The following is a 57,671-nucleotide window of genomic DNA, read 5'->3' as shown; positions in this document are numbered from 1 at the left end:
GCCTATCGCGCAAGCCGCGTGCGCCGGCGACTGCATCGCGGCAACCGCCAAGCTGCCGCTCGATGCGACCTTCTGGTGCGCTGGCTGCCAGGGGCCGATGTACCCGGTCAACGGCAACATCGCGGCCTCGATCGGTCATGTGCAGGCGTCGCGCCTCGCGCTGGCCCGCTTCGCCTTCAAGATCCACCGCGAAGGCCTTGCCTGGGGCACGATGGGCTCCAAGGGCCTGTGCAACAAGTACCCCATGCCGGTGCTGCGCAAGCAGCAATACCGCGTCCAGATGGTCAACCCCATCCCGATGGTCAGCGGCAAGATGGCCTGTTCGCCGCTCGGGGCCTCGACCATGCCACCGCAGGCTGGCCGCTCCTTTCCCGTGAAGGGCGAGGACATGGGCTACCTCGTCTGGCGCAAGCGCAACTGCTGCGTGCTCTGAGGAGAGACAATCATGCGCCGTATCACCATCGTTATTGCTGCAATCGCCGGGCTCGCCGGCATTCAGGCGATCGCCCAGACCGTCGACGGGCTCGATCTCGAGGCGATCAAGCGGCGCTCGGCCGCCATGCAAGGTGACGCCGACATCTTTGCCGAGCACGTCCGCAACCGCGGCGATGCCTTCCGCGAAGAGGCCGTCGCTATTCAGGCAAAGAGCAGCACTAACCTCACCGCGCTCGCGAAAGCGGATCTGCCGGTGAACGGGGACGGTGCGTTCGACTTCGACGAGATCATCAAGGGGGCCAGCCAGAACGTCGCCGGCACCAAGGGCGATGCGCCGCAGTTCATCGCCTTTGCGAGCCTGTCGATGCCGCCTGCGGCCCTTCGTCAGCTCATTGCCGACACGGCCAAGGCGGGCGGTGTGGTTGTCTTCCGGGGCTTCCCGGACAACTCGATGAAGGCCTTCAGCGCCATGCTGGGCAAGGTCGTTACCGACAAAGATCAGCTGTCCAATGTCGGCATCGACCCGCGGCTCTTTCGTGCATTCAACGTCGAGGCGGTTCCGACCTATGTCGCCGTCTCGACCGACTTCGATCTCTGCTCGGGCCTGAATTGCACCACCTCGGTGCCGACACACGACAAGATCACCGGCAACGTCTCGGTTCGCTATGTGCTCGACACCTTCGTCGCGGCGCACGGCCCCGGTGCCGGCGTGGCATCCGTCGCATTGCGTAACCTCAGCAAGGGCGTCTGAGTGAAGCGCGTCGCTTTCTCTTTGCTACTGAGCGTCCTGGCGGGCGCCACCAGCGGCGTCGTCGCACAGACGACGATCGAGGAAGCACGCAAGCAGGGCGCTGATCTTGGAAAGTCGATGCGTGCTGACGAAAGCCTTGGCCCGAACGATGCCAAGCTCGCGCAGCTGCCGGGATATGGCGGCACCGATCTGGCAGAGAAGGTCTATTTCGACGATCCCGACCGGCTGGTGGTCGATGGTGGTTCGAAGGCCGGCACCGATGAGGCGTTCGGCACGGTGACCGATCGCGCACGCACGCGGGCGACCTTCAGCAATGCCGAGATCCTGGCGGCGACCTCCCGCGGCACCGCGATCGAGAAGGATCCTGAAACCTATCTGGGCGGTCAAAGCCTTGGCGGTGCTGAGGGAACATGCACGGCCCTTCCTCCTTCCGTCGGCTCAAAGGGCTATTACGAGGCTACCTGCAACAAGGGGTCGAAAGTTACGGACACGGTCGAGGCCTGCCGCGGAAACCTCGTGCCGACCGTCGTCAACACCGCGCGCTGGTTTTACTACGGCGTTCTCGACAAAAACGAGGGCTACGGGTTCGCCAAAAACAGCGTCATGCAGGCGAAGGTCAATGCCGGCGTTTGCCGGGCAGAACCGATCTCCAAGCACATCTGCGACGCGCAGATCGATCTTGGCGGTGGCGCTAACGACGTCGAAGGCTACCGCAAATACTGCAAGAAGAATGTCAGCGGCACGGCGCAGCTGTATTCCTGCAATGCCGAATTGTCGGCCGCTGAGATCGCCAGCCACCACAACTTTGCGACTGGTACGGCCTATCTGAAGAAGGAAGGGACGCTCAGCGTTACCGTCGCCCGCAACGAAGGCACCTGCCCGGCGCTGGCGGCCGACACGACCTGCATTCCGGAAGCGGCCGAAGTCTGCACCGAAGGCCCTGAAACCCGCATTATCGACGGTGTGCCGGTGACGCAGGCGTGCTGGGCGTGGTCGCGCTCCTTCACCTGTCAGCGCCTCACGCCGGCCAGCGATTGCAGCGCGCTCGACGACAACAAGCTGTGCAAATTCCTACGTGACGAATGCCTCGACGATCCGCAAAGCGGCGCCTGCAAGGTATCGCAGCGCGTCTACAGCTGCCCGCTGCCCGACGATAAGGCACCGACTGACAAGCAATATGTCTGTGGCGGCGACGTCTATTGTCTGAACGGCAGCTGCGAGACCATCGAGCGCGAGGCGTCGACCGAGTTCAAGGACGCGTTGGTCGCTCTTCACTCGATCGGCGACGCCGGCAAGCAGTTCGACCCGAACAATCTGACCGTGTTCTCCGGCGAGCGTGGCACCTGTTCCAAAAAGATCTTCGGTGCCTCGAATTGCTGTTCGGGCAGCGGCGTACCGCTCCTGACGCCGTGGTTGTGCAGTTCGGCCGAAAAGCAGCTCGACGAGAAGGACGACAAGGGGCTGTGCCACAAGGTCGGATCCTATTGTTCGGACAAGGTGCTCGGCGTCTGCGTCACATCGAAGGACGCCTATTGCTGCTTCGGTAGCAAGCTCTCCCGCATCCTCCAGGAACAGGGCCGCCAGCAGATCGGCAAGCCGTGGGCGAAGCCCAAGGACGAAACCTGCAAGGGCTTTTCGATCGAGGAGTTCCAGCGCCTCGACCTGTCCCAGATGGATTTTTCCGAGGTCTATGCGGAGTTCATGGACGCAGCAAAGCTGCCCAGTGAGGTCTCCGTGATGGCCGACATTCAAACCAAGATTCAGGGGTATTATGACCTTCACGGGAGCAAATGATGTGACGGGTCCGGGGGGGCCATGTTCGATCGACATGTCAGTGCTCGATCTTGCCATTTTCCTTCGCATTCATCGGTCTGGCCGCGGCACGTCGGCAGGCGAGGTCGCGCAGACCATCTCGCACTGGTTTCAGTGCGCGATCGATCCGCTCGAGGTCGAGCAGGCCTTTCCGCGCATGGCGGACAAGGGCTGGCTGGTTCGCCGCGAGACCGGGATGCGCGCAACGATCATGGGGCGAAAGCACGGCCGGAGCCATCTTCGCGGCATCGTCCGGATGCTCGATCAGGGCACCAGAATGCTCGACGTCGCCGCGATGATGTCAGTTCTCAAACTCGCAATGATTGAGCTCGACGGGGAGCATGATGATGACGACGATCAAGACTAAGCCTGCCGGCCGGCTGACCGCCGCCATTCTGATGCTGCTTGCAGCAACGGCGCCCGTGGCGACGCCGGCGCTCGCGCAATCTGTCGACCTGCAGAGCGCGGCGATGGCGGAGGCAATCGGTGACGAAGATGCGCAGGCAACCAACGCTGTGGTCGAGCCCGAATTTGACCGTACGTCTGACGCCGCGGAACAGCAGCAGGCCGGCGACTTCTATTGTGGCGAACGCAAACTCGGCCAGTGGTTCTACTGCGAGAAGCCCAAGGCTAAGCCGTCCGCTCCACAGGCGTCCGCGCAGCCGCAGCAGTCGTCGACGGCGCAGCTGAAGGCGATCACCAGGCAGCTCGACGAACTGAAGGCACGTGCCATTCTCGAGCCGACAGAAGCGAACGTCATCGCCTACGTCCGTTATCAACGCGAACAGCTCGATCGCGCGTCGACCTTCTCCGATACTTGGCAGCGTGCGCTCTGGCAGAACCCGGACATCGACTACACGCTGCAGCGCCCGGTCTCGACCGTCGCCAAGCGGGCATGGACCGATAACCGCTCGGCGACCCGCGACCAGGTCCTGTCGCAGCTCGGTCAGCGCTATGGCATGTTCTATTTCTTCGCGCAGTCCTGTGCGGCGTGCGAGGTCTTTTCGCCGATTCTTCGCTCGGTCGCCGACAGCCACCGGATCACCGTCATGGCGGTCTCGACGGATGGTGGACCAAGCCGGCAATTTCCCAACTACGTCGTCGATAGCGGACAGCGTCAGCGCATGGGCGTGCCGCTTGCCACGCCGGCGCTGGTCCTGTTCGACACCGTGACCCGCAAGACCGTGCCGATCGGGTTTGGGGTCATGTCGGCCGACGAGGTCATGGAACGGATCTTCATGCTCACCAACGCCAAGGTCGGGAGCGACTTCTGATGGCAAACACCCCCTCTCCTCGCCCTTCACCCTTCCGCGCCCTTCTTCGCCGGACCGCCGCGGTTGCCATGAGCCTGGGTGCTGCCAGCATGATCCCGGTCGGGATGGCGCGCGCCGATGTCGCAGGGCAGATGAACAGCTTCTTCCAGGATGCTGGCGGTGCCGCCAATGTCACGGGGCCGAGCGCCTATCAGGGACAGACGGCCGGCTATTATTCGATGGGCAACGTCTGGACCCGCTTCCCGCAAAAGAGCGTCCAGCCCTTCAACCTCCAGATGCCCAAGGTTTCTGCGGGCTGTGGTGGGATCGACCTGTTCACCGGCTCCTTCTCGTTCATCAACGGCGCTGAGATGGTCGCCATGCTGAAGGCAACCGCAAACAATGCGCTCGGCTTCGCCTTCCAGCTCGCGATCGACAGCGTCTCGCCCGAGATCGGCAAGGTCATGGATACCATGGCCAACAAGGCGCAGCAGATGAACCAGATGAACATTTCCTCGTGCGAAGCAGCACAGGGTCTGGTCGGCTCGGTATGGCCGAAAATGGCGGGGGCGCGTTCGACGATCTGCGCGGCGGTCGGCAACAGCCAGGGTAAGTTTTCCGACTGGGCGCGGTCACGGCAGGGCTGCGGCGCCGGTGGTGAACAGGACGCCACCCTCGAGGGCAACACCGATCCGGCGATGGCCGACAAGATCCCCGGTAGCCCGCGGAATTACACCTGGGATGCAATCAAGAAGTCGAACAAGTTCGGGAGCACCGATCAGCAATTTTCGGAATATCTCATGACGCTGGTCGGTACGATCGTCATCAATCCGAAGGCCCCGGCGGGAGCGATCGTCGGCTTCGTGGGCCCGGCCGAGGATGCAGTCGTCACCGCTCTCCTCGACGGCACTACGACGGGCACTCCGGTCAAGATCCTGCATTGCGACGAGTCAGAAGCATGCCTCAACATGACCGAGCAGACTCTGCAGGCGGGACCCGGCCTGCGCTCGAAGATCAAGGGCATGATCGACTCGATCAACTCGAAGATCCGCACCGATGCAGCTCTCGATGCGTCCGAGCAGCAGCTTCTCAACATGACGACGCTGCCGCTCTACAAAATGCTCGCGGTCCAGGCGATGGCGCACCAGAACTTTGCCGACGGCGAGACCAGCGCGCTGGCCGAGATCGTCGCGGTCAATCTGCTGTCTTCTATGATCGAGAACATGCTCGACCGGATCAGTCAGTCGACCGTGCAGGTGCAGCCGGCCGATGCCGAAATGGGCAAAATGTGGCGCGACCAGCTGGCCGAAGCGCGTACCCGCTACGCGCAGCGCGATATCAAGCTGAAGGACACGCTCAATCAGACGATCGCGCTCATCAACAAGTCGGTCATGCTGGAGTCGACCCTTCAGAACAGCATGTCACCGGCGATGTCTGCATCGCTCAATTTCTCGCGGGGCCTGAGTGCCCAGGGCCTCAATTAGGACGGGTGACGGAGCATGGTTGAGGTCTTCACGATTGGCGGTGGCGAATACATCGTCAACACGTTCAACGCGGTAGCGGCCTGGACGGGCGGGGGCGGTTACCGCTCCCTCCTTCAGGTGGTGATGGTTCTTGGCCTGATCTACTCGCTTCTTGCCGTCGCTTTCACCATGAACGTGCGCGTCTGGCTCAACTGGTTTCTTGGCTCGTCGCTCATCTACATGTGCCTCATGGTCCCGACCGTCACGGTTAAGGTGACGGACCGGATCAACCCGTCACTGGCTCCCGCCGTTGTCGATAACGTACCTCTCGGCTTGGGGGTGATTGCCAGCTTCACCAGTCAGGTCGGTGACTGGCTGACGCGGACGGCCGAAACTGTTTTCACGATGCCGAGCCAGCTTAGCTACTCGTCGAATGGCATGGTCTATGGTGCCCGTCTGCTCGATGCGACGCGCAATTTTCAGATCCGGGACGCCGAGTTCGCGACCAATCTGTCTTCGCATTTCAAAAACTGCGTATTCGGCGACGTCATGCTCGGCCAGAAGTCGATGACCGATCTTGCCTCCGCGAAAGACCTTTGGGCAACGATGGGACCTGGCTCTGCCGCGCGATCTCAACCTTGGGTGGAACGCTCTGGCGCTACAACGTCCAGCAGCATCGTCAGCTGCCGGCAGGCCTACGGTATGCTCGATGGCCTTTGGCACAGCATGATCGACGCTCAGACCTCGCTCTGGGCCAAGGAGACCTATCCAAAGCTCTCGACTGCCGTCGCCTCGGCGAAGCTGCGGGCCGATGTTCCGATCGTCAACCAGGCGTTCACGGCGTCCAGCGCCGGCTACGAGAACATCGTCCGGCAAAACACTGCCATCAACGCCTTCATGCAGGCGCGTGACGGCATGGCTGGTGGTCCGGGCGCAGCCTCGATCGATACGTTCGCGACGACGCGGGCCGATATCCAGGCGCGCAACACGTACAACTCGATCGCGCAGCAGGCGATGAGCTGGGTGCCTATTCTAAACATCGTGCTGACCGTCGTCTTCTACGCGATGTTCCCGGTCATCTTCCCCCTTTTCCTGATGCCGCAGACCGGTGTTGGCGCGCTCAAGGGCTACCTGACCGGGTTCTTCTATCTTGCTGCGTGGGGGCCGCTTTATGTCATCCTCCACATGATCTGCATGACGCGGGCGACAGCCGCGGCGCAGGGCGTAGCGGACGGAGGTATGTCACTGGGGTCCTATGCGGGTATTGGCGCGGTAAACGCTGAAACCGCGACGATCGCGGGCTTCATGCTGATGTCAGTGCCGTTCCTTGCAGCTGGCTTAGCCAAGGGCGCTATGAGCATCTCCGGCCAGGCGACATCGGTTCTATCGCCGGCGCAGAACGCTGCGGAGGCTGCAGCCGCGGAGCAGACGACAGGCAATTACTCCTACGGCAATGCCAGCTTCGCGAACTCGACGTCGAACATGCGTCAAAGCAACCAGTGGTCGGACGCACCGGCATTCTCGACCGGTGCATTTGCTTCCAGCTTCCGTCACGATAACGGCGCGACGACAGCAGCGTTTGGCAATGGCCACTCGGTTATAGACGTGACACCAGGTATGAGCCGGTTGGGCGTTCAGCCAGCGATGAACAGCAGCTACGTTTCGGAAATGCGTCAGCAGGCAAGCCAAGCCGAACGCGCATCTCAAAGTGAGCTCGAAGCGGCAGCGGCAATCCGAACCGCAACCCACACGGATCGGAGCAGCGTCGGTAGGTCGACAAACGTCTCTTCAGGGTTTGAATCCGGCAGCGGTGGCCAGTCCGGAACTTCGTTGGAAAGCTTTGATCGGACTACGGGTTCGACCTCCACTGGAACCGAGGACCGTTCCTCCACTGGTCAATCCCTTCGGTCGACTGATGGCCGTACTCGTGGTGCCGAAACTCTTGACCAGGTTTCCGGCAATGTCAGCCTAGGTAGCCCGTTGGGACGTCGAGGTGCCGGGGGTAGTTCGGGTTCTTCGGGGAAATCAAACGGTAGTGGCGCGGGTGGCGGTCTGCTAGGCGCGCTGCCGATCCCGAGCGTTGGCGGAAGTGTTACCAAGACCGGCACGCAACGGGATGGCCTGACTCATTCTTCCGACAGGTCCAAGACCGACGACTATAACAGCAGTCAGACCGCTGGTTCTCGCGATGAGCATGCAAATGGCGACAGCGCGGGCACGTCGAGCAGCACCTACAGTCGAAGCGGCACATTCACGCGCGCATCCAGCGATTCCACCTCAAGTGTTGGTCAGGACGACGCCCTGTCGCAGGCCTACTCACATGAGCAGCGGGCGCAGAAGCTCCATGAGTTGTCGCAATCGCTAACTCGAGATGCAAACTTTGCAGAGTCGCATAGTCTTCAAATGAGTGAGAACCTGAGCCAGGAGCTCGCGCAGTGGTACGCTGGAGAAGCGGCTACTAAACCTGGGCTGAACGCTCCGGGGCTTCATCAAACTACCTTTACCGATCAAGAGCGCCGGACACGAGATGCGATGATCTCGCAATTTCTCACTCAACGCCGGCAAGCAATCTACGATGAAGTCGCTCCCAGCCTACACCAGCCCGATCTCGTCCATGTTGCCGCACCACCTGTGGCTACCGACGCCGATGTTACAGCACGCTATCACCCGCATGGTCTATCGGCCCTGCCAAGCGCTCCAGCTATGCCTGACGGTTCGGCAGCTCGTGATAGGATATCGTCGGGCAAGGACACGCTTACGGCGGAACGAGACGTTCAAGGGGTGATGCGCTCCGGAGCCGTTCAGGCCGGCTCTCAGGTGCAGTCCGATGTGAACAAGGACCTTAACCGACAGTTTTTCACAGATCCCTCACTACGAAAGTGAGGTCCTAGATCCCAAACCGGAAATAAAGGAACATTCCCAGCAGAACCATAGAGGTGATAATTTGGCCAATTTTTCCCGCTAGCGTTGGATTGCCATCCTCATCGCAAGGGATATGGTCGAAGTTGTCGTCGGGTTGAGGCTTCATTACGACGATAGGGCCACCGGGGCTATCGATAGTAGCGTAATATTGTGCCTGGTCTATTTCGTACATAGCATTGCCCTCAATTCTGAGGGTATCCTAGGGAGGTCATTTTGGCAACCGCGACCTTAAGTCCGCGATCTTCAGCTGAGCCCACAGTCGGCGGAAATCTGGTCCTTGGATTTTCGTGGATGTTGGTCATGGCGGTCGGTTTGGTGCCGATTGTCGAGGGATCGCTCAACCGCTCCCCATCTATCACTGCACCTACTGTCATCGCCTTCTTTATCGCTGTCGGTAGCGCCGTCGTGCTTCGCCAGCGCTATTCATGGGTCGGGTTAGTTCTGCACATCTACGGCCAAATTGCGATCTGGCTGTCGCTATTTGTCATGTCCCTCGCCGTTGTCCTGGTCTTGATCCCGAAAGGTTGACCTCTCCCTTCAACACGTCGTTTGTTCGGGGCGATGGGACATAGGGATGAGCTGCGCGGACCACTGCCGCAGCTTTCTCGATCGCCTCGACCTCCGCTGGTTTACCCCTTGGATCGATCCTCCAGTTTGACCTGGGATGAATCACGATCGGCAGGGCGATGACGGGGCCGATCAGGTTTTTCCAGTACGTGTCGGTTTTGCCAACCGCGCCTGCAAGCAGGTGGGCGAGTAGATCCTGCATTTCGCCCACTGTAGTTGGTGTGTCTTGAGCCATCGCCTGCCAACTTAGACTAAAGCCTAAGGACCGGAACAGGCGTAACCGTTGCGTGTCCGCGGCGCCGGCACGTCGTGCAACGCAAGCGTGTAATAGCTTGGGAGATTGAACCATCCGATCGAAAGCGCTCGATGATTTTCACAGCCGGGAGGTTTATCGTCCGGCCGCATGGGCACGTGATCCGCATATCCTCGCGCGCTGACGCCCATTCACCAAGGCTAGTGAACTTGGATTGGTTTAGCGCTGCCACTGGCAACCGACAGAGTGGGTGAGACCCTGACAAAGAGGATGAGACAGTCTCATCCTCTTTGTCCCGCGTGCTTCATATCACTGGTCATGGCGGCGTGACTTCCTCGTAGCAGCCGGCTCGACGAAGCTGGCGAATGATCCCGTTAAACGCGGCTGTGACGCCTTGGGCACGACCAATCTCGTTGTCCTGTGCGGCCGCGTCCCAGAACAAGGTAAGCGGCCATTTCTCGGGGCAATGCGGAAGCAGACAACGAAGAGCGAGGCGGATCTCCGGCACATCAACTCGGACGTCAGAGCAGCGGGTGACGCCGGTGCGCAAAATATGCACGGACAGCGCGATCACGACACGCTGATGCCTCGGCAGATTCGACACCGATCAATGGAAGTCATGCGACTTGAACCGCACGACCTCCTCCGGATCCATACCGTCCGCGTGGGGTGGCCAGTATTGGTTGCGAGGTTCAGGATTCCATCCCTTGTCGCCACGGTCGGGCGAGCCCGGATGTTGCGCGGCATCGCCACGCCCGGTCCGGTGCGGAAACGACATGTCACCAACGCGGTGGAGGAGGTCGCCATGGTCGACGATCCGGCTGCAGATCACATGGATGATCTCGCCTTCCTTTTGAACCTGCCCCTTCAGGCCGACCATCGACGCCGACATAATCGTCCGGCGTTGTGCCTCGAAACGATCGGGCCAGAGGATGCCGTTGGCGATGCCCGTTTCGTCCTCGATCGTGATGAACAGCACGCCCTTGGCGGAGCCGGGCTTCTGACGGACCAGGACAATGCCGGCGACCTCGACGTATCGGCCATCCCGAATGTTGGCGAGATCGGCGCATTTGGTGACGCCGCGCCTAGTCAACTCGTCGCGCACGAACGTCAGCGGATGCGCGCGAAGCGAGAGCTGCAGCGCCCGGTAATCTTCGATCACCTCTCGGCCGTCGGTCAGCGGCCGCAGTGCGACGTCTGGCTCGAGGCCTTCCGCGCTAAAGGTTTCGGCCGATCGATCAGCTGCCGCGAAAAGCGGTAACGGAGCCTCGCCGAGCCCCCTTACCTTCCAAAGTCCTTGCCGACGATCAACGCTGAAGCCGTGGAAGGCATCGCCGTCAGCCAGCTTTTCGATCGCGGCGCGCTGCACGCCAGACCGTCGCCAGACGTCCTCGACGCTCTCAAAGGGTGTGATCGTACGCGCGCCAACGATCTTCGCGCCATCAGCGTTCGACAGGCCGCGGATTTGCCGAAGGCCGAGCCGCACAGCAAGGTAGCGCCCGCCTGTCTTCTCCAGCGTGCAATCCCAACGACTGGCGTTGACGCAAGGGGGACGCACTTCGACGCCGTGGTCGCGCGCGTCGCGGACGATCTGCGCCGGCGCATAGAAGCCCATTGGCTGCGCGTTCATGAGCGCCGCACAGAACACGTCGGGATGATGATGCTTCATCCAGCTGCTGGCGTAGGAAATCTTGGCGAAACTCGCCGCATGGCTCTCCGGGAAACCGTAGGAGCCGAAGCCCTCGAGCTGGCGGAACGTGCGCTCTGCAAACTCTCTTGGATAGCCGCGTTCGACCATCCCCTCGATCAGCTTCTCGCTGAAGTGCGAGACCCCGCCTGTGAACTTGAACGTCGCCATCGCGCGGCGCAGCTGGTCCGCCTCGGCCGCGGTGAAGCCGGCGCCGACGATCGCGACCTTCATCGCCTGTTCCTGAAACAGCGGGACGCCAAGCGTCTTCTCAAGCACCGCGCGCAACTCCGGCCGGGGATATTCCGGCTTCTCGAGTCCCTCGCGTCGGCGAAGATACGGATGGACCATGTCGCCCTGGATCGGTCCTGGCCGCACGATCGCCACCTGGATCACGAGGTCGTAGAAGCGCCGCGGTTTCATCCGTGGCAGCATCGACATCTGCGCGCGGCTCTCGATCTGGAAGGTGCCGAGCGTATCTGCCTTGGAGATCATGGCGTAGACGTCCGGGTCGTCGTCCTGCAGGTCCGCCAGCCCGACCCGCAGCCCCTTGTCCGCCTCAAGCATGTTGAAGGCGCGGTTCATGCAGCCGAGCATGCCCAGACCGAGAACGTCGACCTTCATGAATTTCAGCGCATCGATGTCGTCCTTATCCCACTCGATGATCTGGCGGTCTTCCATCGCGGCTGGTTCGATTGGCACCAGGTCATCAAGACGGTCATGGGTGAGGACGAACCCACCCGGGTGCTGGGACATGTGCCGCGGCACACCAATCAGCTTTCGTGCAAGCTCGAGCGTCAGACGGAGCCGTCGATCGCCAATGTCGAGGTTGAGCTCTTCGACTTGCTTCTCGCCTACGCCGTCGGCCGACCAGCCCCAGACGAGCCCTGCCAGTGACGAGGTAAGATCCTCCGGCAGACCAAGCACCTTGCCGACGTCACGCACTGCACCCCGCGCGCGGTAGCGCGTCACGACGGCCGTCAGCGCGGAGTGGTTGCGACCGTAGGTCTCGTAGATCCACTGGATGATCTCTTCGCGGCGCTCATGCTCGAAGTCGACGTCGATGTCGGGAGGCTCGCGGCGCTCCCCCGACACGAACCGTTCGAACAGCAGCTCATGTTTGATCGGGTCGATCGAGGTCACGCCAAGCACGAAACATACGCACGAGTTGGCAGCCGATCCGCGCCCCTGACACAGAATCCCGCGCCGGCGTGCTTCCCGCACGATCGCGTAGACAGTCAAAAAGTACGGCGCGTAGCCAAGCTCGCCAATTAGCCGCATTTCGTGCGTTATCTGGTCCGTATAAGGCTGCGGCACGTCGCCATCGAACATCCGCTCGACCGCTTCTGTGGCGAGCTTCTGGAGCGCTTCCTGGGCCGTCAGACCGTCGATCAGCTTCTCATGCGGGTACTGATACTGAAGCTCGCCAAGATTGAAGGTGCAGATCCGCGCGATGTCGACGCTGGCCTGTAACGCGTCGGGGTAGGCGCGGAAACGCCTGACCATCTCATCGGGGGATTTCAGCGCGCGATCGGCGTTCACCTCACGCCGATAGCCAAGCTCGTCGACGGTGCATTTCTCGCGCACCGCGGCCACCACGTCCTGCAGCAGCCGTGCTTCAGGCGCATGATACAGCACGTCGCCGGTTACGACCGCGCGCACTGCCGCTCCGCCAGCCTGTCGGGCCAGCGCATCGATGCGGACCGCGTCGCCCGGCCGACGCCGTTGGAACAGCGCCATGTAGCCCCGACGGCCGTAGATCGCCTTGAGGTCCTTCAGCGCAGCGAGGTTCTCTTCGTCCGCCTCGTGCGGAAGCAGAATGGCGATGACGCCTTCAGACCATGGCTCGAGGTCGTGCCAGTGCAGCAGGCAACCGCCCTTTCCCGCCCGCTTCTTGCCGACGGTCAGCAATCGGGTGATCCGCGACCAGGCCGGACGGTCCGTTGGGTAAAGCAGCAAGCGACGGCCGCATGAAAGATCGATGCGCGTACCCGCGATCGAGCGGACGCCAGTGGCTTTTTGCGCCTCCCATGCGCGCACAACACCGGCGACCGTGCCGATGTCGCTGACGCCGATCGCCGGGTAGCCAAGCACGGCAGCGGCCGCGAACAGCTCCTCTGGACTGGACGCCCCGCGGAGCAGCGAGAAGTGTGTCAGCACCTGAAGCTCGACATAGTGGGTCATCCAAAGACCCCGTGCATCCACCAGGACAGGTCGCCGGTGTCGTCCTCAAAACCGTCGCCACGACGGAAGACCCAGTAGCGACCGCCAGTCTCGTCCTCGACGCGGTAATAGTCGCGGACCGCCCATACTTCCGCGTCACGCCGCCACCATTCGCCATGAACGCGTTCGGGACCGTCGCCGCCAACCACCTTGTACGTCGTGCCGCGCCACTCAAAGCGCCGCGGAGGTTGGTCGGGCATCAGGGCGATCACGCGATGCAGTGGCTCTGGATGCGCGAAGAGACGGATCGGCCGCTTCCACTCTGGCCATGTTCCCGGCAGCTCGTTGGGATCGGATTTGACCACGGCCCGCTCCGGGACATGGCTTTCGACGGGAGCGATGCGGAAGACCGAGTGCATCCCGATTCTGCCTGCGATCAGGTCGACCAGGCGTGCGGGGTCGCGCACCAGCGTTTCACCAGCGAGGACGGCGCCGAGATCAACCGCGTCGAGCGGCTCCGTGTGCGGCGCCACCATTTGAAACTGCTCGAGGCCCATGCCGGGATCGATCCGCTCGATCCGCAGCTTCAACAGCCTCAGAAGGTGAGAGACCTCCCGTGTCGGCCGGGATGTGCCGACCGCGACGATTTGCTCGGTGCCATCGACGCGCATTCCCGTCAGGCGGAGCGAGCGTGCGCCAACGCCTTTCGCCCGCAGCAGCACGACAAGATCGCCCAAGAGGTCACCCATGACCTGTTCGATCGCCTCGGCCGTGCTGATCGGCTCCAGTAACCGGCGTTCGACCGCCGGGACCTCGATGTCCTCTCGCGGGGTGATTGGCTCTGCGACACCGCCCAGGGCTTGATCGAGGCGTGTGATGGTCGGCAGCCCGAGCCGGCGCGCGAGGGGTCCGCGCGCGACTGGCAGGAGATCTGAGATCCGTTCGAATCCGAATTTGCGCGCCGCGGTCAACGCCGTGGGCGTCAGGCGCAGCGATGCGATCGGCAACGGGCTGAGTGCCTCGACCGTGCCGTGCGGCTCGACGCGCGTAAGATCGGCTTTTCCAAAACGGGCCAGCGCGTGGGCGGCCCCCGGCGTATCGGCGACCGCGACGCGCGCGGTGAAGCCTGCACGACGACAAAAGGCGAGCAGACGACGGCAAAACCGCTCTTCTCCGCCATGGAGGTGATCGCAGCCGGCGAGATCAATCCAAAGGCCATCAGCCGGGGTGACAGCCGCGATCGGCGACCAGCGCCGTACCGCCAACAGAGCGAGGCGATCGAGGAGTGCTGCATCGGCTTCCGGCTCAAACGGACGGAAGTCGAGATCTGACACCAGCGCGCGGGCGTGGGTGGCGGCCATACCGGGATGGATGCCGAGCGACTGCGCACCGGTGCAGGCAGCGACCACCTCTTCGCGCCGGCCGACCTTGCCAACGAGAGCGAGCGGCGCGTGCTGGACCGGGGGCATAACTGGCGTGGCGAGCCGCAATGCAGGCGCGTGCGCCTTGTACGGGTGGCTCGCCGCTTCCGATCGCCTGCCAAGCTCCCGCATTGGCGGCTTCGCGTGGACAGGAAGCGACGCGATCTGCGCCTCAACCTCTTCGCGCGACTGCGCACTGGTTCTCGCCCAGCGGGCGCCAGGCCGCCAACCGCCGCCCCGCGGCACCGAACAGGCACCAGGATCGTCGTCGACCGGCAGTTGCAGGGCGGGCCGCTCAGGCGGCCGCGTAGCGGGCCGTTCCAACCGTCTCAGCCGCTCTATGGCTAAGTTCGGCAGGAACAGCGAGACGACCCGTCTCATCGCTGCCCTCCACAATTAGGGAAAAGCCCTCACCGCCGCGTTGCCGCGCCAGTTCGACCGTCCATCTCGCTCTTCCTACGCCCGCGACCTCCAGCCGCGCCGAAGGCGCGGAGCCGATCCGCCAGCGCGTCCACGCGGCGGACGGTTCGGCGAAGGGATCCTGGTCACGGCCGCGGCGACGACGCAGCAGCAGTACCGGCATGTCGGCTTCAGCTGCGACCAGCTGCAGGCGACGCGTTGCAACCATCGAGACCTTGCTTGCTTCCGCGACGATCGCCGACGGCGTGCCGTCGCGCACCGCGTCCTCGATCACAGCCAGCAACGCGGCATCGTCAGGAGGGTGCGCGTAGATCACGCTTGCTGACGCAAGACCAGCCTGAGCCAGTCCCGGCGCATAGACGTTTGGCCTACAGCTCGCCCACAGAACCGGCCCGCCGGCAATTGCCGCTTCGCGCGCCGCGATCCCGGCTAGAAACAGCGTGGTGGCTGCATCATCAACCAATGCTCCGCTTTGTGCCGTTGCCTCATGAAGCGCGCCGGCACGCAGACCCCCAGCCCCAAGTCGGCCGTCGAGCTCCTCAATGCCGAAAGGCAGCACACGGTAATCCGTGACCGGCGTGGCGATCGTCCGGAGATGCGCTATGCTTGGCGCGAAGGAATCGAGGGCGGAGGACATCGTGTTCTAAGACTCTACTCGTTCCCTTTATGTTCCGTTAATGCGGACAGTTGGTCAAGCGCCGATCGTCTCAGCTCATCGTTTCGGAATGGAACGCACGCGATACGAACCGGCAACAGACGGTGAAATTCCGCTTTCCAAGACCGGTCGCGTGACTCATAGAAATGCGATGCCGATCCGCGCCGAGAACCGCTGGCTCTACCCGATCGACTGGCAGCAGCTGTCAGGCACGATCCGGTTCGACCGTGCCGGCAGGCGCTGCGAGCAATGCCGTCGGCCGCACCTTCGCCGCGTCGCTCATCTTTGTGATGGACGCTGGTGGGACGCTGATACGTCGTGCTGGCGATCGGACCAAGGCAAGCGGGTTTCGATGAAGGGGGGCTTCGCACTGGCGAGGGTGCGGACGACCTATGTCGTTCTGGCGTGCGCGCATCTCGATCATGACCCGAGCAACAGTGCGCCGGCAAACCTCAAAGCGCTCTGCCAGCGCTGCCACATGATCCACGATGCAGCTGAACATCGCTGGCAGCGCTGGTGGAATTCCTTTCGCCTGCGGGCGTTGCGGGACCTGTATGAGGATCCCCGCATCACCCGCGAGCGACACGCCGCCTCTTAAAGATCGATGTTGCGCGTCTTCATGGCCTGAGCCGCTAGATCAGCGATCGGCCCTACCCCGCCGACCGCCTCATAGACCTCGGTGACGTCGTGGTTCTCGAGCTTGTCGAGCATCAGCGCAACCGCCTTTGCATTCGCCTCGTCCAGCACGGTCTTTGTCTCGTCGCTTGCCATGGGTAAGGGTCCTGCTCGTTTATAAGGAGCATGAGTAGCATGAACATCAGCGAGCTGGCCAAAGGTGTTGCGACGTCGACTGGGTCTAGCGAGGCCGACGCAAAGAAGGCGATCTCGGCCGTTTTTGATCAGATTGCGGACGCCGCTGCAAAGGGCGAGGAAGTCTCTATCCCAGGGTTCGGCAAGTTTGCCGTGAAGGATCGCCCTGAGCGGGACGGACGCAACCCGTCGACCGGTGAAGCTATCAAGATCGCAGCGTCCAAGAAGGTTGCGTTCACGGCCGCCAAGGGTCTCAAGGACAAGCTCTGACGAACATGCGCCGGCGATCGTTCGCTGGCGCCGACAGGAGGCGCGGATGTGCAATCGGTATAGGTTGACGGCGAAGCAGGCCGACGTGGCTGCTACGTTCGGTATCCGCCCTCCCTATGAGGCCGACGAAACCTTCCCGGTCGGCGACATATTCCCAACTGGCAAGAAGACGCCGTTCTATGGGGCCGTTATCGTGCAGGACGGTGACGATCGCCGGATTGAGCGCATGGAATGGGGCGTGCCCACGCAGATTCCGAGCAAGCGCGATCCCGCGACGAAGCTCACAAAATATGTCACCAACGTCAGGAATTTGTCGTCCAGCTTCTGGCGGTCGATGCTCATTACGCCAGCACGGCGCTGCCTCGTCCCGGTTACTTCATTTTCCGAATACGGCGTCCAACCTGGCGAGGACGGCAAGAAGCCGCTGCATTGGTTCGACGTACCAAGTCGGCCGGTTTTTGCATTCGCCGGTATTTGGAGGCCAACTGAGCGCGGGAACGCATACGGTTTTCTAACTACGGAGCCGAATTCAGTCGTGGCACCAGTTCATCCGAAAGCGATGCCGGTGATCCTCCATGACGAAGACTATCAACGCTGGCTGACTGGGGATTGGGATGATTTACGTGATGTCGTCTCCCCATACCCATCTCAGTTAATGAAGGTCGACTGATTGGCGTCCTTCGGCTCGAGAAGCGATCAGGGATGGTCATACCCTCCGGCGATGCTTAGTCGATCTCCTCGATTTGACGGAGCAGAGCATCGAACGAAACGCGTGAGCGTGTCCGTGCGACCTCCCCTCCGCCAGCGTATCTGCTCACCCCCTTGCGGCGGTAACACAGGCGGCGTGACACGGGCTGCATAGTCCGAGGTTGGGTGGGGCTGCCGGATTTTGCTTGCGCCGTTGCGCGCTTGCTGATTCAGAATCCTCATGAACGTCGAAGCCGTCCGAGCGCTTTCGCATGATGAGCTGGTCGCGCTGGTGCTGGCGCAGGCGGAAGTTATTTCGCTTCAGGCCGCGCGAATTGCGGAGTTAAGCGCCCTGGTAGAGACTCAGGCGGCATCCATCACGCGCCTTGAGAGGCGTGTGGCCGAGCTGGAGGACAAGCTGGGCAAGCCGCCGAAGACGCCGGACAATTCCTCGATACCGCCGAGCGCCGGACAAAAGCCAAACCTGCCCGAGCGCCAGCGCAAAGACCGCAAGGGTCGCCCCGGTGTCACCCGCGCGCTGGCTGCCGATCCCGACCAGGTGGTCGAGGCCCTTGCCACGCAGTGCCCGAACTGCGCCGCGGCGTTGAGCCAGGACGACCAGCGCAAGGTTCATGCCTATGATCATATCGAGATCCCGCCGATCAAGCCGGTGACGACGCGCGTCCATCTGCATAGCGGAGTATGCCCGTGTTGCGAGGCCACCTTCACTGCACCTGTACCCGAAGGGATGGAGCCGGGCTCACCCTTTGGCCCCGGCATCCAGGCACTGCTGATCCATCTCCACGTCACGCAAGCGATCAGCTTCGAGCGTCTCAAGGAGATCATGAAGACGGTCTTCGGTCTCGACATCAGCGAAGGTGCGGTCGCCAATATCCTCCAGCGCGCGCTCAAGCCGATGCTGGAGGCGGCCGAGGAGATCGGCGAGGAAGTCCGCCGGGCCGAGGTGATCGCTTCCGACGAGACGTCGGCACGGGTCTGCGGGCGCAAGCACTGGCAGTGGGTCATGCACACCACTACCGCGATCTATCACATCATCGCCGACACCCGCGCCGCGCGGATCATCACCGACTTCCTGGGCGGGGCCAGGCCCAAGGTCTGGGTAGCGGACCGCTACGGTGCGCAGAACGGCCATGGCGAGCAGCGCCAGGTCTGCCTGGCGCACCTGCTACGCGACGCACAATATGCCATCGACAGCGGCGACATGATGTTCGCACCGGGCTTCAAGGCTTTGCTCAAGCGGGCCTGCAACATCGGCAAACGACGAGACCGGCTCAAGAATACAACGCTTGCCCAGTATCTCGCCCGGCTGGAGCGACAACTGACCGGCCTGATGAAGCTCGCAGTACCGCACAAGCAGGGGCAAAAGCTCATGCGCGCGATCAAGAGGTGCCGCACCGACCTGTTCGTGTTCATGACCCGGCGCGACGTGCCCTACACCAACAACGGCTCGGAACGCGCGCTGCGCATGTCGGTGATCTTCCGCAAGGTAACCGGTTGCTTCCGCTCGACCTGGGGCTCGCAGTTCTACGCTGCCACAGTCTCCGTGATCGCCACAGCAAAGCTACACGGCAAGACCGCCCTCCAAGCGATCGTAGACGTCATCTCACAGCGTCGTGCGCCGACCCTCGCCGCATAGGGGGTGAGCAGATACCCGCCAGCCGCAAACTCCACGATTTCGACGTCGCCTATAGCTCCCGATATCGAACCAATAAGACGCTTAACCTTACCAGCTGACCCGGCACTCTGGCCATGCCAAAGCGCTTTCCCCGGCTTGTCTTCCGAGTAGATCGCAAAAACGGGCCAATACTCAGGCTTCTCATTCGGGAAATCTACCTGTAGCGACCTCACCGCGAAGGGCCTGTGTTTCTTCGTGGTCATCCGGCGGATTGCCACCCGTTCCGGCGATGGCAGTTGGATTATTCGAGGAAATAGCCGCCTCACCAGTGGTATGACGATACGAAAGCGCTTCCAAGTTCGCAGCGTAGCAAGGTCGAAAGTTGGAGGCGCTGATATCTGTACTGCCGCTTGGGCCCATTCCTTCTCCGCGACGTTTGTCTTCGCTAGGCTGGCTACGTCGATAGGTTGAGACATATAATCGACAGCTGCATGAAAGCCGTGACCGCGCCCAAGACGGTCCGTATAAGAGATCCAGAAGTGGTTAAATGGCTCGACTTCGCTGCTTTGTTTCAGCCCAAGCTCGCGAAATACCATCATCGGCATATTGATTTGTGCGCTTGAGCCCCGGCGAAGGAACGGTTGATGCCAGATTATCAATGGCAGCTCTCTGTCGAACGCTAATCCACAAATCTTACTTTGCGGGTCAGCAAAGAGTTCAATATATATGTCTCTAGCCTCTGAACCCCCGACATTGGTTAAGACTACCCATCCAATCGTGTCATCTTCCCTTTGGTACACTCCGGCGGAGATCTCAACACCAGGCCCGTTCGCCATTAGGGCGATGCGCGATGACCGTCGCGAGCCTAAAGCAGACACGCTTGCTGCAATCGCAGACAGGATAGCGACGGCTACTGGCAAATTAGTCATCTCAGCCGCCTGAAGGACATCAACAATGGAAAACTCCGCGCGCCTGAAATTATCGGGAATACCAAGCCATTGCGCGTTCGATATCGAACCCTTCCACGACTAATCGATCTGAGCCTTCTGAGTTACTCGTTTAGCCAACGCGCGCATCAACGATCGTGTGTTATGAGAAATTACGGTGGCTTCGTCCCGATCAAAGCTCAAGCCAGGATGCATCGCCGGGTTTCGGAAGGCGTCTTTCACAAAGTTGAGATAGCTAGCTACTTCAGACGCCCATTGTTTGAACGACGGATCGGCTTTGAGGCGAGCCTGCAATTCCGGAGCGCCCTTCTGTCCCTTGGCATCGTCCAAGGCTTTCAGAATTTCATTTATAGTAGTGCCCCATGATTTACCGATCGGGACGGTAAGATCGTCAGCGAATGCCGCGACTCCCGTCTCCGCAACCCGCATTAAATGCATGACGGAGGCTGTCCAGAGTTCGAATGTCTGACACTTTGCAGCTGCCACCACGTCGTTGCGGATCCCTGGAAATGCGATAAGCACCTCTTTGCCAAACCGTTCCTCGGCGTGATCGATATGTTTGACCTCCATCGGGTCGATGACAAAGCCTCTGTGCTGTGAAATCTCCTGATTCAACCCTGTTATCAAGTGATCGTATGCGCGACGCAGAGCATCAGCTGTACTTTGCGTGAGGCCGAACACGTTGTTCGTATTCTTGGTAGCCGTCAGTTTTCCTAACGCTGAGCGATAGCTGTTGATCGCTCCGGCTGTTACAGGCAGCTCGAGCGGATCTACAATATCGCCAATTGTCTTCAGGTTCCGTCCGAGCGACGACCCTATTTCACCTATAGTTATCCAGAGCGTTCCGTCATGCTTCATAACGTCTATCGGTCGCACCAGCCGTTCTGTCATCACCGCCAGAGCCGATACAGCTTGAAGTAGTGCGCTTAGATCAATGCGCTTCATTCGACCCCGCCCGTTCTTATCGTGTTGATATCCGCCGTAGTTTCGGCGGTAACCCGAGTGGCGCGTCTATCTTCCACGGCCATCACTTGCTCCACCCCGTTGCCCGTAGGATGACCTCCGCAGTCGTTGGAGTAAACCAATCAGATTGCCTTTCAGGGCTTCGATCGCTCATCTGGGCCAGCTTGGTCGAAAAGTTTGTCGATCTCGATATCCACCGGGTGCACGCCTTTGAGCTTTTCCTCGCTAGCGGGGCCCAAGGCAATTTTTAGGATCGAATTCTCTGCCTCGATGAGGTTGTCACGTGCGCCATACAGACCTAGCATCACCAAGTCGGTACGAACCTTGCTCGAATCCATCATAGCTCGCGTCGGGCGGTACAAGTTTTCGACATCTTGAACGATCGCCCGAATCCTTCGAACCAGGTCATCCACATCGTTATTGCTTATCTGCGCTGCGCCCTCGGTCGACAACGTCAATCCATCGCTCATCATTGTATCCTTTTTCAATTGGTACTTATGCGAAACCCTCTGCGGCGTGATTACGAAACGCCTCTTCATCCCGAACGTAGGTACTCAGCATCTCAATCGACTTATGCCGGCTGTGTTCCTTCATCTTAAATAGGGTCGCACCGGTGCGGCCCGCCTCCGTCAGGAAGCCAGCGCGGAGTGAATGACCGGCGAACAGCGACGGATCGTAGCCGACTGCGGCAGCGCGTTTCTTCACCACCAGCGCAACAGATTGCTCGCTAAGCGCGGTCTCCGTGACCCGGCCGTGCGGGGTGAGCCGTCGAAACACCGCCCCCTCACTGATGCCCGCCGCTTCGATCCAGGCGCGGTAATGGCGCACGGGCTCGATCCGCCGCCCTTCCAGGATTGCGACCGACTGCCCTTCCCCGCCCTGGTCACCCTTCGAGAACGGGATCGATACCGATAGGCCGCGCGGATGCGGGGCGATATCCTCGACCCTGATCCGCACCAGCTCGGAGCGCCGGAACGCGCCCATCATGCCCATTGTCAGCAGCGCGCGGTCACGCAGGTCGAGCATGGTGTCGCCGGTGATGCCGCGGATGATGTCGCGTAGCACGTCAGCGTCGGCAGGCCTCTTGTTGCCGAGTTTGTCCGTGCGCTTGGCTCGGCGGATTCCGCGCATCATTGTGATGAGGGTGGCGGCGCCCATCTGCGTCGTGGGCGGCTCGAGGCCCGCCGCACGATGGACGAACACGATCGCGGCGAGGCGGCGCTCGATCGACGCCTTCGACAAGGGCCGCCCCGCGGAGAAGGCAGTGCCGATCTCGGCGATCTCGGCGAGATGAGCGCTGGTCACCTGGGGTGTCGCCGGCAGCGGTTGATAGCCGCGCGCCGCGCACCAGGCGGTGAACAACTGCCAGTCCGAACGGTAGGCGCGCACGGTCGACGCGGCGGAGGCTCGCGCCACATACGCCTTCACGCGCGCCTCATCCTCCGCGGTGATGCCGGTCAGCAGCGGTTGCTCCACGCCGATCGCAGCCGGGATCAGCGCGAGGTTTGCGCCCCCTACCCTTTCGCCATCCTTTCCTTCCGCGTTGCTCGTCATGCGTCGGCGACGGGCCGGACAGGCGTCTTGACGCTCACCCGGTACGGCTTTCCCTCGCCGCGTGGATAATGCGCCAGCACCACATCGGCCGGGCCCACGCCAATGTCGGTTCCGCCCGCTTCGGTAACGATCTCGATCGCAGCGTCGATCGCGTCACGCAGTTCGGTCAGCGAGGTCACTGGCCAGCGTTCTATGACCCTGCCCATCTCCCCGCGACGGTCCAGATCGAGGAGAATGCCGAACACTGCGGCCCAGCCCTCAGGTTTGTCGTCATCCGTAGGCGCTGGCGTCACGGCTGGCCGCTTACGTGGACGGCCACGCTTCCGAATGGTGGCCGGCAGCGTGTCATCAGTGCCGTCTGCGGTGATTTTCATGTCGGTCATGCTCGGATCGCTCCCCAATCATCGCGCAGCTCTGACGATCGTTTGGTAGTAGCAGGAATGAGACTTATCGCTAGTAACTATTGTGGCAGATAGCGGTAAGTGGATACCGATAGAGTCCCTCCCCCTTCGATGTAGTTTATGGTATGGCAACTCAACGATGCCACTCCTGATGGATAGTGCCCCATGACCCTCCAAGTAAACATCACGTCCAATGGACGCATGAGCCTTCCTGTTGGTATTCGCAAACGGCTTGGCCTTGAAGATGGTGGCGCGGTGCTCGTTGAGGAAACGCCAGATGGCGTCATTTTGCGTACGGTAGATCAGGCCGTGGCAAAGGCGCAGTCGATCGCCAAACGGTATGCCCAGCATCCCGACGCCTCGGTCGATGCCTTCCTTGCGACGCGGCGGGCGGAGAGCGGCGAATGACCCATGTCGTGCTCGATGCCTCGGCGATCCTTGCGTTGCTGAAGGGTGAGCGCGGCGCGAGCAAGGTCGCCGGAGTGATCGCGGACGCCTCGGTGTGCGCGATCAACCAGGCCGAAGTCATCAGCCACTTCGTCCATCTTGGCGCGCCCTTGCACGATGTGCGTATGATGCTCGGTGCCTTGCCCTACACCGTCGTACCCGCCGACGACAGCTTGGCATGGGACGCTGGAAGCTTACGGGCCGCAACCGCCAACGCCGGCCTGTCGCTCGGTGATCGCTTCTGCCTTGCGCTGGCGCGCCGCCTCGGCGTCAGCGCCTATACCGCTGATCGTGCGTGGAAAGACGTCGCAGGCGAAACCGCTACCAAGGTCGTCATCATCCGCTAGGCTCCACGCGTGCACACCGAACCGCCCCCTCTTTCCGCACTTCAGGCATGGCTTGATGCCTATGGCACGGTCGAGGATCGTTACGGGCATCTTCTGCTCGAACAGATTCAACCCATCGATCAGGCACTGATCGATGCATTGAAGCCGTATTTCGAGTCCGCGCACCTCGATGCCCGCGAACATTTCCATCAGCAGGTCGGGATCGACCTCCATCCCGATGCCACCGCTTCCGGCGCTCACGCCTGCTATCCTGATTGCCTCCCTATTGTGGCGCGCCGCGGCCTGTTCGGCGAGGTAATCGCAGGCCTCGTCACCCAAGCCTACGCTGACGAGCTGGTCGGCGAGCATCCCTGGTCGGTGCCGATCTTCCTCTTCCGCTTTCACGCCGATGTTGAAAGCTATCTGTGGGATCTACGGTACGATCCGAGCCGCAAGCGGCAGGTGTTCGGGCGCTTCGGCTCCGATTTTGTCGGCATCCGGCTCGACGCGACCGGCCGCGTCATCCGCGTAATAGTCGGTGAGGCCAAATGGCGTGCCTCACTGACCGACTCCGCAGTAGCCGCTTTGCTCCACGGCGAGAAGAACGCCACCTGCCCCACAACGGGTGAGAAGATCCACAATGGGCAGGGCATTTGGTTCGAGGTCAATCGCGACAGCGTCGTGCCAAAGGGACTTCGCCAGTTGCAACGCCTGCTTGAGCTGCGTGACCCGATCAATCACGCGAGTGCAATCGCTTCGATGGACGCTGCCATCACCGCGGCGACGCCAACGCTTGCCCGCACCAACCTCGTTGTCATCGCCGGCAACGCTGCCAAGAAGCGCGAGAAGCTCAGCGTGCTGGTGCCTTGGGAGCAACCACCCGCCGAGTATCAGTCTGGGCATGATCTTCAGGTCGTTGAGCTCATCCTCGAGGGCGGTGAGGCGCTGATCGACGGCCTCTACTCGTCGCTTTGGAAGGCCTGAGCCGTGGCGGACGAAGAGCGGCGGCTCGTGGCCGAACAGGTGCGCGATCGTCTCGCGATCGAAAACGCTTTGTCACGACCTCAAGCCCGCGCTTTCGTCCGCTGCCTCCAGGCGACCTGGCAGGTTCCGACGATCCAGTGGGCACTTGAGGAGTCGGAAGGTCAGCTCGGCGATGCCCGCCGGCTGCTCCATGCCGCCCACATCTTCCGGACGCTTGACGGACCGTCCTCACCCGACGCGATCGACTGCTATCGGCGTACGGGTGAGTTGCTCGAGTGGCTCGCGCGCGCCGACGATGGCTTGCGCAAGGTGGTGCCAATCGAACTCCTGGCGGCTGGCGCGTACCAGCTCGGTGGTCTGCCCGCGATGGCGGCCGGGCTACTTGCGCAGGCCACCTCGGACCAGAATGGGGTGCGCCTTCTGGCAGCGTTCCTGCGCGCCGACTTCGACGCCGTGATGGCGCAAGTCGCGGAATTCTGGAGCGACCATCCGCATCTCACCGGCACTGACCAAGGCACCTTGCTCGCCTCTGCCCTGCTTGAGGCCGAACAGGACGATGGCGACCGTATCACCTGGTACTTCACGATCGAGCTTGTCCGATGCGTTGGACTAGTCGCCGACTGCCTGCGTCGCGGCGACGATGTGCGCCTCGAGCGAGCGCTCGCCAAGCTGCACGCGCTCGATGAGATGGCGGCACGCACCTTCAGCGACGACGCGGCGCTTGTCTTATCGCTCATTCGCGACGTCGCTGATCGCTACAACACCGCCTCTATCTACAAGCCGCTACGTGCGCTCGCCACCTTGCGTCCTGAGCGGCTCGACACACTCAGCGCCTACGCGCGCGACCAGTTCAGCCGCGGTCGTGGCATCTTGTGGACCTCGCAACTACACGGCCTCGAGCGTTTACTGCAGGACGATTCCTTTGCGCTGTGTACGCCGACCGGCTCGGGAAAGACGCTCGTTGCCAACCTGGCGATCGTCAAGGAGCTGCTGCTGCGCGCCGAGCCTTCCATGATTGGTCCGCTCGCGCTCTACATCGTGCCATCCCGGGCGCTCGCTAACGAAGTTGAAGCCAAACTTACGTCCGAACTTGGCCGTGAATGCCTGATCACCGGGCTCTACGGCGGATCTGACTGGGGCGTCACCGACGCCTGGCTGACCACCGAGCGACCCGTCGTGCTGATCGCCACGGTCGAGAAGGCCGACGCATTAATGCGCTACCTCGGCCCGCTTCTGCTGGCGCGGCTCAAGCTCCTCATCCTCGACGAGGCGCATCAAGTCGTCCCCGACGCTAGTGAAAGCACCCGGGTTAGCTTCGCCGAGCATAGCAACCGGTCGATCCGACTGGAGGCATTGGTCGCGCGGATCGTCGCGAAACAGCCTGACATCGTGCGGATCGCGCTGACCGCGGTCGCCGGGGGCGCGGCGCAGCCGGTAGCGCGGTGGATCGAGGGACGCCCTGATGCCCAGGCAGTCGGGGTTCGATATCGAAGTACGCGGCAGGTGATTGGCGTCCTCGAGACGGCACCCAATCGTGCGGGCCGGGTGCTGCTCGACCTGATGAACGGGCGCCCGCTTTATCTACGGGGGCAAGACGATCCGGTATTCCTGCCGCTCCGCGTCGCTCCCATGCCGCAGCTGCCGTCACCGTGGCGCAACAGCCTCAACCGCTTCAATACGCTAAGCGTGCTGTGGACGGCGCTGCACCTCGTCGAGGAAGATCAGCGCATTCTCATCTCGGTGGCCCAAGAGCCAGAGCAGACGATGCGCTGGTACAAGGAAGCGCTCGAACTTGCCCCCTGGCGAGCAATCCTCCGATTCCAGCCGCCTGAGGGCACGCAGCGCGCGCGGTTCGATGAGGCGCGCGCAGCCTGCCTCGATTATTGTGGCAACGACAGCTTCGAGTTGTTCCTGCTCGATCGGGGGATCGCCACCAGTCACGGCCAGATGCCGCAACGATTGCGCCGACTCATGGTCGAGATGATCGACCAGCGTATCTGTCCTATCACGGTTGCCACCGCGACGCTGACAGAAGGGGTCAACCTGCCGTTCGATCTGATCTTCCTGACTTCGCTGAAGCGGCGCTCCTGGGATCCCGTCGCCGAGCAGCCGATCATTGCCCCGCTTGCGACCGCGGAGTTTCGTAATCTGGCAGGGCGAGCGGGACGCCCAGGCGCCTCGCGAGGGATCGAAGGCCTGACGCTCGTCGCGCTTCCAAGCCAGATCTCCACCACTGCGGCGGGATCACAGCGGACCCAGCGCCGGCAACTGGCCGACCTGAGCGCGGACTATGAGCGGCTGCGCGACGCGCTCGTGATCGAGGAGCGCGACGCCGATGCGGTGCCATCGCCGTTGGTTATGCTGCTGGAGCTGATCTGGGATCGCGCTTTCCGGTTGCTCGGAGTGTCGCCCGACGACTTCCTAAACTGGCTTGAGGTAACCGCTCCGGTCACCGTGAGCGGCGCCGCGGGTACCGGAGCGGTGGATCCGCTGGCACGCCTGGCTGACGCCATGGATGAGATCGACGGCCTAGCTCTCGCCATGATCGAGGAGTTCCAGCAATTCAGCGACGGCGATATGCCTCGTGCTGCCGTCGAAGCGCATCTTGTCAGCGTCTGGCAACGAACCTTCAGTGCTGCGGCAAGCGCGCAGGAGGCATGGCTCGAACAAGCATTTATTCGACGTGGTGTCGGGATCGTCACGCAGCTTTATCCTGATCGCGCCGAGCGCGGCCGCCTTTACCAGTTCGGCTTTACGCCCGTGATCGGGCGGCGGTTCGCCGCGATCGCACCTTCGGTCCATGCTGAGATCGCGGCCGCGGTCGACTATGGCATCCTCAGCCCGGCGCAACGCATCGACGTGTTCGAGCGGATTGGCGGATTGATAGAACAGGACCGGGGATACGGTTTTCGCGTGCGGCGGACCGACACCGATGAAGGTCTGCTCGAAAGATGGAACGACGTCCTCGGTTGGTGGCTGAACGAACCGGCTATTGCCTCGCCCCCAGCTGATCAGCTGCGTGCCTGGCAACGATTCGTAGCGGACAATCTCGAATACCGGCTGGGCATGGCACTCGGGGCGGTCGTGGCGCAGGCCTGGTCGAGCGGAGCAGCGGACGTTTTGACGATCCCGACGCTGAGCGACTGGAAAGAAACGACTGGCCTTCCCTGGTTCGGCTTTTGGGCGCGTGAGCTACTCCGGTGGGGCACCCATGATCCCCTTGTCGCCTTCTCGCTCTCACAAGGGCTCGCCAAGACGCGCGAGGAGGCGTCAGGCCGACGCCCTGCATTCGAGCAATGGCTGCGGTCGGTGAACCCCGCCCCCGTGCCTGACGACCACATCGATCCGCAGCGTTTTCTCGAGTGGCAGGAGACACTGCCGCGCACTGCCACGACGTCAACCGCAGTCTCGCGGTTTGCTGCGAACCTGACCGGCACCAACGGCCAGCGCGGCCGCTACGCCGTTATGCCTGTCCTCCGCGAGGACGGTGTCGCGTGGATTGACCCTGCCGGCTTTGAGCTCGCGGTCACCCCCGCCTCCCCGGGAACGCTGAAGCTTAGCCGGCGCGCGCGTGGCAGTGACTATGTGCTCGAAACGATCGGACCATCTCCAAGCGTCGTGCGGTCGTTCCGCCCCAGCTAGAGCTTGGTCTCAGCTGGTGCACTTAAGGTATACCGGCGAGGCGGCCGGTAGTGCTTAGAAGTCTGCGATCAGCCGTCCCCATCGTTGAAGATCCGGCCAGTAGAGCGCGCATGTTCCACCACCTTGCCATCGCCGTCACTGGCTTGCCGCGCGCAATAGCGTTTTACGACGCCGTACTGGGACTACCTGGGGTCACGACACGAAAGTGAGTTTTGCGTACGCTAGACGCGAACGGATGCCGAACGACCGGCTTTGGTGGAATGCGGACCGGCCGCATTCGAGAACGAAAGAAGCCCAACGATACGGTCTGGAGTGCAATATGACTTACCCAGGGACCGGATTAGGATCGCGAACGCGATAAGAAAAATGTCTTCGCGTCCGTCACATATAAATACGGCACGCCGACGCGATCCAGAAGGCGCAGCGAGCGTTCAAGGACGAGTAGGGGGCATCCGATCAAACCGAGACATCCGTTTCGCCTATGCCCATCTCGTCCATGGATTTCACAGCATCAGTGATCATCTCTTCGGTCAAGCATCCCCACTGTGCCTGGAAGGGCATAAGGATGAACTGAGCCTTTCCGCTATTCTCGCTCGTCGGCCCCAGCCGTTTGACCTTTTTGCCACCCGACTTCTTGCGAGTAACTTCCGCGTCGAACGCGCATGTCTCGCCGGCGCTGTTGCCGGAGATCAATGCCAGCGCCTCACCACGGTTGGGCGCTTCTGCCGCGTAGCCGCTTTTTGGTACGTCACTGCCATACGCGGTCCACGCTTCTGTGAGGAGGATCACGCCGTCTGCACGACACGCGGATGCGAACTTGGCCAACTCCCGCATCATCACATACCGACTTGCGCGGCTGGGATGCTCCGTGCCGACCGTTTCAACGGTCTTCGTCCCGCGAAGCAGGAACGCCATGCTGCGATGATAACCATCCTTGGCCATGACGACACGCGCATGTTCAAAGTATGCCTCCGCGACCTCGCGAAAGTTGGTGGCGTTTCTAAGCCGGGACCAGTCTGGGCTTACGCCATACCGCTTAAACGACTTCTTCCGCGCCTTGTTTGTGTCGATCATCATGGGGCGATTTCGAAGGCGGACTCCAACGGGCTTTCCGGTTGCTACAGATAGGTAGAGCGCCCGATCCATGGCTAGCTGCCCCATCGGCTCCGGCCGGGACTCCATGAGGCCGGGAGGCGCTGAAATGCAGTGACGCTGCAACAGGTCTGCAATCAGATCACAGAATTGGCCATCAACATGAGCTAGAGCTTCCAACACCTCCATGCCGGGGAGGGATGAGGCCACCCAGCGCCGCTCGATCAGGAGGGTCCCGTTCTCAATAACTTGGGGGACGCGATACTTCTTGGGGATACCTCGCCATATAGCGATTGGCGAAGCGAATAGCTCGCTGGGTGACCATTCGGTCGCAGGGCCGGGAAGGAAGCCCGCAATCAACTCGGCCCGGACCTGACTATGCGTCTCTAGATCACCCTGCTTTTCGATGGTGTTTCTCGCGTCTCGCGCCCACGTCATGATGTGATCGTTGCGCCACCGCTCCTGGTAAGACGTATACCAAGGTTCGAAGTCACGGAATGCCGCCTTGTTGCTCTGCAAGATGAAGGTGACGGTGCGCGAGGTCGTGATACATTGCTGAAGCATGAGGAAGAATTTGGTCGGCTCGAAATAGGCGTCCGCGGCCTCGTTCCAGAGCCGCCGCATGTCCAGCAGCCGCTTCATTACGTTGATGGCAGCTTCCACCGCCTGTTTTTCGAACTGTGACATCGAGACATGGTATGGGTGGGTGGCAGCGATGCCAACGCTTCGTGAGCCGACGAGACCGGAAAAAAGTGCTGACGTCTTCGGTGTATTGTGGAGAGTTTGACGCCAGTTCCCCTCGGTCGCGATCCCCGATTTGAGGGGAGGAGTTCTCCGCCGTGGTGTCATTCCGACAATCGACAGCAAGGCCGGGATCAGCGAAGCTCACTTGATGCCACCGGAAAGCCAATCTCGCGACAAGATCAGCGCGTCTATGCAGGCGTCGATCGATAACGCTCGTCGCCTTTACGAGGAGACGTATGACCTCGAATTCCGCACTCCAGCCGCCACCCGTTATTTCTTGCTGATAATCGCGCAGGAAGAGACCGCAAAAGCGTTCCTTCTCTATCTAGTTAGAGAGGGAACCGTGCCGCTGACCTCTGCAGTCCGGAAGGCAATCAACGACCACACATGTAAGCACTTGGTTGGCATAATCATGGAGTACATGATTATGCACTGGGAAGAGTACGAGGAACTGAAGGCCATCATGGCTCGCGACGCCGAACTAGGGGACCACTTTCCAGACGACATCGGCAGCGCGCTTGGTATCCTTCGATACGAGAAGATCGGCCGCTGGGCCGCCAAGCATTGGGTGTGGGCGGAGGATCCAAATTATAATCGCGAAGCGCTCAAGGTCGCGAACGGTAAACGGGACCGGCGAAAGCAGGACGCGCTTTACGTTCGGATCGGCACAACTGGGGAGCTAGCATCGACCCCAGCGACGATCACCGCAATTGAGGTGACGGCCGAATTAGAGCGAACGAGCAGGTATATCAGTTTCGCTGAAGCCCTGGCGAAGACTGAGGACAAGCATGCGTTCGACAAGAACCGTTTCGTGAAGGTCATGGGCGCGCTCAATCTGCTCTTCGACGAAAGCAATAGCAGCTCGCTGTAGCTTCGCGGCTCGATGAGCGCGGCGGGGTGTCTCCGCCGTGATCGTCTCACGAATGAGGCGAGAGCGGCCGTTGGCCGTCAAACGCTGGTATGCCGATCAGCGTCAGAGTGTCCGACAACGCACTGTTTTGACGGATTGCAGGACAAAATCGGCAGGCAACGGGTTTGCGGACACGTTCTGTTCGCTCCTAGCGTACGCAAAACTCACTTTCGTGTCGTGACCCCTACCTGGCTACGCCTGAAGCGCCGGTTAGAAGCCGTTGAACACGGCTACCCGGGCCACAGGCGTCACAGGCGTTCTCGGCGTCAATCGGGAAACGAGAATTATCCTTGCTGTCATTTTTTGGTAGGTAGGTTGGCGGCCTTGGGACGTGATATCCTGCTCGCATCATGCCCATCCTCGACCCGATCGCCTTCGAAGGCACGATCTCCTTACAACATCATTCCGCCCCGATCAGCTTTGAAGCTGGCATCGATGACGAGGGCGGGATTACGCTGAGCTTGGGCGACATTCGGCCAGCCCGGTCCGGGACCGCCTTCCACCCGCAAGGCGAACTGCTCCAGCCGCAGCTCGCCTGCTCACTTAACGGTCAATCTGTGGACGGCTGGCGGTTCTCCACCGAGGCGCTCTACGTCACCAGCTGGCGCCGGCCGCCCGATGACCGGGTCGAGCTCGAAGCCGACGCCACCCTGGCCACGTTCAGCCGGGATGCGCCGCCCGACCATCAAGACGTCCGCGCTTGGTATGTCCGCAAGCTTGGCACCATTCATGGTATCGAGCGGCAGACCAACCTTGGTCGACTGGTCTTCACCGGCCACGCCGAACGCCCGTCCCAGGTGCCCTCGGCTGTCATCGCCCTGCATGCCGGGGCGCAGGAGGTGCCAAGCTGGTGGGATGAGAGCGAGCGCTTCCTGATCCATCTATCGCGAGTCCTCTCGTTCGCGAGCGGTGTCTACGTGCTGCCAGTCTATGAGCTGTCGGTCCGCCACGGCGTGAAGACGTTGCGCGTCGTGAGGCGAAGCCCATCCCCTGCTCCCTACATGCCTCCATTCGATATGCTCTTCATGAATCAAATTTTCGCGACCGCGGTCGCGTCGTTCGACGAGCGACCCAACGTTGTCGAGCGGCTGGAGCCCGCCATCCGCTGGATGACTGCCGCTGTCTTCTACGAAGAGAGCCGGCTCATCAATGCGATGAGCGCGCTGGAAAGCATCCTTGCCCGCTCAGACCTGCCTAACCTCTTCATGACGCCTGACGCTTTTCGCGATCTTCGCGGACGCGTGCGTCGCTTTCTCCGCGCGGAGCGCGCGCCGTCGCGCATGGGCAGCAAGGCGGACGAGCTCAACCGCCGCCCGTTTCGCGAGAAAGTCGAGGAGCTACTGACCTCCCACGCGATCGTCACGAGCGACCTTCCTGTCGGCTGGCTGCGCGCCGTCACCGATGCTCGTAACGTAATTGTTCACACCGGGGTCGCCCCCGACCTGCCGGCCGCCGATGCGCGCCTGCTTGATCACATCGTCTGGGCGCGAGAGGTGGTGACGCGCATCGTGCTCGATGCGATCGGCTTTTCCGGCCAATATCAAAGCTGGCTGCACCGGTCAGAATATCTAAGCTTTCCCGGGTGTCGGCCAATGGCAGAAGTCGCTGCACAAGGCGCTGTTTGACGTCGGCGCGTGCTCGATCAGGGGCGATCATCGCTCTCGACCTGCTCGATTAGGCGCACAAGGCGCTCGCCGCTCTCGCAGAGCCAGTGATCCCGCTCCTCGCAATGTTTAAAAAGACGATCCAGCAGCGTTGCATCGGCCTCGAGCATCACGTCGCGACCATGCACGAAGCCGAGTTCAGCACGCAGACCGCGTGGTCGCTCCGCGAACACCACGCCATTATTCTCGCTCAGAAGAATTTGGTGGGTGCGCCGGTAAAACCAGTAGCTGGCCCGTACACGAGGTCGATGGATGCAGACGAACCGGCGGGGCCACGCATCGAGATCCTGCTCGCTCCACCCAGTGAACAGGTCGCCGACGTTCCACTTCCTCAGTTTCCGCCGTTCGTCCCTTCCAAGTAATCTCACCGCGCCCTCATCGTCGCGTCGCTGCAGCGCCGTGGCCGCTTCATCCCTATCCGTTTCGTTGGCGCGACCGTTTGTGAAGACAAAGCCGATCCCACGAAAGCGCGCCGGATCATCGGCCACCGTCTTCAGGAGCGACGGAACACCGTCGGCGATCGGGAATACCCGCTTGGGACCTCCCCCCCGTGGTCGCCGATCCCATGCCTCGGTAGCCCGAGCAAGCGCTGCCGGACCGAGCGTTTCGGAGCGCCGCCAGACTCGCCTGAACCAGGCAGCCGCGCGGGCATAGCCGTTCGTGTCAGGGGCAAGGAAAACTCCTGCCTCCACCAGGCCGGCGAGATCCCGGAAACCGATCCCGTTTTCCGACGCGTTTGCCGAGCAGATGATCGCGCCGCGATCCGAGATGTAAACCTTAGCATGCAAGCCGACGAGATGCTTCACCCTGCGGCTATTCGGCGCGCCCAGCGCGCGCAGCTCTTTCGGGTTGGTCGATCCCATCGAAAGGTCGCAGACAATCCGCGCATCGTTCGGCAGCCCTTCCGGTCCGAACAGATGCTCGACCGCCCCCGTTCCCCAGAAGGCCACGGCGCAGCGGACGCCGCAGCCGCGCAGTATGTCCGCGATGGCCGGGCCGAGCTTTTTGTCGTCAAGAAACGCAGCGGTCACAGCACCGGCCTTCCCTGCCCTCATCTAGTCCCGCCTGTCACGATCGATGTCGACCGTCATCACGATCGCGGCGGTGATCGGCGCACCCCGCGCGTAGAACAGCGCCCTGAGGTTCGGATCGGTAGTGTCGTCGAACAGTCTGCCCTCCCGGCAGCGCAGAACCTCGTCCGCGACGAAGCGCTCCAATCGCCAACCTCGCGTCGATCCCGGATCGCATACATCCAGCGGTTCGGGGAGCGTCAAATTGGCGACGCTCGGCGCTTGGCCACCGGGTAATTTCGCTATGGGGGAATGGACATCGGCCGAGCGGAGGACCCGACACCCGACCTCATTGGTCAGCTGGGTATTGGTGTCTGGCGGTGACGGGTAAAAGCCTTTGAACGGCAGGATCAACGGATTGTAGAGCCCATAATAGACTGGGATTTTGCGTTCGCGGATATAGGCGTCGATCCGGTCGACTTGGTCATGGCCTGCGTGGGTCGCATCATACGTGCTGCCCTCATCGAAGCCGAACGTTCGCTGCTGGTAGAACGGTCGCTGCGGGTCCGTTCGGTCTCCCAGACGACCGATCCCAATTACATAATCTTCGGGCTCTTCCTCCTCTGCCGGCAGCTCTTTGGAGTAAAGCCGCTTGGTCTGGAGCAACGCGACTTTCCGTTGCTCCAGATGCCCTCGACGTCGTAACATCACAATCAGCGCGATATCGGCGATCTCCCAACGCTGGTACATCCGCCTGTTGCCGAACCAATGGGTTTCGAGGTTGAGCGCGATCTGCTCGGCCGCAAAGAATGCCGCGGGCGCGGCGCTGAGTTCGGCGATGAGGATTGCGTCAAGCATGGGCTCGTGCATCGACGGATGATCGGTTAGGGCCCGCGAAACCTTGTCATTGGCCCGCGAGAACACCTCTCTGACATAGTCGATTACAATCTCAGGAATCGCACCAAAGCCGCTGCTCATGCCGTGTCGCTATCCCCTCAATCTGGTCGAGCTCGATCGAGGCCTTTCTGCCCCAATTCCCTCACGAACGACAAGGCTTCCCTGAAAGCATGCAAAATGCCTCCCTCGCCAGCTAGTAGCCGACCTCGGCAGGTTGCACCTCGGGAAAGCGTGCGATGATACGGCTAACCTGCGCGACGATCTCGATCGGTGTGCCGCGCTGAGTCAGGAGATAGTCGAGGCATTCGAGGATCGCCTTCAGCTTGTTGCGGGGCGCGGCTGGGATACCAGCGCGCCTGAGCCCCTGCGGCTGCTTCGGAAGGCTGCGATTAAACAGGCGGTCATGGTGCGCGCAGATATTGCGGATGTCGACGAGGCATTCGAGCCAATTGGTGAAGACTTGGGCGCTAGGCACACCGAACTGGGCTGCGATATGCGTGCGGAGCGATCCGTCTAGAGTCTTGAAGATACGGACCACACGACCGAAGGTTAGGAACTCCTTCATCGTCCATATTGGTGGCAGGATCGGGCTGGCGTATCGTTGACGGTAGTGCAGCGCCCGCTGGTCCTTGGTTTGGGCGTAGGCGGCGGTGAAGCTCTGCAGCGCTTCGAGATTGGCAGCCGCATCCCGGAACGCTGCCTGGGTAAAATAGGGGTGGCTGCCGTGACGATCGCTCAACGCCTCCGATATGGCGTTGCGCAGCAGCAGTTCGAACTGCCCCACCGCAGCAAAACAGACCTCCCGCAGCATCGCGTCGCATGCGTATAAACGCAGGATCTGCTGGTAGGTCGTTCCGACCTGAAAGGGCCGGTTGGCCACACCAACTTGGCGCCGGCTGAGGAAGTAGATACGGAGACGCTCATACCCAATGAGATCGATCTTGCGTGCAGCGACATTGGGGCGCGCGACGATCAAGCCCCTGCCGCGCAGGTGAGCAACTCGCTGAGCGGCCGTTGCATGCGGTTTGATGTAGGGAGTCAGCGTCATCTAAAAATGCGAAGGGCCGCCCTTTTGCACTCCCCGAAAGGACGTGTGGCGACCCGTGACCCAGTTGAGATAGCGTAAAGGGGGTGATTCTGCAAGAGGCTCGACCCATCTCGCGGGAGAATGCAATCCATTCGCGTGATGGGGGCCAAAAGACCCCCTGCCCTACCGTCAGGAAAATGAGAGCGAACGGGCATCGAGCCCATGCAATCTCATACTCAAACGTCCGACGTCCGACGTCCGATCGAGCGAACTTAGCTAGACCACGAACTATACGTCTTGCTGCAGTGCGCTATTGTCATCGTCTGACGGGACTAAGAGGATCAAGAAAACCATGCGAGAACATGATGGCGGTAAGATGGGTACCGATGCCGGCGCGCCAGAACTCATCAACATTGACATCGACGAACAGCGTGATCCAGCAATCGACCTTTGGGGTCTGCCAGCGACCGACGAGCCGCGGACCTTCTATTACGACGAAACCAACAACGACCGCACGATCCACCTTACCGACGATGGGTTCAACGTGCCTGACCCCAGACCATTCGTCCTAGGGGGCGTCGTCCATGGAGGAAGGGAAAAGCGCATCGATCTCACGGCCTTGCGCCGCTTGATGGGCATCCAGGTCAGCACCCCTGAAATCAAGTTCGAGATGGTCGCCAAGGGTGACTTTCCGACCATGCTCGGCTCTAAAAAGCTTGATCATTTCCTGACGTGGCTCACGGCCGAGGACTACCTAATTCACTTTCTGGCACTCGACCCGGTCTACTATTCCTATGTTGATATCATCGATTCGATGCCTCTGACCAAGGGCGTCGATCCCGGCGGTGTCTGGATATTGAAGAACGATCTCTACCGCGTGCTCCGCCGCGATCTTGACGTTACGCAAGACATTCTCCGTCGATTCGCCTACCCGGCGGTCGCTGGCGACGACATCAGGGAGTTTCTGACCGAGCTTATAGATCTTGTCGATCATGCCCACGACCTGATGGACGACTTTCATCGCATGATGTTGAAGGGGGTACTCCAGTCAGGTCGCTCCCTGGATAGGCTGCTCTTGCTCGATGAGACACCCAACATCATCATGCAGGACGTTCGCCAGATGTTCATCCACCGCATCTGCTTATTCAAAACGAGCCGGCACGTTCTTGACGAGGAAGATAAGATCAGCGCGATCCTAGAAAATTACCGCTTTGTGGAACGCAGCATCCCCGTCGACCTGTATCGGTTCGCTGATTCGAAGGCTGAGCCGGGTGTACAGCTATCCGATATTGTCGTCGGCCTGATCGGTGCCTGTCTGACGTGGCTGCGGGGGATCGAGATCGACGACATCGGGGCCATCAAAGCAGGGCTCAGTACCGCGCAGAACGCGAACCGTATGGCGCTCGCGTCCCTCGTCGAACGATCGATCGCCGTGACGGACGCTTTCGTGGTGAAGCTGCTGAGCCTAGACGACATGGCTCGCTTCGAGCTGTTCCTGGAATGATCGCGATGCGATGCGACAAGTGCGGCGCTAGGCGGAGGTGCAATTTCGTCTAGACCTTTGGTCAAACCTTGCGCACACATGACATCCAAGCGCTCGATTAGATGCATCTTTAGGGATCGTTTGCGGGACATCTATGTGGCTGCGATCCACACCGCTTCGTACTCGACACGTCGGTCCGGCGCGGACCATAACACTAAGAATAAGCCTTATCGCTACCACGCAGGCGCAGCATAGCGTCTTACTGATGGTCCATAGATCGTCGCGCCATCATCGTGGATTTCAGCTGGATAATTAAGTCCGCAGGGCCAGCAGGTTATCGTCATTGAAGTTTCGGCACCTTGTCTGCGTCGAGCCGCAGGGTAGGCTTTGGTTTGTTAGGCGTATCACGCCCGACGGGGTTGCTGGGCCCCATCGTCAAGTCGACCCAGTTGCCGTGACGCTTCATCTCGATCATGCCGCCTGCGGCAAGGTCCTCGAACGCACGGCTATAGCCGACCAGGGATCCTGTACGTACCCCCACTGCCCATCCCGCACCCATTGTCAAAATGATCGAGACCAAGCCGATCGCCATCCACGTCGCCGCCTTCTTCCACGACCATACCCGCGTTCGGGTCTTCAACGTCTGGTGCAGAACCAGGTCGGCGTATTTGTCGACCGTATTTAAGGTCGATACCATGCCCTCAAGGATGACAATGATTTCGTAGTTTATCTCGCTTGTCTTGCCGATGATCTGAGACACCTGGCCCTCTGTCATCCTGCCGAGTGAGGCATACATATCACCCGATGCACATGAATATTCATGGATTTTAACGAGGTTCTGCCGCAACTCTGCAATTATCTCGTCATAGTCTTTGACATCGGACAAGTCAGTTATCGTGTTCTCCGCTAGCCGAAATTTGCCCATTCCACCCTCCGCGCAAGTGTTGTTGCAGACTTTAGCTCGATGTGGCGTAACGTAGTGACGATCGTGACGCTGCATGCAGGAACATATTCAGCCCGTCTGCCGGCAAGTCCCAATCGTCGCACCGTTCACTGCCCTGCCTCTGCCGAGTCTTTAATGGGCTCAGTCTACAGGTCGTAAGAGCGCAATCGCTTCCTCAATCACCTGAGCGATCGGTATGTCGCGCCCGTTCGCTTCGGCGTAGATTTGCTCCACTGTGCTAGGGTGAAGTCGGACATTGAACTGTTGAGTTCGGCCAAGGATCTTTCTTTGACGCCGCGGCGGAGTGGCTGCGGTCTCGCTCGCTTCCGGACTTCTTTCGGCGATGATTCCGTGCCGTTTGGCGACAGCCGCAACCGCGTCCTCAGTAGGAACCGAGCCGGTATCACGAGCCGTAGGTTTCAGACCGTCCAGCAGACTGCGACGCTTCATCTCCGTCATGCCGCGTTCTCCCGCTCAGTGCTTTGAATTAGCGCGACAACCTGCGCAGCGAGCGCCGCTGCCTCGGCGTTCGCCTTATCTAGCCCCGGCACCTCTCCCTTCGGGAGGTTGGCCAAGGTTGTATTGTAGCTGAAAAGACTTTTGTACGCCGTGCGCTCGACGATACGCCCAATTACAACAATATCGCTTTCGGCGATCTGACCTTCGAGGGCTGCTATCTCGCGCGATCTGATCGCTGCGGGCACACGAGACCAGAGAAGACCATGAGGCGTTGGTCGGCTATTTACCCCGGCGCTGTCCCTTATCAGAGCAACCGTAGCTACGGCGTCCTCGACGTCTGGAGCGCTTAAATTCGCCGGAATAATGACTGCGTCACTTATCTGCGCGGCGATAGCGAGACTGAAGTTCGCGGAGCCCTCTACATCGATAATGACCAAGTCGGCTTTTGCTGCGGCAGCATCCATCGCCTTCCGCAGCGTCGTATGATCCGCTGCGCTAACGGTCAAACCGCTTGGAAGCGTCCCGTTTGCGGCCCATCGCACGAGCCGCTTCGATGGATCGGCGTCTATTATGTGGACCGTGTACCCATCAGCGGTGAAGGCACTGGCAAGGATCAGAGCCGTAGTTGATTTCCCGCAACCACCCTTGGTGGACGCTAGCGCTACAATCGGCATCTACTATCCCCTCGTTAGCCTGTAGTGACGCTCATGCTTTCGTGTCGTCATCCTGTCAACACGCTTGCGACGTGCTTTTGTCACCCTGTCGCTAGCCATATGTTATGATAACGACCAGTTAGCGACATGCTAGCAGTTCGCTAGCGTCCCGCTATCGGGAGTGGTACGCCGCCTAGATGACGTGATAGCAACACGCTAGCGTTGTGCTAGCGGAGAGGGGACCAGTCGTTTCGGTACGAGGGCACGCTGGATTTAGAGGTGTAGCCCTACAAACACTAACCCGATCGCGAGTGTTCCCGCCAACGTTTTGCCAATGCCCAACAGGCGGGCGACGATCCCACGCCTAGTGATCCTCCATGTTCTATCGATCGCGGTTTTCATGCTCAGCGCACCGTCTACGAGCAGAAGTGAGCCTATGACGAATAGGAGTATCGTTACTGCCTTGGCGAAGGTTCTCGCTTCCATTTCGGACAGCACGAACGACGCGACCAAAATCATTGTCACAACCCCATAAGCGGAGCCCAATAGGTCGATGACATTGCACAGCCGATAGAGCCGTCCTGGGCCTAGCGTCCGGGCCATCGTCAGGGGCCTTCGGCAACTCAAGCAAGGCTCAATGTGCCAGGCCGCAGGATAGTCAGTGGGTAAGATACCGCAGCAAGGGCATCTCACATCCAGCTGGCGCGTGAGGTTGCGACCTGTGACAGCTTTTGGTTGAAGTGCAGCTTCAATTCGCCTGCTGGTCGTCATACGCCCGATCTTCCCAAACGATGTTATCGTCATCAGTGCCGTATAGGTTCACCGGTGCTTCGCCCTTGAAGCAGTCCGGATCACAGTGAACTATGGGTCTTCCGCGACACACCATTTGCTTGCCATCTGCCATGACGGGCCAATTTCCCAGTCGTTGGCAGCGGTTGTTATGCCGGTCCATAAACCCGCAGGGCACTGCGATTGGACTTGTGTCTACCGCGAGGGCGCCGTGCTCATGATTGTCGGCAGAGTAATCAACGATCTCGCCAGCCGGTGTGAACAGGTCTGTCTGCGTCATCATCGCCGTGGCCTATCTGCTGAAGGGAAGGGGAGGTGGTCTGCGTTTCCGCTCCACACCTCTCGCTCCTCGCCCTCTTCTCTCTATTGCCTCGGGGCCGGCGCCGTTCCAGCGGCGGTCGGAGCCGCTGGGCCAGGCTGCGAGCCTGCAGGCGTTAGGCGCGTTTGGGCCTGTTTTGTCAGTTTTGTGAACGCGTCGAGCATTGCGAGCGAGGTTATTTTGCCCATGTCCGTGCTGGTATAGGTTCCACCCAACGCACCTACGCCAGCGTTTGCCAAGATCCCGCCGCCAAGGATCGAGAGGTCCTTTTTCCGAGCCGATCCGGTTGCTACCGCCTGTTGAATACCGGTCTTCACCTCGACCAGGGTTAGCATGGTCTGACTGGCTTTGACCTTCTGCTTGAAGCCAAGGCCACCCGGAAACATCGAGCCCAGACCGCCACCGCTACCGCCAGAGTCGTTGTCGGAATACAGGACCTTCGCTTGCAGCAGATAATCTGCAGCCTTCAACGTGGCCTGATTGTTCGCGCCAGCGACTGATCCACCAGCAGCAAGCTGCCGCTCGCGCTGGAGGGCATCGAAGCCCTCTCCGCGGTCGACGACTTGGAAACAGCCCGACTGTGCCACCAGCAATTTGAGCAAGGGGAGGGGGTCGACACGCTGGCTTCCACCGTTTTGGGCTTCAGCCATCCGGATTAGAGCCGCCATACCGGCAGGGAGCCCGTCCGCGGGGCTTGCCGAGCTACGTTCTTCCACAAGGGCGATTGTTCCTAAGGGACGGTCGCAGCGAGGCACCTCCGTGTTCTCATCAATGCCAATGCCGCCCTTACCAAGCTTTTGCGCGGTCGCGGGGGTAGCGGCGATCGCCAGCATCCCAAGGATTGCGAGTGTCCGGTTCATGTGTGTTCCCCTTGTTCAGTTGAGCGGTTTTGGGTTGGTAAAATTGATGCTGGTGTGCAGGTTGCCGGCCGGCGACCGATTTAAGTCGATCCATCGACTGGTTCGCCGTGTGAAGACCATCGGTCGCACCACGGTCTCATAGGTGGTCGATGTACCGAACCACGTCTTCAGGCCGTGCCACTTGTCCCCCTCGATGATCTTCATCCGGTAAGTGCCAGGTGGCACCGGTACGGATACATCCTCGTTTCGGTTCACATAGACAGAGATGACGTGCTGATCTGTCTTCCGATCGAACAGTTGTACCACTGCATTTGCCTGCGCCGCGTTCACCTTGATTTGTGAAGTAGCCGTTTTCGGGTCGACGCTATCATTGACCGTGACGGTCCCGGACGCGGGGAAAGGCAACTCCGCGGCACGGTCTGGAATCCAGCCGGAGCGTTTTGCCTCACGATAGGCTGGGATCAGGACCGGTATCGCCCACAGCAGGAATATCCATTTCTGCGCTGGGTACGTCCGACTGTGGCGCCTGGGTCGATGCCGGTTCTTCTGATAGTCGAAGCCACGATTTGCGGCATCGAACCAGCCACCACCAACCCCGGTGTTGGTGCCGCTGCCGCCTCCGCCAATCCAGCTAGCGCTTCCAAGCGGCACCGCCTTTCGGTCTCCATGAAGCTCCCGTCGGCCTTTGCGGTCATTCCACCATGTCGTTCCAGCGCCCAGTCCTTGGCGCTGGCGATAGCGCTCGCGCATGTAGTCGCGGTCATCAATGCTCATTTGCGACACTCTTGGCGTCCTGGGCTCGCCGATTGACTGCGCGGCGGTGCAGGACACCGAGCTGCTGCGCGAAATCGACGATCACGTAGGAGAATTGGTCCGCGACATCCTGCTCGGCATCACATGTCGGCGCGATCGAGGCAGCCGCTAGTACCAAGTGCGCAGCCGCGATCGGATGCTCCTGCATCAGGTGGAATGACTGGGTTCGGAAGCTATCCGCCAATTCTGTGTCGCATATTTCAGCCGGCGTCATTTGCTTGGCCGACGCCTGGTCCTGCTTAGCGTCCGCCATGGTCGCTCCCCACGATGATTTGGTTTTTCTGCATGTCCGCAGGCGTGAATGTCGCGCCTTGGCCGTGCCATTGTGCGCCGATCATCGCGCAGGCGATCGCCCACAGGATTGTAAAGGCTGCAGTACCGCCGATTAGCCAAATCAAGAGCGTGGCCATTCGTCGGCGCCGGGGCAGACGGATGGATCTTGGCTTATGAGCGTAATTTGCTTCGAAAATGACGCCATCCGTCGGCACGGCATTCAAGCGCGTGGCTCGGCCACGCTGCCGGTTCGGTTCACGCATATAGTCGCGATCAGCGAGCCCCATGACTGGCCTCCGGCTGTTTCCGATGGGTCGTGAGAGTTGCGTCGTGGATGGCGGCCGTTTCTGGCTCATTCTCCTTCTCTTCGTCGCCTGTCACGACGCTGGAAGCGGATTTACCGCTCTGAAACCGGATTCCAATCAGCTCCTCAAGTCCGCGTGGATTAGGCTGATGATCGGCCGCAAGCTGTTTGCCGATCGCCATCAACGTCTTTACTGACACGCCGGTAGAGAACATCCGACCAAGCGGGCTTATTCCCCCGAATTCCGTCCATGCTGCAATGAAGTTGTCTGCCTTGTAAATACGCACGTCGGCGCCGACCTTCGAGCGGTCGATCGAGCCTTCCGGAGGGATGATGACGAACGCGCCGATCGTCTCGAACGCGACGTCATGCCTACGCGCTTTCAGCCAGTCCCTGAGAACCTTTGCTTGGCGTCGGGCCTGTTCCAATGGGTTGGGGATGTCGACCGGCCGTCGCCGTCCCTCATACCAGACGTGCCATTCATTATGCTCGTTCTTGGAGATCCGGCCACGATAGTTCTTCACCTCGACAACAGCCGCGGTGCGCGACAGACGTGACAGAATGACGTGATCGAACTGGGCGAACCCGCCGATACCGTCAGGGAGCCGTAGATCGTGCAAGAGCGCGTGGTTGGACGCGTCGTGGAAGTGGCGATCAAGGATATGCGCGGTCGATCGCTCACCGTTTAGTCCGCGCTTTCGGTTCATCGTTTCCCTGCGCGCGCGCTCTGGCAGCTGGTCAAAATCCGAATTCGCCATGAAGGCGGCGATCGCCTCGCATTCTTCTACTTTAGTCGACGGCTTAACGATCACGTACTTTTCCCCTTTATTATAGTGAGCTTCAGCAGCAGCCTTCGGTCCGAGCCTGCCAAGGCACAGCCTGCAGTGACATGTCTCGCAACCTCGTGCCGGAGCCGGTCGCGGAATGAATTTGGACGATTTGGACCTCCCGCCCGGCGTCCACCTCAAGCCGTGAAACGCAGTCGATGGCGGCCTGGACAGAGCGGCATGCACCGTCGTTGACCCCGGCACCGGCGTTCAGGAACAGCACTGATCTAGGACTTGTGGTCAGCCAGCGACGAATGGACGTTGTGGTGGACGACGTACCGGCCGCAAACCGTCCGGCATCCTCTTGAAGACGCGCTAACGCCGTCCAGCCTGCCCGGTTGTCGGTGGAGACGTCGAGGTCCAGGCGCATCGCGTCGGCCAATAATTGATACCCGAAAGCACGAACTTTTTCTGAGACGTCATGCAGTCGGGCACCGGGTCTTCCCGCCACGTCCCAAATCATCTCGCCGAGCACACAGGTGAGACGGTTGTAAATGATGGGTTCCAGGCCGTCAGACCTTAAGATTGCTTCGCCGGCGCAGGCGAGATCAAGCTCAGTGACGTGGTCCGCGAAGAAGTCCCAGTTGCCGATTTCTGGGTCTAACAAAAGATCCGCATCCTGGGCGGCATGCAGACGTGCGAGTTGGCTACCTTCGTCGACTATCATCAAGCGTCCGCGACCTCCTCGCGCTTGTGTCAAAAGCAGCTTGAGGATGTCTGCTGGGATAGTCTCACTGGTGCCGCATAGGATCAGCGTTGTGGGCGTGTGGGTCATCGTCACATATCCAGGCTGAGGTTTTTCTCGGGAAGGCCGCGGATCTGGTCACCGGATCCGATCATTGCGGGCAGGGCGCTAAGGTCATCCATGTCGAGCGGACGCATGCCTAGCTCGTCGTCCTTGCGATCGGCACGGACATCGCGGCGGTCGGCATCATCACCGTCCTTAACCGGAGGCATTTCGCCATCTCGGTTCTTCATGTCGGCATAGTCGGTGGTCGATGCGCCCATTGGCGGCAGGTCGGTCATATCGAGGCTAGCTGGATCGATCAGGATCTTCTCGCTGCTGGCCGCGTCGAGACTCTCCATCGCTTTGGTCAAGGCGTCGTCGGCCGATTTGGTCTGCGCTGAGGCTCCATCGATATCGAGGCGGCCTAGGCTTTCCAGTGAGGACGTCTTGTTACCGGGGTTCCGGTCTAGCTGCATCTCGAGCTTCTTCTGGTTGTCGACCACGATGGTCAGGTCGTCTCGGACGCGCGTGACGATGACGTTGGTCAGACGCTTGTTGGAGAGGTTGCTCTCGTAGCTGTGCATTGCCGCGATGCCTTTGTCGGCAGTTGCGCCCTGCGCCATGTGCGCATTCAAGGCATAGGCAAGGTCTAGCCGCGAGAGCATCGGATCGGCTTTCTCCAGCGTCAGCGTCTCCTTTGACGCCAGCTCGACGGTGACTCGCCCGTCTTCAATGCCGGTGATCGTGGCCGTTGCTGCGTTGTCGATGCCGCGTCCCTTGTCGTTCGCGGTCCAGCGGATACGGTCGCCCTCGTGAACCTTAATTGTCTCAAGCGTGGTCAGCTGCATTCGGTCGCGATCGATCAGCGGGTCAATGCGCTGCGGGCTAAATTTCACCCGTCGGCCGTTGCTTTCGATCTCCACCTTGTTGGCAAACACACGTTTGACCTCGGCCGTGCCGTGTCTAAGATTCAGTTCAGGGACCTTGCCCTGGATATGAAGGGACTGACCCGGCTTGTAGATGTGCGCATAGCGCAACTCCTCGCGGGTACTGTTGACCGCCTGGTGGACGGTGAGAAACAGCGCTTCACCCTTCAGTGTGCCTTCCTCGACCAGACCGGCCTGCACCCTGCTGTTGATGTCACGCCGGGCCTCCCGCCCGGAGGTGAAGATCGCGGTGACACTTCTATCTTCAGGCGACAGCGCAAGCCATAGGTCGGCCGCCTTTTCGGCCGGGTTGGCATCTTCCACGACTTTATCACCGAGCACCCGCAACGCTTCCGAAGCCTTCCCGATATTGGTGAGGGCCGCGACGGTGAGCAGCTGGTCGGTGCGTTGACGGATGTTCTCGTCCATCCGCGCCATCCCCACACCGGCCGCCTGCTGCATCGCGAAGGCTTTGCCCTGGTTGATGGGCAGGAGCTGCTGTCGATCGCCGATCTGACCGAGACGCTCGTTGCCGAGCGCGTCCGCGATCGTAAGCAACTTCAGCATGTCGGGGTTGGAGACCATCGACGTCTCGTCGATGACGATGATCGTGTCTTTCATCTCCGCGCGCTTTGCCTGCGCCTCCGGTGTGTTGGGATTGGTAACGTGCTTCTCGTTGTCCCAGATGAAGGAGGCGATGGTCTGGGCCTCGATTCCAGCGTCCTTCATCTCGGAGACCGACATCTCGCGCGGCTTCAGGCCCTCTCTGAGATCGGTGACCATCTTGTTCTGGAAAGCGAGGCCCAGGACGCGCTTGCCTTCCTCGCGTGCGACTGCGGCAGTAGCCTGTAGCATCGTCGATTTGCCGGCGCCGGCGACGCCCTGCACGACGACGATGCGATCGGTGCTGGACACGAGCAATGTAGCCGCGGCCAGCTGGCCCGGGTTTAGCTCGAAAGGGGAGGCCGCCTGTAGCCGATCAGGAGCGTCGGCTGCGGCGACGATCGGTGTTGCGCCGCCTTTACCGGCCTCAACCATGCTGAGGATCCGTATTTCCGTCTGGAGCGCCTCTGGCGTCGTCACGGCTGCTACCGTGTTGCCGTTGACCTGGATCTTACCCGCGAGGAGTTTCTCCTTCTCCAGCAACTGATCGATCCGAGCGTCGATGTGATTTATGGTGACGCCTTTCAATCCAAGATCGAGTGCTGTCTTGGCGACGCGATCGGTCTCGAAGGCCGCCTCACGCTGTCCGTGGATGCGGATCGCCGAAGCGACAGCGAGCTGGGCGTTGGCCTGACCGGCGGATTGCACCATGCGAACGAAACCGCGATCGACCAGCGGATCAGGGGAGCGTAGCATCCCCGACACTGTTTCCATCGCCACCTTCACCGCGTCCGCGATCGCGGTGTAGCCACGCCCTAAGGGGCCAGCGTTCTCACGTTCGGCCATCTTGGCGGACGCGCCCAAAGCCCCTTCGAGAAGCTTCTTACCGTCGAACCCGTGCTCCGCGGCCTTCTTCATCCAGTCGAGCACCAGACCGTCCCGGTCTTCCACATTCAGCTTGGGATCGCGTGTGTTAACGGTGACGGTATCGCGGCCCTTGGCCGAGACTATGCCCAGTTCGGCCGCCTTCTCCATTATCTGTTCGCGGCGCTGGCTGAACGTCTCCAGCACTTCCTTTGGAACGCCGACAATCTCGAACGTGCCGTGCTTCCCAGTCATCTGAACCTGGTAGCCAAGCTTCTCCATCTCATCGCGCAGGAAGCTATGGTAGATCGAGCCGATCACGCTGTTGCTCGACCAGATCCGGTCGGCATGGAGAGCATGTAATTTGTCGTCCGGACCCCGCGTCATGTTGGCGACGATCGCGTGGATGTGTGCTTGCGGATCTAGTGCCCGGCTCGTGTCGTGTTGGAACAGCGCATAGACCAGATTGCCGGTCTTCACCGTCTCGGTTTTGCCGTCCTTGGTGATGCGAGTTTCAGCAAGGTTTTTCTCGACCCAGGCCATGGTCTGCTGGACCGCCTTGGTCTGCGCACCGTCTGGTCCAAGGATGCGCTTATCGCCTGCGATATAGGCCATGACCGACACGGACTTAGGCGCGGAGAACGTCAGATCGTACCCCGGACGGCGAGACTCTTTCTGCTCGACCACCTTATCGCCTGACGGCAGTTCACCGTTCAGCGCCTTTGCAAACGCCTCTTGTGTGACTGTGCCAGTAAGCCCCGCCGCAGCGGCCTCCGCGCCGCCCCATAAGCTAACGTCGCCGGCCTTCTCGTCGGTGTAATACTCCCCCGCAACGAAGTCGTCCTTGGTGAAATATTTGGCGGCACCTGAGGCCGATTTGACGGATGCGATCGAGTGCATAGTTAGTAGCTCAGTCCATCGTCTTCAGGTCCATCGGGAAAGGCGTCGCGTGCCTCGCGGATCGACAGGTCTTCCGTGCGTTCAGCCATCGGCGTGGGACCGCTCTTGTGAGTCTCATTGCCTTGGCCTTGAGGCTGCTCCGTTTGGACGCTCGTTAACGGCGATCGTTCGTCACGGTGGTCGTCCCCGCCGCGATCACGCATGTCCTCGAGTAGTACTTGCGGCTCGCTACGGGCCGTGGCCTCAATCGGCGTGCCGTCTCGTGAATTATCGACTTCGCCCTCGGTCGGTTGCGACAGGATGTTGGTGGCGAAAGCGTTGGCCTCGTTGGCAGGCGCAACCTCGTCCTCATCCAGACCCGGCGCCTCTCCACGCCCGACGTCATCACCACCACCCTGCGGCTTGCTACCTCCTCCGCGAACAACTGCGCTGGGTTCGTCCGGCTTGCCGGGTTTGCGAGCGATGAAGCCTTCCGCAACTGTCGGGTAATGCTCCCATTCGAGGCGGATGCGGGCGGCGGGAAAACCGTCGGGAAACTTCACGAAGCCATGCAGGCTGGGCAGGTTCATGATGTCGTCGGGAATAACGAGCGGCTCGATCTGTTTGCGCGGGGTCAGCGTCGAGGCGTCACGGGTATTGTTGTAGCCGTAGCTGTAGCCCTCATCCATCTGCCGGATCTCGCGGTTGCCGATGTAGCGAGAGCCCTGCTCCGCAGTGTCGAGATCGGCCGCAGCGAGGATCAGTTTGGTACGTGCCAGGGAGGACAGATTGCGCGCATTCTCCTCGCCGTAAACCTGTACGAGCTTGTCGAATGAGTGCAGTCCAAGGACCATCGCGCCACCAAAGTTGCGAGCGGTCTGGAGGCCATTTTCGATCGCCGGGAGGCGATGCAGCGCTCCCAATTCGTCGAACACGAACCAGGTCCGTAGATCGCGTGTTTTCCGCATCGTCATGAGCGAGTGGATCGCCAAATTGGACCAGAGCGTGAGGAGCGCTCGGTTCATCTCCAAGTCGGTGTAATTGGACGTGATGAAGAGGATCGAACCGGGCTTCTTCTCCGACGTCATCCACTCCTTGATCGAGTATTGTGGACCGTCGTCTGGCAGGAAGCGGAGGACCTGCGCGTTAGTGTTGAAAACCGCACGGATCGATTCCGCCATTTTCGCCGCCTCAGGCGCCGTGATGGGATCTGCGATGGTGTTGGCCAGATGCTTGTGGACCAGCTTCAGATCGGCGGTCATCAGGTTGTCCGCCAGTGCCTTGTTCGACGTCAGCTTCTTCTCGATGAGCTTCATGCACATCTCGATGAAGAGGGTCCGGGCGGCGAGCGCCCAGAAGGGGTCTGCGGCTCCGCCATCGGATGGAATCAACGCACCAGCAGCGGCCGTGAAATCGCTGTAGGAATGGCAGTCGTTGAAGATCGTCCAAGCCGGGCAACGGGCATCTGCCGGATTGAGGATCGTGTCGCGCTCGGGATCGTAGAACGCCTCGACATACGCCCCGGTCAGGTCGAACACGACGGCGGTATCCTCGCGCTCCCGCATCTGCGCCAGAAGCTTGCGAAACACGGTCGTTTTACCCGAACCGGTGGTGCCGAGCGTCATGAAGTGCGACTGCTCGAGACGATAGGGAAACGGGATCCCTGCGACGCTGTAGGGGTGATGTATGCCACCGGCCTTACGCGCCCTGAATTTGAGCTTCAGGACCTGCTCCGGCGCCTGTCCCGGATAAAGCCTGGCCGCCTCTTTTACGAACTCGGCTTTGTTGTGCGCGGCGATCTCGGAATAGAGGAGGTCCCGATCGACGAGCATCGCGCCGCGCTCATGGCGTTCCTGGATCATCGCCTTCCCGCGACGGGCTGAAAAATCGATGTACCAGATCGACAGCGGGATCGTGATGCACGAGGCGATCGCGATGGACCCCATGAGGCCCTTCACGGCTTTGTGCCATGCGAGAATGACCTCGGGCACGTAGGGCACGTAACCCATATACGTGTGTCGCACGCTGTTGTCGGGTAGCCGCAGGTTGATCTTCTTCATCGGGTCGAACGAAATCCAGTCCCACAGCGACGACAGAATGCGCATTGAGATGAGCTGGACGTTGTTCTCGTCGAGGGTGATCGACAGGATCGCGGTGTAGGCGATGACGAAGACGCCGAGCCACATGTAGGCGGGCATCTTGATGCCCTGCAGCCACATGAGAACCTGGGTGTTGAGAAGCTGGCTACCGCGGGTGAAGTTGCCCGAATTACGCGGTGGATCACCTCGCGATGAGTCATGCTTCTGGGGGATCGGCCGCTTGTCGTTGCGGATGTCCTTGCGCGGCTTTTTGGGGTCATCACGCGCCATGGTGAAGCTTCATGCGACGGTCGGTTTCTAGGACGAGTGTCTCACGCAGTTCCGGGTGGTTTTCCCGGATGATCGCGTCGAGCGCTACCTGCATGTACTCGGTCACGCGTAGGTGACGCCGACTGCTATCCGATAATAGCTTGAGCCGGTCGAGATGATGTTCGATTGCACGACGGATAACGTCAGAGGGTGTGCAACCTAACGAGGCTGCCTCGACGTCTATCCGATCACAAAGGTCTCGGGGCATCCGGACCGTGCAGTGACGATAGGATTTCAACTTCCAGCTCCCTAGCAGGGGGACTGGTGGAGCTTCCGAAAAGCAGTTCGGTATAACTGGCGGGCTGGAGATCAGCAATAGCCAGATTGCCTTGTTTACAGGAAACGTGTCACAGCGTGCCACGCGAAAGCTTCGTAAAACCGCGATTTTTGCAGTGTGGCACAACGTGCCACGGAGGGTGGCACGTTGTGCCACATGCCTAAATACTTCTAAGCTGTTGACTTACCACCGGAAAAGGCAAGCGCAGCTTGCGTAGGGTGTGCTGTCAATTGCCAAGATTTCAGCCCTATTTTGCGGGTTGGTTTTCAGCCTCTATTTGAGACGGTTTCTGGCGTTTAACGAGGCACTTAGGCGCGCGGGACAGCGCGCTCAGCCACGAAATCCGGCCTAACGTCTTACGCCGATGTTCTTTATTTGACCGGAATTGGGGAGCAGATAGCCATCATGGCGATCCGATGTGTGACGCCTTGTCAGCCAGCACCTGGCAAGCTGCCAGTGAGGCATCAATGATGATGTCTTACTGCGCGAGAGAGCGAACTGAAGCTCCATACGCAGCCTCTTGTTCGCTGCTCGTTGACGTCATTAATGATGGCCGCCACCGGTGACCACGGCTGGGTGGACGACGAGGGTTTGGAGGTTCGGCTGCACGGCTCCCAGGCCGGCAATGTTACCGCGTAAAGCAAAGCCGAAGCGCAGCAGACTGCGGCCGGTCGCGGGCGCTACAGGGGACGTTGGCGCGCCGTCGAACATCCACAATACTGATTCCATCGTCTATGGCGTGAAGCTGCTCGGCGGGCATTTCCGCACCGGTGCCGCGTACGGTAAAATCGAGACCTCGGACGGACGGGGACGCCCATAAACAGACGCCGGCGGACTGCGTAACACGTGTCGATTTTGCTACGTAGTGCACCACGATTGGCATGGGATTCTATCTTACGCTTCCTGTTAGGCGCTAAACCGGTTGGCGCACGCATGGCCTACCGATAGGGGGACCTGTGACGAGGGAAAAATTGTGACTGAAGAGCAAAAAAAGCGCCTGGAGCAACAGCTCTGGAACATTGCCAACACGTTGCGCGGCAAAATGGACGCTGACGAGTTTCGGGACTACATTCTCGGCTTCATTTTCTACAAGTATCTCTCTGAGAAAATGCATCGTTATGCGAACAGTATCCTCGCTGAGGACGGGGTCGAATATCTCGACGTGCAAGGAGGCACAGCTGAGGGCGACGCGATCCTTGATGCCGTGCGCGAGGAAGCGACCGAGCAGCTCGGCTATTTCCTGAAACCCGTCGAGCTGTTCGGTGAGATCGCCAAGCGCGGCAACAGCAAGGGCCCGGCCGGATCTAGCCGCTTTATCCTCGACGATCTGCAGACGATCCTCGCGAATATAGAGCGCTCCACTATGGGCACCGACAGCGAGGACGACTTCGATAAACTGTTTGAGGATCTCGACCTTACCAGCACTAAGCTGGGCCGCACCGCCGAGGCCAAAAACGAGCTGATTGCCAAGGTACTTGTCCATCTCGATGCGATCGATTTTGAACTGGAGAAAGCCGACAGCGACGTGCTGGGCGACGCTTACGAGTATCTGATTGGTCAATTCGCCAGCGGCGCGGGGAAGAAGGCGGGCGAGTTTTATACGCCAAAGGAAGTCTCTACAATTCTTGCGCGTATCGTCACGACGGGCAAGAAGCGCCTAAAGTCGATCTATGACCCCACCTGCGGTTCAGGCTCACTCCTGTTGCGAGTGGCGCGCGAAGTAGAAGAGGTCGGCCATTATTACGGACAGGAGATGAACCGGACGACGTACAATCTCGCCCGTATGAACATGCTGCTTCACGATATCCATTATTCGCGATTCGACTTGCGCCAGGAAGATACGCTCACCCACCCGCTATTCGATACGGATGCTCGGTTTGAGGCCGTTGTCGCAAATCCGCCGTTCTCGGCGCACTGGAGCGCGAACGACATATTCTTGGCGGATGATCGATTCAGCCAATATGGGCGGCTCGCACCGGCATCGAAGGCAGATTTTGCGTTCGTCCAGCACATGATACACCATCTCGACGAAAACGGCACGATGGCCGTGATACTGCCCCACGGAGTACTGTTTCGCGGCGCGGCGGAGGCGCATATTCGCCGCTACATGATCGAGGAAAAAAACTGGCTCGACGCTGTGATAGGACTGCCTGCCAATATCTTCTACGGCACTTCCATTCCGACATGCGTCCTGGTTTTCAAGAAGTGCCGCGAACATGGCGACGATGTGCTCTTCATCGATGCGAGTGGCGACGGCAATTTTGAGAAACGGAAAAACCAAAATAATTTGCGAGATGAAGACATCGACCGAATTGTCTCCACCTATCGCGAGCGACGGGAGACTGAAAAGTTCAGCCATCGCGCGACCATGGGGGAAATCGCCGAGAACGATTTTAACCTCAACATTCCGCGCTATGTCGAAACGTTCGAGGAGGAAGCGGAGATCGATCTAGACAAAGTGATCGCTGAGCTAAAAAGGATTGACGTCGAGATGGTCAACGTCGACGTGAAAATTACCGCTTTTTGCGCCGAATTGGGCGTCAAGGCCCCGCTGTGAGCAAGTCCTATCGTCGCATCATGCTGGGCCGCAAAAGCGTGTATGCGCAGCAATGCTATGACGGCGGCTTCGTCGGCGCGTATTGGGGTTTCGACCAAGACCTTTCTGGTCAATTCGGCACCGACTGGCGTGTGTTCGGCGGTAAGTTCAAGCCGGTATATCTCGCCAATCATCCCGAAAAATCCAAGGTTGCGGCGGGATTAGCCTGCGGCATGCTATGGACAATTTGCCAAGGCATGCAAAAGGGCGATATCATCCTGTCCCCCGATGGCGATCGCGCTTATCTCGCCGGGGAAGTGACTGGAGATTATTACTACGTCGCCGGTGACGTGCTGCCGCACCGGCGAAGGGTAAAATGGTTTACCAGTCGCATCGCAAAGACGGACATGAACGAGGCGCTGCTCAATTCAATGGGCTCGATCGGCACGGTGTCCGACATCACCAAATATGCAGCCGCAGTCGAACTGCTAATTGGCCGCGACGCCGTGCCTGGAATCACCGCCAGCCATCCCGTGATCGAAGACCCAAATACCTTCGCATTGGAAAAGCATCTTGAGGATTTCCTCGTCGCCAATTGGGCGCAAACGGAATTGGGCCGCGGCTATGAGATTTTCAGCGACGAGGGAGAGATAGCGGGGCAGCAATATCCTAGCGACACCGGCCCGATCGACATTCTTGCAATCAGCAAAGACCGCAAGGAATTGCTGGTAGTCGAATTGAAGCGCGGCCGCGCCAGCGACGCGGTAATGGGGCAGGTTCAGCGTTATATGGGCTACGTCTCAGCTGAATTGGCTGAGGAGGGCCAACGTGTACGCGGCGCGATCATTGCGATGGATGACGACCTACGGCTACGTCGGGCGTTATCGGTGACCGATAAGATCGACTTCTATCGCTATAAGATTAGTTTTCAGTTGGTGAAGTCATGAACGAAACGCCTAACCGGCCTGAAGCGCCAAAGCTCCGATTCCGCCGGTTCACGGCAAGTGACCAAAGTTCGTCAATACGTCGCCACCAATTTGACGAAATATTCGATTTCTCGACGGGTAAAAGTATAAAGCAAGGCGAGGCTTCGCCTGAGCTCTCAATCCCGTGTGTCCGATACGGTGAGCTATACCACCTTTATGGTGAAGTAATTCGGAGCGTTGTAAATAAAACGGACCTTCCGGTAGACGAGCTCACTTTCAGTCGTGGTGACGAAATTTTAATTCCGTCCGCAGGTGAGGATCCGATGGATATAGGTGCTGCCTCCGCCTTAACGTTGGCCGGTGTTGCAATCGGACGGACTATCAACATCCTGCGGCCTAAAGATCGGTCGATTATTTCACCGATCTTTGCTGCCTATTACATCAACTCTGTCTTGCGCACGGCAATAGCAAAGCTTGCACGAGGCTCAAGCATCAGTAACGTCTACAACTCGGACTTGAAGATTTTGCATTTGTTCGCACCGTCTCTGCCCGAGCAGCTCGAAATTCAGGCATTCCTCGAAAGTGGCGATGAGCGGATCCATCTGCTTAGGCAGCGGCGCACGGCACTGCAGGCATACAAGAAGGCAATGACGCAGCGCCTCCTATCAAGAAAACTGCGCTTCTCGCGCGACGACGGTACCACGTTCCCCGATTGGCAAGAGAAGCAACTCTCTGAAGTCCTATTCGAGCACGGAGAGCGAGGTACCGGGGGCGAGCGAGTGCACTCAGTCTCCGTACACAAAGGCGTGATTGATCAGGTCGAGCATTTAGGCCGAAGCTTTTCGGCTGCGAATACCGATCACTATAGTCTGATCAAGCCTGGAGACCTTGTCTACACTAAAAGTCCAACCGGTGACTTTCCGTTCGGGATCATAAAGCAAAGCCGGCTAAACGTACGTGCAATTGTTTCACCGCTTTATGGGGTCTTCACCCCCGAATCCTACGCCCTTGGCTATATACTAAACGAGCACTTTCTTTCCGCGGTCAACACGCACAATTATCTGAAACAGTTGGTTCAGAAGGGTGCAAAAAACACCATTAATATTACGAATACGAGATTCTTGCAGGGCAAAATGACACTCCCCGTCGATTACGAGGAGCAGAAGAAAATAGCCGATTTTATCGCTGCGCTTGACGTCAAGATCGATGCCGTCTCGACCCAAATAGAGTCTATGCAAATGTTTAAAAAGGGTATGCTGCAGCACATTTTCGTACAGCCGCAAATATGATAAAGCTACGTAACATCATTGAAGAAAATGACAGGCGCTTTCCCGAATTTCGCGAGCTCGTGGTAATTATCGACGCATGTGAGAACGAAGGTGCAAGCCCCGACACAGTCCTGGACTGCTCAAAGACTATCATCGAGTGGGCAGCTAAAAACATTTTGCTATATCTTGAGCGCGGGATGGATGAGCGGCAGATTGAGGGCTTGCCATTTGGCGGAGCTGTCAAGAAGGCACTATTGCAGTTGGCCAATTGGAGCGAGGATTTTGAAGCAGATTTTGTTGACAAACTGCTGAAGCCCATCACTGCGCTGTCTGAGATCAGGAATAAGCGCGGGGATATCTCCCATGGGCACAAGGCACCTAAAGATAACAGCTCTCCGGGACTGGCCGAGCTGTTCAGGGCATATGCCGAGGCTATGACCTTCTACATGCTCGACACGTTCTTCGAGATCGAACATGATTTGCCAAACTACGCCAGAAACCCAGACTTTAACGATTTCCTAGACGCAATAGGCAGCCCGATTGGCTCATCGCCGTACAGTCGCTTAGTTTATGACAACGACTTTCCGTCATATCAAAGCCAACTAGATGAATATTTGGCGAGCCTGGAGGGTAAGCTATGACCGCCCAGTCTGAACATGCTTTGGAAGAGCAGTTGATTAGCCGTTTGACGGGGTTAGGATACGAGCGGGTCATTATTAGAGGTGAGCGCGAGCTCCTTACGAACCTCAAGCGGCAATTGGAGAAGCACAACGAAGTAGTGCTGACTGTAGCCGAGTTCGAGCGTGTGCTGAACCACCTCGACAAAGGCAATGTGTTTGACCGCGCCGAAACGCTACGTGACCGAATGGCCCTCCTACGCGACAACGGCACAACCTGCTGGCTGCGCTTCCTCAACACGGAGGAGTGGTGCCGAAACGAATATCAAGTGACGACTCAGATTGCTCAGGAGGGAACGTACAAGAACCGATATGACGTAACGCTTCTTATCAACGGACTTCCGCTCGTGCAGATCGAACTGAAGCGGCGCGGGTTGGAGATGAAGGAGGCATTCAATCAGATCAATCGATACCAGCGGCATAGTTTCTGGAGCGCTCGCGGGTTATTTAACTATGTTCAAATATTTGTTATATCGAACGGTGTTAACACTAAGTATTATGCAAATCAGCGTCGACAAAGTTTTAAGCAAACGTTTTTTTGGGCCAAGCGCGACAATAGTATAATATCGCATCTTGATGAGTTTGCAGATTCGTTCCTTGAAAAATGCCATATTTCAAAGATGATCAGTCGCTATACAGTATTACAGCAGACTGACCGCGTATTGATGATATTGCGACCTTACCAATACTACGCTGTGGAGTCGATTGTCGACCAGGTAAAGACGGGACGCAAGAACGGCTATATCTGGCACACCACAGGGTCAGGCAAAACCCTCACCAGCTTCAAAGCAGCACAGGTATTGACGCAGCTTCCTAAAGTAACGAAGGTGGTGTTCGTAGTCGATCGCGCCGATCTGGATTACCAGACAACCCGTGAGTTTAATCATTTCGCCAGAGGTAGCGTCGATGGGACGAGCAACACCGCCGCGCTAGTGAAGCAGTTTGGCGACGACACTAAGCTGATTGTAACTACGATTCAGAAGCTGAACCATGCAATCGGCAAGGATCGCTATGATACAACGATGACTGCTCTCAAAGGTAGTCGAATCGTCTTTATCTTTGACGAGTGCCACCGGTCACAGTTTGGCGAGACGCATAAGCGGATTACCAATTTCTTCACACATGCACAGATGTTTGGCTTTACCGGGACACCGATATTTGCTGACAACGCCAGCCGCAATGATCTTGGCAAGCGGACGACGCGTGACCTGTTTGGAGAACAACTGCATCAATATGTCATCACCGATGCGATCCGCGATCAAAATGTGTTGAAATTTTCGGTTGAGTATTGGGGTAAGCTGCAACGCAAGGACGGAAGCCTTATCGATGAAAATGTCGTCGGGATAAACACTAAGGAGTTTTTCGAGAGCCCCGGTCGCACTGACGGAATCGTGAAGTGGGTAATCGACAACCATGCTCGAAAAACCCACGGCAGAGACTTCACCTCGATCATGGCAGTCAGTGGCATCGCGGCACTTATTCAATACTATGAGCAGTTCAAGGCGCGCCGGGCGGCTGGCGAGCATGACCTTCGCGTTGCCACGATCTTTTCTTTTGGTACCAACGAAGACGATAAAGACGCCGATGGAATTATTGGAGAGCCCGATTTCGATCTTGGGCCGAATACGCTCGCCAATCAGCATAGCCGGGAGAAGCTTGATGAGTTCATTCTTGACTATAATCAGCAATATGGCACAGCTTTTAGCACAAAGCAGCATGACGGATTTTACAATTACTACAAAGACATCGGACGTCGGATAAAGGCACGTGATAAGGAGGCCTTCCGCGAAGATGACCGAGTGGACATTCTTTTAGTGGTCAATATGTTCCTTACGGGTTTCGATGCGAAGAAGGTTAACACGCTCTACGTTGACAAAAATCTGCGGTATCACGGCTTGATCCAGGCGTATTCGCGCACAAACCGTATTTTAAATGATTTGAAGAGCCAGGGGAACATCATCTGTTTCCGAAATCTTAAGTCTAATACGGACGAGGCGATTGCGCTGTTCTCTGATAAGAGCGCAAGTGAGACCATCCTGATAGA

Annotated in this window: 48 protein-coding genes and 1 pseudogene (1 of these 49 running past the window's edge); 24 read left to right on the top strand and 25 right to left on the bottom strand. The window is 59.7% G+C overall.

Annotated elements, in window-relative coordinates:
- The 8 genes from traU to AC1MLZ_RS23465 all read left to right on the top strand — a co-directional run.
- Positions 1-433, top strand: the 3' end of a protein-coding gene (traU, locus tag AC1MLZ_RS23500) for a conjugal transfer pilus assembly protein TraU (protein ID WP_426284191.1). The gene continues 557 nt to the left of window position 1, outside the view; only the last 433 of its 990 coding nucleotides appear in the window; its start codon lies off the left edge, out of view; its stop codon occupies positions 431-433.
- Between the two features lie 12 nt (positions 434-445).
- Complete coding sequence (gene trbC / locus AC1MLZ_RS23495) at positions 446-1,186, top strand: type-F conjugative transfer system pilin assembly protein TrbC (RefSeq protein WP_480962260.1); 741 nt, start codon at positions 446-448, stop codon at positions 1,184-1,186.
- Positions 1,187-2,980 (top strand): conjugal transfer protein TraN, encoded by a 1,794-nt coding sequence (locus tag AC1MLZ_RS23490; RefSeq protein WP_480962259.1) that lies wholly within the window; start codon positions 1,187-1,189, stop codon positions 2,978-2,980.
- A 34-nt stretch (positions 2,981-3,014) separates the two neighbouring features.
- Positions 3,015-3,365, top strand: a complete 351-nt coding sequence (locus AC1MLZ_RS23485; protein ID WP_426284086.1) for a hypothetical protein — start codon at positions 3,015-3,017, stop codon at positions 3,363-3,365.
- Positions 3,346-4,272 (top strand): conjugal transfer protein TraF, encoded by a 927-nt coding sequence (locus AC1MLZ_RS23480; protein ID WP_480962258.1) that lies wholly within the window; start codon positions 3,346-3,348, stop codon positions 4,270-4,272. Before AC1MLZ_RS23485 ends, AC1MLZ_RS23480 begins: the two co-directional genes overlap by 20 nt.
- Positions 4,273-4,340: 68 nt before the next feature.
- Positions 4,341-5,735, top strand: a complete 1,395-nt coding sequence (locus AC1MLZ_RS23475; protein WP_426284087.1) for a conjugal transfer protein TraH — start codon at positions 4,341-4,343, stop codon at positions 5,733-5,735.
- 15 nt (positions 5,736-5,750) lie between these two features.
- Complete coding sequence (locus AC1MLZ_RS23470; RefSeq protein ID WP_480962257.1) at positions 5,751-8,597, top strand: conjugal transfer protein TraG N-terminal domain-containing protein; 2,847 nt, start codon at positions 5,751-5,753, stop codon at positions 8,595-8,597.
- A gap of 252 nt (positions 8,598-8,849) precedes the next feature.
- Positions 8,850-9,164 (top strand): hypothetical protein, encoded by a 315-nt coding sequence (locus AC1MLZ_RS23465; protein WP_480962256.1) that lies wholly within the window; start codon positions 8,850-8,852, stop codon positions 9,162-9,164.
- Positions 9,165-9,772: 608 nt separating this feature from the next.
- Here AC1MLZ_RS23465 and AC1MLZ_RS23460 read toward each other — a convergent pair.
- From AC1MLZ_RS23460 to AC1MLZ_RS23445, 4 genes are all read right to left on the bottom strand, one after another.
- Positions 9,773-10,030: a hypothetical protein gene (locus AC1MLZ_RS23460; protein ID WP_235188254.1), complete on the bottom strand. Its 258-nt coding sequence runs from the start codon at positions 10,028-10,030 to the stop codon at positions 9,773-9,775.
- Positions 10,031-10,063: 33 nt separating this feature from the next.
- Entirely contained in the window at positions 10,064-13,327 is a 3,264-nt protein-coding gene (locus AC1MLZ_RS23455; RefSeq protein ID WP_480962255.1) for an error-prone DNA polymerase, read from the bottom strand.
- Complete coding sequence (locus AC1MLZ_RS23450) at positions 13,324-14,775, bottom strand: Y-family DNA polymerase (RefSeq protein ID WP_480962344.1); 1,452 nt, start codon at positions 14,773-14,775, stop codon at positions 13,324-13,326. The genes AC1MLZ_RS23455 and AC1MLZ_RS23450 overlap by 4 nt, the downstream gene beginning before the upstream one ends.
- 247 nt (positions 14,776-15,022) lie before the next feature.
- Complete coding sequence (locus AC1MLZ_RS23445; RefSeq protein WP_480962254.1) at positions 15,023-15,784, bottom strand: ImuA family protein; 762 nt, start codon at positions 15,782-15,784, stop codon at positions 15,023-15,025.
- A gap of 169 nt (positions 15,785-15,953) precedes the next feature.
- Between AC1MLZ_RS23445 and AC1MLZ_RS23440 the strand changes: the two genes are divergently transcribed.
- Entirely contained in the window at positions 15,954-16,400 is a 447-nt protein-coding gene (locus AC1MLZ_RS23440) for a hypothetical protein (RefSeq protein WP_480962253.1), read from the top strand.
- On the opposite strand, the gene AC1MLZ_RS23435 is transcribed toward AC1MLZ_RS23440, so the two are convergent.
- Entirely contained in the window at positions 16,397-16,573 is a 177-nt protein-coding gene (locus AC1MLZ_RS23435) for a hypothetical protein (protein ID WP_480962252.1), read from the bottom strand. The two genes, AC1MLZ_RS23440 and AC1MLZ_RS23435, sit on opposite strands and share 4 nt — an antisense overlap.
- Positions 16,574-16,612: 39 nt before the next feature.
- Here AC1MLZ_RS23435 and AC1MLZ_RS23430 point away from each other — a divergent pair, with 39 nt between their 5' ends.
- The 3 genes from AC1MLZ_RS23430 (at position 16,613) to tnpC (ending at position 19,226) form a co-directional block, all read left to right on the top strand.
- Positions 16,613-16,882: an HU family DNA-binding protein gene (locus AC1MLZ_RS23430; protein ID WP_480962251.1), complete on the top strand. Its 270-nt coding sequence runs from the start codon at positions 16,613-16,615 to the stop codon at positions 16,880-16,882.
- Positions 16,883-16,928: 46 nt separating this feature from the next.
- Positions 16,929-17,552: an SOS response-associated peptidase gene (locus tag AC1MLZ_RS23425; protein ID WP_480962250.1), complete on the top strand. Its 624-nt coding sequence runs from the start codon at positions 16,929-16,931 to the stop codon at positions 17,550-17,552.
- A 258-nt stretch (positions 17,553-17,810) separates the two neighbouring features.
- Positions 17,811-19,226 (top strand): IS66 family transposase, encoded by a 1,416-nt coding sequence (gene tnpC, locus AC1MLZ_RS23420; protein WP_480958268.1) that lies wholly within the window; start codon positions 17,811-17,813, stop codon positions 19,224-19,226.
- A gap of 1,007 nt (positions 19,227-20,233) precedes the next feature.
- Here the strand turns inward: tnpC and AC1MLZ_RS23415 are convergent.
- From AC1MLZ_RS23415 to AC1MLZ_RS23400, 4 genes are all read right to left on the bottom strand, one after another.
- Positions 20,234-21,097: a hypothetical protein gene (locus AC1MLZ_RS23415; RefSeq protein ID WP_480962249.1), complete on the bottom strand. Its 864-nt coding sequence runs from the start codon at positions 21,095-21,097 to the stop codon at positions 20,234-20,236.
- A gap of 152 nt (positions 21,098-21,249) precedes the next feature.
- Complete coding sequence (locus AC1MLZ_RS23410) at positions 21,250-21,585, bottom strand: hypothetical protein (RefSeq protein WP_480962248.1); 336 nt, start codon at positions 21,583-21,585, stop codon at positions 21,250-21,252.
- Positions 21,586-21,610: 25 nt separating this feature from the next.
- Positions 21,611-22,669: a site-specific integrase gene (locus AC1MLZ_RS23405; protein ID WP_480962247.1), complete on the bottom strand. Its 1,059-nt coding sequence runs from the start codon at positions 22,667-22,669 to the stop codon at positions 21,611-21,613.
- Positions 22,666-23,052, bottom strand: coding sequence for a hypothetical protein (locus tag AC1MLZ_RS23400; protein ID WP_480962246.1), 387 nt, complete (start codon positions 23,050-23,052; stop codon positions 22,666-22,668). The genes AC1MLZ_RS23405 and AC1MLZ_RS23400 overlap by 4 nt, the downstream gene beginning before the upstream one ends.
- Positions 23,053-23,235: 183 nt before the next feature.
- Here AC1MLZ_RS23400 and AC1MLZ_RS23395 point away from each other — a divergent pair, with 183 nt between their 5' ends.
- The 4 genes from AC1MLZ_RS23395 (at position 23,236) to AC1MLZ_RS23380 (ending at position 28,469) form a co-directional block, all read left to right on the top strand.
- Positions 23,236-23,478, top strand: coding sequence for an AbrB/MazE/SpoVT family DNA-binding domain-containing protein (locus AC1MLZ_RS23395; protein ID WP_480962245.1), 243 nt, complete (start codon positions 23,236-23,238; stop codon positions 23,476-23,478).
- Entirely contained in the window at positions 23,475-23,864 is a 390-nt protein-coding gene (locus AC1MLZ_RS23390; RefSeq protein ID WP_480962244.1) for a type II toxin-antitoxin system VapC family toxin, read from the top strand. Before AC1MLZ_RS23395 ends, AC1MLZ_RS23390 begins: the two co-directional genes overlap by 4 nt.
- Before the next feature lie 9 nt (positions 23,865-23,873).
- Positions 23,874-24,827, top strand: coding sequence for an aminotransferase (locus AC1MLZ_RS23385; RefSeq protein ID WP_480962243.1), 954 nt, complete (start codon positions 23,874-23,876; stop codon positions 24,825-24,827).
- A gap of 309 nt (positions 24,828-25,136) precedes the next feature.
- Positions 25,137-28,469 (top strand): DEAD/DEAH box helicase, encoded by a 3,333-nt coding sequence (locus tag AC1MLZ_RS23380; protein WP_480962343.1) that lies wholly within the window; start codon positions 25,137-25,139, stop codon positions 28,467-28,469.
- A gap of 456 nt (positions 28,470-28,925) precedes the next feature.
- On the opposite strand, the gene AC1MLZ_RS23375 is transcribed toward AC1MLZ_RS23380, so the two are convergent.
- Complete coding sequence (locus tag AC1MLZ_RS23375) at positions 28,926-30,248, bottom strand: hypothetical protein (protein WP_480962242.1); 1,323 nt, start codon at positions 30,246-30,248, stop codon at positions 28,926-28,928.
- 205 nt (positions 30,249-30,453) lie between these two features.
- Here AC1MLZ_RS23375 and AC1MLZ_RS23370 point away from each other — a divergent pair, with 205 nt between their 5' ends.
- Both AC1MLZ_RS23370 and AC1MLZ_RS23365 read left to right on the top strand, forming a co-directional pair.
- Positions 30,454-31,176, top strand: coding sequence for an AbiV family abortive infection protein (locus AC1MLZ_RS23370; RefSeq protein WP_480962241.1), 723 nt, complete (start codon positions 30,454-30,456; stop codon positions 31,174-31,176).
- A gap of 389 nt (positions 31,177-31,565) precedes the next feature.
- A complete protein-coding gene (locus AC1MLZ_RS23365) occupies positions 31,566-32,840 on the top strand; it encodes a hypothetical protein (RefSeq protein ID WP_480962240.1) in 1,275 nt (424 codons plus the stop codon).
- 17 nt (positions 32,841-32,857) lie between these two features.
- On the opposite strand, the gene AC1MLZ_RS23360 is transcribed toward AC1MLZ_RS23365, so the two are convergent.
- The 3 genes from AC1MLZ_RS23360 to AC1MLZ_RS23350 all read right to left on the bottom strand — a co-directional run bounded on the left by AC1MLZ_RS23360 (position 32,858) and on the right by AC1MLZ_RS23350 (position 35,834).
- Positions 32,858-33,910 carry a phospholipase D family protein gene (locus tag AC1MLZ_RS23360; protein ID WP_480962239.1) on the bottom strand — a complete coding sequence of 351 codons (1,053 nt, stop codon included), beginning with the start codon at positions 33,908-33,910 and terminating at the stop codon, positions 32,858-32,860.
- Positions 33,911-33,934: 24 nt separating this feature from the next.
- Positions 33,935-34,867, bottom strand: coding sequence for a hypothetical protein (locus tag AC1MLZ_RS23355; protein WP_480962238.1), 933 nt, complete (start codon positions 34,865-34,867; stop codon positions 33,935-33,937).
- Positions 34,868-34,979: 112 nt separating this feature from the next.
- Positions 34,980-35,834 (bottom strand): Abi family protein, encoded by an 855-nt coding sequence (locus AC1MLZ_RS23350; protein WP_480962237.1) that lies wholly within the window; start codon positions 35,832-35,834, stop codon positions 34,980-34,982.
- A 355-nt stretch (positions 35,835-36,189) separates the two neighbouring features.
- On the opposite strand from AC1MLZ_RS23350, the gene AC1MLZ_RS23345 reads away from it, so the two are divergent.
- Positions 36,190-37,317: a DUF3800 domain-containing protein gene (locus AC1MLZ_RS23345; RefSeq protein ID WP_480962236.1), complete on the top strand. Its 1,128-nt coding sequence runs from the start codon at positions 36,190-36,192 to the stop codon at positions 37,315-37,317.
- Between the two features lie 319 nt (positions 37,318-37,636).
- Here AC1MLZ_RS23345 and AC1MLZ_RS23340 read toward each other — a convergent pair whose 3' ends face one another.
- The 12 genes and pseudogenes from AC1MLZ_RS23340 to AC1MLZ_RS23285 form a co-directional block, all read right to left on the bottom strand.
- Positions 37,637-38,182 carry a hypothetical protein gene (locus AC1MLZ_RS23340; protein WP_480962235.1) on the bottom strand — a complete coding sequence of 182 codons (546 nt, stop codon included), beginning with the start codon at positions 38,180-38,182 and terminating at the stop codon, positions 37,637-37,639.
- A gap of 198 nt (positions 38,183-38,380) precedes the next feature.
- Positions 38,381-38,698: a hypothetical protein gene (locus AC1MLZ_RS23335; protein WP_480962234.1), complete on the bottom strand. Its 318-nt coding sequence runs from the start codon at positions 38,696-38,698 to the stop codon at positions 38,381-38,383.
- Positions 38,695-39,372: an AAA family ATPase gene (locus tag AC1MLZ_RS23330; RefSeq protein ID WP_480962233.1), complete on the bottom strand. Its 678-nt coding sequence runs from the start codon at positions 39,370-39,372 to the stop codon at positions 38,695-38,697. The genes AC1MLZ_RS23335 and AC1MLZ_RS23330 overlap by 4 nt, the downstream gene beginning before the upstream one ends.
- Before the next feature lie 1,131 nt (positions 39,373-40,503).
- Positions 40,504-41,319: a CsgG/HfaB family protein gene (locus AC1MLZ_RS23325; RefSeq protein ID WP_480962232.1), complete on the bottom strand. Its 816-nt coding sequence runs from the start codon at positions 41,317-41,319 to the stop codon at positions 40,504-40,506.
- Between the two features lie 15 nt (positions 41,320-41,334).
- Positions 41,335-42,093, bottom strand: a complete 759-nt coding sequence (locus tag AC1MLZ_RS23320; protein WP_480962231.1) for a hypothetical protein — start codon at positions 42,091-42,093, stop codon at positions 41,335-41,337.
- Entirely contained in the window at positions 42,083-42,385 is a 303-nt protein-coding gene (locus AC1MLZ_RS23315; RefSeq protein WP_480962230.1) for a hypothetical protein, read from the bottom strand. The genes AC1MLZ_RS23320 and AC1MLZ_RS23315 overlap by 11 nt, the downstream gene beginning before the upstream one ends.
- Positions 42,372-42,692, bottom strand: a complete 321-nt coding sequence (locus tag AC1MLZ_RS23310; protein WP_480962229.1) for a hypothetical protein — start codon at positions 42,690-42,692, stop codon at positions 42,372-42,374. The genes AC1MLZ_RS23315 and AC1MLZ_RS23310 overlap by 14 nt, the downstream gene beginning before the upstream one ends.
- A complete protein-coding gene (locus AC1MLZ_RS23305; protein ID WP_480962228.1) occupies positions 42,679-43,521 on the bottom strand; it encodes a nuclease-related domain-containing protein in 843 nt (280 codons plus the stop codon). Before AC1MLZ_RS23305 ends, AC1MLZ_RS23310 begins: the two co-directional genes overlap by 14 nt.
- 28 nt (positions 43,522-43,549) lie before the next feature.
- Positions 43,550-44,311, bottom strand: a complete 762-nt coding sequence (locus tag AC1MLZ_RS23300) for a hypothetical protein (RefSeq protein WP_480962227.1) — start codon at positions 44,309-44,311, stop codon at positions 43,550-43,552.
- 2 nt (positions 44,312-44,313) lie between these two features.
- On the bottom strand, positions 44,314-47,556 hold the full coding sequence (gene mobF / locus AC1MLZ_RS23295; RefSeq protein WP_480962226.1) for a MobF family relaxase: 3,243 nt from the start codon (positions 47,554-47,556) through the stop codon (positions 44,314-44,316).
- Between the two features lie 2 nt (positions 47,557-47,558).
- Complete coding sequence (locus AC1MLZ_RS23290) at positions 47,559-49,904, bottom strand: type IV secretion system DNA-binding domain-containing protein (protein ID WP_480962225.1); 2,346 nt, start codon at positions 49,902-49,904, stop codon at positions 47,559-47,561.
- Positions 49,905-50,061: 157 nt separating this feature from the next.
- A pseudogene (locus AC1MLZ_RS23285) lies at positions 50,062-50,151 on the bottom strand (hypothetical protein); the annotation flags it as partial.
- A 1,042-nt stretch (positions 50,152-51,193) separates the two neighbouring features.
- Between AC1MLZ_RS23285 and AC1MLZ_RS23280 the strand changes: the two are divergent.
- The 5 genes from AC1MLZ_RS23280 to AC1MLZ_RS23260 form a co-directional block, all read left to right on the top strand.
- Entirely contained in the window at positions 51,194-52,777 is a 1,584-nt protein-coding gene (locus tag AC1MLZ_RS23280) for a type I restriction-modification system subunit M (protein ID WP_480962224.1), read from the top strand.
- Positions 52,774-53,703: an endonuclease NucS domain-containing protein gene (locus AC1MLZ_RS23275; RefSeq protein WP_480962223.1), complete on the top strand. Its 930-nt coding sequence runs from the start codon at positions 52,774-52,776 to the stop codon at positions 53,701-53,703. Before AC1MLZ_RS23280 ends, AC1MLZ_RS23275 begins: the two co-directional genes overlap by 4 nt.
- Entirely contained in the window at positions 53,700-54,971 is a 1,272-nt protein-coding gene (locus AC1MLZ_RS23270) for a restriction endonuclease subunit S (RefSeq protein ID WP_480962222.1), read from the top strand. Before AC1MLZ_RS23275 ends, AC1MLZ_RS23270 begins: the two co-directional genes overlap by 4 nt.
- Positions 54,968-55,591, top strand: coding sequence for a hypothetical protein (locus AC1MLZ_RS23265; protein ID WP_480962221.1), 624 nt, complete (start codon positions 54,968-54,970; stop codon positions 55,589-55,591). The genes AC1MLZ_RS23270 and AC1MLZ_RS23265 overlap by 4 nt, the downstream gene beginning before the upstream one ends.
- On the top strand, positions 55,588-57,671 hold a 2,084-nt coding region (locus AC1MLZ_RS23260), incomplete at its 3' end, for a type I restriction endonuclease subunit R (protein WP_480962220.1). The genes AC1MLZ_RS23265 and AC1MLZ_RS23260, both read left to right, overlap by 4 nt.

The organism is Sphingomonas sp. PEI4 (genome assembly GCF_056679955.1).
The sequence above is the reverse complement of the archived record's forward strand: the minus strand, read 5'-3'. Positions and strand labels throughout refer to the sequence as shown.

Coding starts and splice junctions, on each gene's coding strand:
- mobF (WP_480962226.1), bottom strand. CDS start 47,556: ATGCACTCGATCGCATCCGTCAAATCGGCCTCAGGTGCCGCCAAATAT.
- AC1MLZ_RS23470 (WP_480962257.1), top strand. CDS start 5,751: ATGGTTGAGGTCTTCACGATTGGCGGTGGCGAATACATCGTCAACACG.
- AC1MLZ_RS23425 (WP_480962250.1), top strand. CDS start 16,929: ATGTGCAATCGGTATAGGTTGACGGCGAAGCAGGCCGACGTGGCTGCT.
- AC1MLZ_RS23345 (WP_480962236.1), top strand. CDS start 36,190: ATGGGTACCGATGCCGGCGCGCCAGAACTCATCAACATTGACATCGAC.
- AC1MLZ_RS23475 (WP_426284087.1), top strand. CDS start 4,341: ATGAGCCTGGGTGCTGCCAGCATGATCCCGGTCGGGATGGCGCGCGCC.
- AC1MLZ_RS23445 (WP_480962254.1), bottom strand. CDS start 15,784: ATGTCCTCCGCCCTCGATTCCTTCGCGCCAAGCATAGCGCATCTCCGG.
- AC1MLZ_RS23400 (WP_480962246.1), bottom strand. CDS start 23,052: ATGACCGACATGAAAATCACCGCAGACGGCACTGATGACACGCTGCCG.
- AC1MLZ_RS23320 (WP_480962231.1), bottom strand. CDS start 42,093: ATGAGCATTGATGACCGCGACTACATGCGCGAGCGCTATCGCCAGCGC.
- tnpC (WP_480958268.1), top strand. CDS start 17,811: ATGAACGTCGAAGCCGTCCGAGCGCTTTCGCATGATGAGCTGGTCGCG.
- AC1MLZ_RS23390 (WP_480962244.1), top strand. CDS start 23,475: ATGACCCATGTCGTGCTCGATGCCTCGGCGATCCTTGCGTTGCTGAAG.
- AC1MLZ_RS23355 (WP_480962238.1), bottom strand. CDS start 34,867: ATGAGCAGCGGCTTTGGTGCGATTCCTGAGATTGTAATCGACTATGTC.
- trbC (WP_480962260.1), top strand. CDS start 446: ATGCGCCGTATCACCATCGTTATTGCTGCAATCGCCGGGCTCGCCGGC.
- AC1MLZ_RS23415 (WP_480962249.1), bottom strand. CDS start 21,097: ATGAAGCGCATTGATCTAAGCGCACTACTTCAAGCTGTATCGGCTCTG.
- AC1MLZ_RS23265 (WP_480962221.1), top strand. CDS start 54,968: ATGATAAAGCTACGTAACATCATTGAAGAAAATGACAGGCGCTTTCCC.
- AC1MLZ_RS23350 (WP_480962237.1), bottom strand. CDS start 35,834: ATGACGCTGACTCCCTACATCAAACCGCATGCAACGGCCGCTCAGCGA.
- AC1MLZ_RS23430 (WP_480962251.1), top strand. CDS start 16,613: ATGAACATCAGCGAGCTGGCCAAAGGTGTTGCGACGTCGACTGGGTCT.
- AC1MLZ_RS23290 (WP_480962225.1), bottom strand. CDS start 49,904: ATGGCGCGTGATGACCCCAAAAAGCCGCGCAAGGACATCCGCAACGAC.
- AC1MLZ_RS23410 (WP_480962248.1), bottom strand. CDS start 21,585: ATGAGCGATGGATTGACGTTGTCGACCGAGGGCGCAGCGCAGATAAGC.
- AC1MLZ_RS23440 (WP_480962253.1), top strand. CDS start 15,954: ATGCCGATCCGCGCCGAGAACCGCTGGCTCTACCCGATCGACTGGCAG.
- AC1MLZ_RS23310 (WP_480962229.1), bottom strand. CDS start 42,692: ATGGGGCTCGCTGATCGCGACTATATGCGTGAACCGAACCGGCAGCGT.
- AC1MLZ_RS23485 (WP_426284086.1), top strand. CDS start 3,015: ATGTCAGTGCTCGATCTTGCCATTTTCCTTCGCATTCATCGGTCTGGC.
- AC1MLZ_RS23480 (WP_480962258.1), top strand. CDS start 3,346: ATGACGACGATCAAGACTAAGCCTGCCGGCCGGCTGACCGCCGCCATT.
- AC1MLZ_RS23450 (WP_480962344.1), bottom strand. CDS start 14,775: ATGCCCCCGGTCCAGCACGCGCCGCTCGCTCTCGTTGGCAAGGTCGGC.
- AC1MLZ_RS23330 (WP_480962233.1), bottom strand. CDS start 39,372: ATGCCGATTGTAGCGCTAGCGTCCACCAAGGGTGGTTGCGGGAAATCA.
- AC1MLZ_RS23370 (WP_480962241.1), top strand. CDS start 30,454: ATGCCACCGGAAAGCCAATCTCGCGACAAGATCAGCGCGTCTATGCAG.
- AC1MLZ_RS23455 (WP_480962255.1), bottom strand. CDS start 13,327: ATGACCCACTATGTCGAGCTTCAGGTGCTGACACACTTCTCGCTGCTC.
- AC1MLZ_RS23325 (WP_480962232.1), bottom strand. CDS start 41,319: ATGAACCGGACACTCGCAATCCTTGGGATGCTGGCGATCGCCGCTACC.
- AC1MLZ_RS23395 (WP_480962245.1), top strand. CDS start 23,236: ATGACCCTCCAAGTAAACATCACGTCCAATGGACGCATGAGCCTTCCT.
- AC1MLZ_RS23365 (WP_480962240.1), top strand. CDS start 31,566: ATGCCCATCCTCGACCCGATCGCCTTCGAAGGCACGATCTCCTTACAA.
- AC1MLZ_RS23375 (WP_480962242.1), bottom strand. CDS start 30,248: ATGTCACAGTTCGAAAAACAGGCGGTGGAAGCTGCCATCAACGTAATG.
- AC1MLZ_RS23315 (WP_480962230.1), bottom strand. CDS start 42,385: ATGGCGGACGCTAAGCAGGACCAGGCGTCGGCCAAGCAAATGACGCCG.
- AC1MLZ_RS23435 (WP_480962252.1), bottom strand. CDS start 16,573: ATGGCAAGCGACGAGACAAAGACCGTGCTGGACGAGGCGAATGCAAAG.
- AC1MLZ_RS23405 (WP_480962247.1), bottom strand. CDS start 22,669: ATGACGAGCAACGCGGAAGGAAAGGATGGCGAAAGGGTAGGGGGCGCA.
- AC1MLZ_RS23300 (WP_480962227.1), bottom strand. CDS start 44,311: ATGACCCACACGCCCACAACGCTGATCCTATGCGGCACCAGTGAGACT.
- AC1MLZ_RS23270 (WP_480962222.1), top strand. CDS start 53,700: ATGAACGAAACGCCTAACCGGCCTGAAGCGCCAAAGCTCCGATTCCGC.
- AC1MLZ_RS23335 (WP_480962234.1), bottom strand. CDS start 38,698: ATGACGGAGATGAAGCGTCGCAGTCTGCTGGACGGTCTGAAACCTACG.